We start from the raw sequence: 57,671 nt of genomic DNA, 5'->3' as shown, positions 1-57,671 counted from the left end.
GAATAAGAACCGTCCGGTATCACCAACAATTCCGGCATAAATCAGACGAGCCGCTTCATCACTGACGATAAACCCGTCATTTTTTGCATGCTGATACAAGTCATAAATCATTTCGCAGGTCGAACTGGCGCTTGTATCCACCCACATTACGTCACCATATGGATCAACTTCCGGATGGTGGTCGATTTTTATTAGTTTTTCTCCCAATTTATACCGCTGATCATCGATACGGGCTGCATTGGCGGTATCACAGGCGATCACAAGCGCATTTTCATACGTATTGTCGTCAATCTCATCCATCGAAGCGAGAAATTCCAGGGCCGGATCGTCCTCACCGACAAGATAAACGCTTTTTTCGGGAAATGATTGCCTGATGATTTCTTTAAGGCCTGCCTGCGAACCAACCGCATCCGGGTCTGGACGTACATGCCGATGGATGATAATGGTCTTATATGATTTGATTGCCTGAATAATGGATTGTATGCTCATTTAATTCTCCTGACTTTTTCACATTTTAGTGGATTATATCACTTTTCTATTAAGCAAAAAAAAGCTACAATGTAATAAGACTTATTAGAGCGCGTTCAAAGAGAGGGCTAAAGTGAAACTTCATTCAGCGGAATGGTGTATTCATTACGACGTGTCATTTTTACCAGACTTTTTGAACAACCACTATTAACAGGAGCAGATAACATGATTATTTTTCCCATTATTATCGTACTCTCACTCGTATTTTGGGTCTATTACAAAGTAGCCATCATCAAAAGTGATGACGGGCTGACTCAAGCTTATTTTAACGGAAAATCCCGTATCTGTCTTGGAAGTTTTATCTTCTTTTTTGCCATTAACCAATACATATTCTATCAGACACAGATATCTTTATTTATTGGGATCGTTTTTCTAATTTTTGGTGGCACAAACTTATATACCGGTTTGAAAGAAACTAAACATTACCGTCAGGAATGGAAACGGCTGAATGCACAGTGAAGCTTCATATAGCGGGACACTCCCGGAATCGGCGATCCAGCCGATTCCTTTTTTATAGGACTAATTAACGGTCAATTAGCTGGGCCATCAGGAGTCCCTTTCCGACCATCTTTCTACCATTGAAGACTTCGATATCCATTTTAGCGTAAATACGGCCCGCTTCCATCAGTTTTGGTTTAATGATCAGATTACTGTCAATTTGCACCGGCTTCAAATAGTAGACAGTCAGATTCTCTACGACAAGATCACCTTTTTTATAATGACGCAGCAATTGACTGCCTGCTTCTGTCATTAATGCTGTGAACACACCATTGGAAAGTGTGCCAAGTTGATTTGTCATTTGCGGTGTTACATGTGCATGAAAAACTGTCTGATCCTCTTCTGCAGGATCCAGATTACTTGCAACGATATCATCAATCGTTTCACCGGTATGCGGCTGACGCTGTGTTTGCTGCAATGCCTTCAGAACATCCTGACGTGACACAACCCCAATCAGTCTATATGAGGCATCAACAACAGGAACCAGTTCAATCCCTTCCCAAACCATGATATGGGCCGCATAAGCAAGCGACGTTTTCTCCTGAACGGTAATTGGATTCCGCGTCATAATTTTTTCAACCAGAATATTTCGGTCCTTACCGATCAAGTCCTTTGATGTAATCATGCCGGCTACGCGTTCTTTTGCGTCGACGACCGGATACCTTGTATGGGCAGATTGATCGTTTAGCTCGTACCACCGTTCCAGTTTATTTTTTGTATATAAATATAGCGATTCATTATATGGTGTATAAATATCCCCGACAGACACAATATCTTTTTTTATCATCTGGTCGTAAATCGCCCGGTTGATCATGGCAGCGACCGTAAATGTATCATAGCTCGTCGACATGATGGGGAGCTGTTTTTCATCTGCCAGTTGCTTAATATCATCGTTTGTATCAAAACCACCCGTGATTAATACAGCTGCTCCTTCATTTAAAGCCAATTCATGTGCCTTCACTCGGTTACCGACAATCAACAGCGAACCAGCTTCGGTATACCGCATCATGGCTTCCAACTGCATTGCGCCGATAACAAATTTATTTAATGTTTTATGCAGTCCTTTCCGGCCGCCCAAAACTTGTCCATCGACAATTTTAATCACTTCCGCATATGTCAGCCGTTCAAAGTTTTCCTTCTCTTTTCGTTCAATCCGGATTGTTCCCACTCGCTCAATCGTACTGACAATGCCCTGATTTTCAGCTTCTTTAATAGCCCGATAGGCTGTACCCTCACTGACATTCAGCGTCTTGGCGACCTGCCTGACCGAGATTTTATGCCCGATTTCAAGTGATAAAATATGCTGCAAAATTTGTTCGTGTTTGGTTGCCATCCGGTTCACCGACTTTCAACTGTACTAATAATTATACTTACCCTTAATTATACAGTTGATACACTCAAAACTCAATGGTCACACTTGCTGACGCTGTCTTGTTCTTTCCTGTTCCATAATCGGAGGCTCCGTCATTTGTAAAAGTGTAGCAAAGTTTGACCCGACCACGAGAATAAAAAACCCGAGCCATGCTCCCCAAAATAAAAATGCTTCCGGTGTTACTGCACTGGGAATAACCGGCCAGGCAACATAAAGGAAAAAACCCGCCAAAAGCAATCGTAAAATTGCATAATGCTGCAAAACACTCCCCCCTTTGGTGTTAATCTATGATTTAAACAGGAGGGACAGAACTTACTGAGCAATTCTTTTCTCTACATCAAACCGTTAAAATACCAATTTAACAACACGTCTCCATTGAAATAGGTGATAACTGCTGCTGCAACAATATGGGGGCCAAAGGGAACCGGCTGTTTTCGGTCTATCACCTTAAAAATAAGTAATCCAGAACCGATGACAGCACCAATCACGCAGGACAGAAAGAAAACCACAAATATCTTCTCTAACCCCAGGACAATGCCCAAAAGACCAAACAGTTTCATATCCCCTGCTCCCATACCACCACGGCTTATGAGAATGATGGCTGCCAGAATTAGCACTCCCGCGAGACCTCCGGTAATGGAAGACCACCACGGTTCAAACGGCTGAATAACACGCATTATGATAAACAGAGGCAGGAAGAAAAGCAGGATTTTATTCGGGATCAGCATGTACCTAATATCCGAAACAAGAATAATCACCAGCAATGACATGAGTAATAACGCGGTGGCCAACTCCGGGGTCAGTCCGTTTTTAATATAGCAAAATGCAAATAGTACACCGGTAATCAGCTCTGTCGAGGGATACAGCAATGAGATATTTTCCCGACAATTCCGGCATTTGCCATGCTGGAGTATGTAAGATAAAACAGGGATGAGTTCATACCATTTTAATTGATGAGTGCATTGGGGACACATGGACCGATCATTGGTGAAAGGCTGTCTTTGGGGGACTCGCATTCCGACCACATTGAAAAATGAGCCGAAAATTAAGCCAAGAAGAAAGAAAAGCAGTATTAATATGGTATCCATAGCTGTGCTCCTTATTAATATTTATAGAGCGACTTTTCAGATAGTCTTAATGTATTATAGCATAACCTGGGGTATATGGCAGAGAAATTTTACAGGAATTAAAAAACGTGAGCATCGGTGCTCACGTTTTATTCCTTATAAATCTACTGAATCCCCTATTTTCATTGCGAGGCCATTACCTGTTTTTACCTTGGAGACAAATGCCTCAGGATCCTGTTCAATCACAGGGAATGTGTTGTAATGGACAGGAACAACTGTCTTTGCATTAATCCAGTCTGTTGCGATCAATGCGTCCTCAGGCCCCATCGTGAAATTATCACCAATCGGTACAAATGCAATATCGATATCATTCATATCACCAATCAGCTTAAGGTCACTGAACAATCCGGTATCACCGACATGGTAAACCGTCTTGCCATCAATTGTCAGCAATATTCCGGCCGGCATTCCAGTATAGATGATTGTGCCATCTTCTTCGGTAAAGGATGAACCATGAAATGCCTGAGTATATTTCACTTTTCCGAAATCAAACTCATGTGCACCGCCAATATGCATATTGTGAGTGTTCAGCCCTTTGTTACCGAGATAATCGGCAAGTTCATTTGGGGCAACAATCAACGAATCATTGCGTTTGGCAATTTCTTCAGTATCCCCGACGTGATCATTATGTCCGTGTGTCAGCAGGATGACATCTGCTTCAACAGATCCTGCATCTAAATCACATGCTTCATTTCCGGAAATAAACGGATCAATTAAAATGGTGTGCTTGTCTGTTTTAACTTGAACAACAGAATGTCCATGATAAGATACTTTCATGAATATCGCTCCTTTTGCAAAATAGTCCACTCTATATATTCAATAGAGCCATTGCTAAATCCTTTACCCGTTTTTGAATATTTTTATTCATAATGTTTCGGATATACAAAAACTAAGAGGTCGGGACAAAAGTATCTTTTTTAAACAAAAATCCGAACAACTAGAATAAATGGTTAGTGCAAATAATCCGCTCCGGAAACATACTCCGCTTTCCGCGGGCGGCTGGTGATCCTCCTCGTGCTTCGCACTGCGGGGTCTCACCTATGCCTCTGCTCCCGCAGGAGTCTACGTATATTTCCTTCGCTAAATCGTAGTATTGTTCGTCTTTAGAGTTGATAAAATTAGTTATGTCCCAGCCTCTTTCAATCTAATCTTTCCCCATTTTCTTCTTAAGTTCCGACAATTCTTCGTCAACTTCACTATGGTTGTTCAATTTGCCAAATTCATCATCCAGTGAACGGGTTTCGTGGGAAAAATATTCACTTGTATCGGCTTCCGCTTCATATTGCAGTACTTTTTCTTCCATCCGTTCGAAGCCTTTTTTCGATTCATCACTTCCGATCGCAGACATGGTCCGGTTCATTTTTGTTCTTGTTTTGGCAGATTCAGCCCGAGCCTGAAGGGTATCCTTCTTCAATTTCATCTGCTGGTATTCTTTTTTCATTTCGTCCAATTTACCCCGCAGCACATTACTATCCTTATTTGCTTGCTCCCATGACTCCTGCAGCATTTCAGCCTGTTGTTGATGTTCTGCTTTATCTTCAAGAGCTCGTTTGGCCAGATCGTCATTATCCGCTTCAATTGCTTGCTCAGCCTGATTTTGGCGCTTCTCAACTTTAGCCTGTGCATCGTCGGCTTTTCGTTTCAGCATTTTTTCATTTGCCATTTGCTTGGCAACAGCGGATTCGACCTCCTGTATGTCACCTTCCATATCGCGTATAAACTGATCGAGCATTTTCACAGGATCCTCTGCCTTATCCAGCATAGCGTTCAGCTCAGAGCCAACAACTGTCGACACCCGTTTAAAGAATTTAAACATGGCTTTTATCCTCCCTATTTTAATTTTTTACTTTATCATTTCACTCAAACCGTCATGCTTCTGTCTGTAATACGATATTTTTCAGAAAAAGTTTCATTAAACCAGCTAAAACTTTTATCAGGATGGGATATGTGGGACTAACGACTTTTTTGGGTACAGTTTGTTATACTGGGTTATATCAACATAAATAGGAGGGGCTTACAATGACGGATAGACTTAACACTCTTTACAGCAAACTTGAACATAACGGTCTTGATAGTATTCTTGTCACATCCAGTGCCAATTTTTATTACTTAAGCAATTATTACACAGATCCGCACGAACGCGTAATTGCTGTATATGTCAGCAAATATCATGACCCATTAATGATTATTCCCGCACTTGAGAAAGATGATGCCAAAAATGCCGGCTGGAAATACGACATGATCTCATACACTGACAGTGATAATCCATGGGAACTATTTTATCAATTCCTGAAGCGCAACAACAGCATCCCGGAGACCACAGCAGTGGAACAGAACCATCTGACCATCGAACGATTCAACCAGGTAAAGTCAATGCTTCCGGATACCCAGTTTAGCGATGCACAGGAAATACTGGCCAATTTAAGAGTCATTAAAGACCAGGAGGAATATGCACGTCTTAAACAGGCTGCTGAACTTGCCGATTTCGGTATTAAGACTGGCGTTGAAGCCATAAACAGTAACATGAGTGAATTGGAAATCATTGCAAAAATTGAATATGAATTGAAGAAACAGGGCGTTGAACAAATGTCCTTTGCAACCATGACCTTATCCGGTGCCAAGACGGCATCACCACACGGCACACCATCCATGAAAAAGGTTGAAAAGGGAGATCTTGTGCTGTTTGATCTCGGTGTTGTCTTCGAAGGGTATTGTTCCGATATCAGCCGAACAGTTGCTTATAAATCAATTAATTCTGAACAAGAAAATATCTACAATACCGTATTGGAGGCAGAAACAAAAGCAATCCAGGCTTCCAAAAAAGGAACGGCAGTCGGTGAAATTGATTTGGCTGCGCGGCACCATATTGAACAAGCCGGCTATGGCGACTATTTCATTCATCGCGTCGGTCATGGGCTCGGGATTGAGACACATGAATACCCATCAATGCACGGCCAAAACAGACTGGAACTTCAAAATGGCATGTGCTACACCATTGAACCCGGAATTTATGTACCGGGACAGAACGGTGTAAGAATCGAAGACATGGTTTTTATGACTGATAGCGGCGCCGAAACGTTAACCAAATTTCCAAAAGAACTGCAAATTGTCGATTAACGCTGATAAGCCGTTTCTGCAAAGGTAGCTGCGTGATAATTTATGTGTTTATCAACCGAATATAACTTCAGCACAACCAGCTCTTATCTTCCAAACCGACAAACAACTGACAAAGCGGTTCCTCAAAATTAGGAACCGCTTGTTAATTACTTATTCAGCAATGAATGCACGTCATCATAATGCAATTCGTGAGCTTCTGCAACCGCTTTGAATGTAACATAGCCATCCAGCGTATTGATACCTTTCAGCAATGCCTCATTATCAAGGCATGCCTGCCGGTATCCTTTATTGGCCAGTTGCAGTGCATACGGCACTGTGACGTTTGTCAGACCGATCGTTGCTGTCCTTGGCACTGCGCCGGGGATATTCGGAACAGCATAATGCACGACACCATGCTTTTTATATGTCGGGTCATCGTGTGATGTAATCCGGTCATTCGTTTCCACAATACCGCCCTGGTCGATGGCAACATCAACAATGACCGAATCTTCCGGCATAGCCTTGACCATATCTTCTGTGATCAATGTAGGTGCCTTGGCTCCCGGGATCAGCACAGCGCCAATAACAAGGTCAGATTCCGCCATTGCGTCAGCAATATTTTTGGGATTGGACATCAACGTGTTGATATCTGATCCGAACATGTCATCAAGCTCGCGAAGCCGACCAGGATCCAAATCAATAATAGTCACATCAGCACCGAGCCCCATTGCAATTCGAGCAGCGTTTGTCCCAACGCCGCCACCGCCGATGACAGTTACTTTTCCGCGCTTAACGCCCGGAATGCCGGAAAGCAGAATACCTTTTCCGTTTTTTGTTTTCTCCAGAAACTGAGCTCCGATTTGCGAAGCCATCCGTCCGGCAACTTCGCTCATTGGTGTGAGCAGCGGCAAGGTACCATTATCAAGCTGTACCGTTTCATACGCGATTCCGACTACTTTGTTATCAATTAACGCTTTCGTTAATCCCGGCTCTGCCGCCAAGTGCAGGAACGTTAATAAAATTTGGCCTTCATAAAAGTGTTCATACTCTTCAGGCAGCGGTTCCTTTACTTTCATAACCATTTCTTTTGACCAAGCTTCTTCCGCCGTAGAAACAATCACTGCACCCTCATCGGCATAAGCTTCATCAGTAAATCCGGACCCCAGACCGGCACCGGTCTCCACATAAACCTCATGCCCTGCATTTTTTAATGTAACCACCCCGGCGGGAGTCATAGCAACCCGGTTTTCATTGTTCTTAATTTCCTTTGGCACACCAATTTTCAAAGCAATTACCCCCTTCTGAATAATATGTAAGTAAAGTGAAACTCATTCAGTGGAGTGTCTTTCTCCACTAAGTGTTAGTTGAACGAATACAGCATTTAGGGACAGTTGCCCATCGTGTTTTCGCGGGTTACTGTCCATTACATGCAGGACAAATTCATTTGAAAACATTTTCATTATATCAAATTCCCATTGAAAACACATCAAAACACTATCGATACCGATTAATCACGTCGATGCCGCCAGTAATCTCAAAAACCGATCCTGTAATCATATCGGAATCCTTATCACATAGATACAAAATCGTACGGGCAATATCTTCCCCGGTACCAGGTCTGCCGATCGGTGTTTTGTCATCATGGACTTTTCTGCTGTCGGCAATACTAGCTTCCTTCATCTCGCCGACAATATTGCCCGGACAAACCATATTCGACGTGATTTGATTTTCAGCTTCTTCAAAAGCGATTGTTTTCGTCAAGGAGACCAAACCGCTTTTTGCTGCTGCAAATGCAGCACGATACAGCCAGCCTGATGCACTGTTTGCCCCCTGAAAACCATAGTTTACAATTCTGCCAAACTGCTGCTCACGCATATAAGGGACCGTCAGTTTCATTAGGTGAAATACGGCATCAAGGTTGCCATTGATCATTTCATCCCACTCATCATCAGTATAGTCAAGCAGTTTTTTTCGTTCGAACACAAAAGGGCCTGCATTGTTTATTAAATAGTCAATGCCCCCGTGATGTTCCACTGCGCGATTCACCAAATTCGTCAGGTCCTCTTTTTTCGTAACATCCGCCTGTTCAATATGTAATAAATGGCTATATGATACCAGTTCTTCCCGGACCTTACGAGCCTTTTCGGCGTTATTGTGATACGTGGTTGTGACACTGTGCCCAGATTCCAAAAATTTTTGGATCACTTGCCGTCCCAGTCCGGATGTCCCTGCCGTTATTAATGCGTGTCCCATCAACTGTTCCTCCTTTTTCAACCTTTATAAGAAGCGAACTGCTCATTATACTGGAAATTATAACATAATATAATAACGTAAGCAGAGGAAACAATCCACCCCTTAAGAGGGATGGATTGATGACCTTAATTTTTCTGGTTATTATACGTGTGGACGCTTCGGTTATTGGAAAGTTTATCTTTATCTTCAATGACACCGCTCTGGTAGCTTTCAAATAACTGATTTCTTACAGCTGAGATGCCTTTTTTATCTTCAAAGAACTTATTTTTCTTTGCCAAGTTTCATCACCTCCATTTTTAGTGTGTTCACAACACGGAGACAACAACAGTAATTTAAGTTTCCAGTTTTGGTAAATGTGTTTGTATCAGGTTAAAAAGGGTATTAAAATAAATAGAAGGAGGGGTTGACGTTGGAATACAAGCATATTGTTGTGGCAGTTGATGGCTCTGAGGCTTCTGAAAAGGCATTTAGGAAAGCATTGGATATTGTCAAACGCAATGATGCCCGGATGATCCTGGCGCACGTGGTTGATTCGAGAACGTTCGCAACAGCAGAAGCGTATGATCGCACACTCGCTGAACGTGCAGAAGAATATGCTAAAGACCTCGTGGATAGTTACGTGGAAAACGCAAAGATGGCCGGTGTCACCAATTTGGCAAGATGTGTGGAGTATGGGTCACCAAAAGTTAAAATTGCCAAGGATGTCGCCGGTAACTTTGAGGCAGATTTGATTGTCTGCGGGGCTACAGGCATGGGAGCAGTCGAGCGCTTTCTGATCGGCAGTGTATCTGAAAGCATTACCCGATATGCCAGCTGTGACGTGCTCGTAGTTCGCTGACTTATTTGTTTTCATGCTCCGATTTTACCCCGCGATATGTGAATACCGCTGTTATCGCGCGATCCTGAACGTCTGTCGCGCGATATTATAATGCCGCCACTGCAGGTCATTTGGCATCTTTTTTCAATTCGTTTGTGACATGAGCCAATTCCGGAACAATAAGCTTGTTCATGGCTAATTTCACGGCACCTGATGAGCCTGGCATGGCAAAAATCGCTTTGCCCCCAATTACGCCGGCAATCGCTCTCGACAATATCACAGCCGAACCAATGTCTTCCTGATAACTCAGCATACGGAAAATTTCCCCGAATCCGGTCATCTCTTTATCGAGCATCGGCTGGATTGTCTCAATTGTGATATCACGATTGGCAATTCCGGTGCCGCCATTTGTTAAAATAATGTCTGTATCTTCCTGTTTACTGGCTTCCAGCACCATCGACCGTATAGCATTGCTTTCGTCAGGGACAATCACATGTTCCTTGACACTATGATCCGCTTCAGCCAGTATAGCTGCCATCAGATTTCCGCTTTTATCAGTTTCCGCAGTTCTTGTATCACTGATTGTTATAATCACGCAATTGACCGGAGTTTCCACTCTTTTATGATGGTGAACAGACAAGCCATACTCCCCCTTATCATTCCTCGGTTAATCGAACAGTATCCCGTGCGATCACAACTTCTTCGTTCGTTGGGATGACCATAACTTTGACCGGCGAGTGCGGATAATTAATAAATGCCTCTTTACCACGTATTCTGTTGCGGGAAGGATCCCAATAGACCCCCATAAATTCCAGGCCGTTCAGCACTTTCTCCCGGATCACATCACTGTTTTCACCAACACCAGCTGTAAAAATAATCGCATCGACACCGGACATCCTTGCTGCATATGAACCGAGATATTTGTGAATCCGCGCCGCAAAAACCTCCAAGGCCAATTCGGCACGCTCATTCTCTCCAGCCTGCTGCTCAATATCACGTAAATCGCTCGAAAAGCCTGACAAAGCAAGCATCCCGCTTTTCTTGTTTAGAATATTGACGACCTCATCTGCCTCCTTGCCGGTTTTGTCCATAATATACGGGATGAGCGCTGGGTCAATATTCCCTGATCTTGTTCCCATTGTCACACCGGCTAAAGGTGTAAAGCCCATTGAGGTATCAATCGATCTGCCTTTATCAATGGCAGCAATACTGGCACCATTTCCCAGATGACAGGAAATCAGCCGCAACTGACTAACCGGCAATCCGAGCATTTCGGCTGCCCGCTGGGAGACATACTTATGGGACGTCCCATGAAAACCGTATTTGCGAATACCGTATTTTTCATAATATTCATATGGCAGGCTGTATAAATAAGACTTCTCCGGCATTGTCTGATGAAATGCCGTATCAAAAACTGCCACCATCGGTACATTCGGTAGAATATCCTGAAATGCCCGTATGCCGGTCAGGTTTGCCGGATTATGCAACGGAGCCAGTTCAGTCACTTCTTCTATCGTGCGGATAACATCTTCCGTTATCACAACTGAATCACTGAACTTTTCACCGCCATGAACAACCCGATGCCCGACTGCATTGATCTCATCGAATGATTGAATGACACCGGACGATTTAAGCCGCTCCAGCAGCTGCTTGACAGCTGTCTCATGATCTAGTATATCTGCTACCGATTTATCCTTCTCTCCATCGAGTTCGAATGTGAAAACAGAATCAGCCAGACCAATCCGTTCAACAAGTCCTTTTGCCAGAACATTTTCCTTAGGCATTTGGATCAGCTGAAACTTCAGTGAAGAGCTGCCGGCATTAACAGCCAGTACATTAGACATGCTAAGTTTCCTCCTTCTTACATATACTTATTCATATTTGCCGAAAACCAGTCGTTCATTTGTGCCAGAATATCGTTCATGGCATCTGTATTCTTGAACGATGGAATTTGAGCTAACAATGGCTGTTTAAACGCTGTGGTATTCGGTCCTTTCTTTTTCAATATAAGGATGCTTTTTCGATTTTTTTCCGATTTGAAAGCTGATTCCGGCAACTGCAAAACACTTACAATGTGTGCATTTTCCTGAAGATAGGCGTGCAGTTTATCGGATTGGTCACTGTCAAATAAAAATTCAGGAATGATGAAAATCAAGTAGCCTCCTGCTTTAGTATAATTGAGGCTTTGCTCAATGAAGAGGTGGTGCGCATAGGAATGGCCCTCGTCCGCCTTCAGTTTATAATCATTCGCCCGGATATCATCAGGGTAATAACCGACAGGCAGATCAGTGATAACCAAATCAACGGGATCCATCAAAAATGGGCGTAAACTGTCCTGATGGAAAAACTCTATTTCCTTTTTTTGCAGGTTGGCATTCAACACAGCAAGTTTTATCAGGGTCGGATCTACTTCTCCCGCTGCGGCGTGCTTCAGATGATCCACCTGCTCTAAAACGGTTGTCAGAAGGTTCCCGGTTCCACCAGCGGGATCAAACACCCGAAGATTTTCTTCATCTGTGGTGACCTTTTCAGCCAGATAACCAACAAACATGGCCACGGTTTCAGGGGTCATTAGATGCTGTTGCTGTGTTGCTCCTTTCATTCCTTTTAAAATGGCAAGCTGAACAGCCTTTCGGATCTCCACGACATCATAAGACGCTATTTCCGGTATAGCCGGCAGCTTTTTCATGAGACTTTCATCCATATCCTCAGATGGTTCCTGATAAAAAATGGCCTCAAGGGCTATATTCAAACTGTCCAAGTACGTTTCATTCTTTGATTGCTGGATAGTTTCCGTTAAATTATCGATTTCTTCAAACAATCGTTCCACGTTCGTTTTTTCCATGTCATAAATCCTCCGATCCACTGTCTCAAGGCGTTTCTATTGTATCAAAAGACCGGTTTATTCTAAAACAAAAAAGCTCCCCTGCCATATTCCTCAGCAGGAGAGCTGCCAAAAATTACTCTGCTTTTTGTGCTGCGTCTAAAGCACGGTCATAATCAGGGTGGTTGGTAACCTCATCAACATATTCTACATATGTGATATTGTCATTTGAGTCAACCACAAATACTGCCCTTGCCAGAAGACGGAGCTCTTTAATTAGCACACCGTATTTTTCACCGAAATCCGCGTTGCGGTGATCTGATAATGTATCCAGGTTTTTTACGCCAGTAGCTGCGCACCAGCGTCCCTGAGCAAACGGCAAATCCATGCTGATGGTTAATACATGTACGTTATCCAGCTTGTCTGCCTCTTCATTAAAGCGCTTTGTCTCATCTGAACAAACACCTGTATCGACAGACGGCACAGCCGCAATCAGCCTTACTTTACCCTTATAATCACTTAGTGAGACTTCCTGAAGATCGTTGGCCAAAACTGTAAAATCCGGAGCTTTATCACCGACTGAGATCTCCTTCCCTAACAGTGTCACCGGATCTTGGTTAAATGTTACATTCGCCATTGAAATCATCCCTTCCTGTAAATATTAACCTATAGTCTTATTATGAATGGAAGGGCCGTGTATGTCCACTGTTAAAGACATCAAAATTGTAAATACGCTATGAATTAAATATCAAAATTCTGGTCAAAGTGATCATCAAATTGCTGTGATTTCCGTCGAGGTTTTGGCCCTTGCTGAGACTGTTCATCCTGCTGGGACTGCTCATCCTGTTGAGATTGTTGTTCCTGCTGCTGTTTTTCCTTTTTCTGCTTTTCCTCATCACCTTTGCCGCCATGCTGACTGGTTTGCTGTTTCATTTTGTCCGGTAGTCCCGACTCTTTGAGTAATTGCTGGATTTTTTCGACGGCTTTAGGTGCAAAGTCCATCATTTTCTCATAAATATGTGTACTTTCGTCAAGGTGAATCATTTTAATCCCTTTTGGATTAACGATTAGAAATGCAACAGGCGTCACTGAGACACCACCGCCGCTGCCGCCACCAAAAGGCATAGCGTCTTTTCCGCCTGATTCCCCGGAACTGCCGCCATTGAATTCGCTCCCGCCTGCAGCAAATCCAAACCCCAGTTTCGAGACTGGGATGATAACACTGCCATCTACCGGCGACTCAATGGGATCCCCTATGATTGTGTTAACCTCAGTCATATCTTTCAAATTTTCCATTGCTGTCGTCATTAACCCCTGAATTGGATGCTCATCCATGGTAATCCTCCTTCTTAAATGATAGCTTCTTGTTTAACAGAATATTTTCGTATGATTTTCAGTAATGCATAAATAGCCTGCCCTGTCCTGATGGATATCATGCAGTTAATAGCCGAATGAATCCGTTTTTGGTTATAAACGGGTGTAACCGTCATCGACGGTCTGCAATGAAAATGGCTTTTTGCAGATAACATCCCTGCTACCGCACCCTTAGCACTCCAGATCCCGCCGACTGCCATACCTGTTGTATGCGCTTTTCCAGTCCCTACTTCTGTTTGCCAGGAAAAATCATGAAACCGCAGTCGTTCTAAAATGAGGGTGACAATCTCATGTGAAATCCTTGCTTTCTGAATAATATTCTGACTACCTTTATGTAAAAGTGATACAGTTTCCTGAAATGACTTCTCGTGTTCTGGTTCTTCTTCCGTCAAATCAATAGATCTTTCCAGCAAACGAATCCGATAAAAGTAACAGGCTACCCAAATGACTTGTTTTTCCTGGTTTAATGTGATGGAGCCGAACACTTTTATCCGTGAATATAAAAACACGATTAAAAAGACGAGAAAAAATATGAGAGCGCCAATAACCATTAACTCACCTCTTTTTCTTTATACTTCCGCAATTTCCTTTTTTTACACATTATTGGGTTAAATTTTGATTAAGTGATAGAATAAAATTAACAGATAGGAGGGACTCTCATATGCCGATTCGAAATAACCTATACTTTTTTTATCCCCCTGACCAGGACCTTGAACATAAGTTAGAGCCACTATTTAGGTTAGCCAGGGAAAACAATTTTCAAATTGTGGAAAACCCCGATGATGCTAACGTTATTATTAGTGTTGGCGGTGACGGAGCATTCCTTCAGGCGGTCCGGTTAACCGGCTTTCGACAAGATTGTCTATACACAGGCATTACAAGATCGAATGAATCAGGGTTATATTGCGATTTTAATATGGATAACTTTGATGACATGTTGTACACTATGCAGCATGAAGAAATGGAAGTACGGCGATTTCCGCTCATTGATGTTCAAGTGAACGGGGAATCCACTTTTAACTGCCTGAATGAAGTCAGTATACGCTCGACCATCATCAAATCAATCGTTATTGATGTTTATATCGATGATTTGCATTTTGAGACATTTCGCGGTGATGGACTGATCGTGGCAACGCCTACCGGAAGCACCGGCTATAACAAATCGACACAGGGCGCTGTCATCGATCCAAAAATACCATGCTTCCAGGTATCCGAAATTGCATCACTCAATAATAACCGCTACCGAACGCTAGGATCGTCGTTTATCTTGAACAAAGACCGTACATTAAAAATGGAAGTCGTCCAGGATGGGAATGATTATCCGATTATCGGTATGGACAATGAAGCCTATCCAGTCAGAAATATTCAAAACCTGACCGTTAACCTGAGCGATAAACTGGTTAAAACCGTCAAACTGAAGAATAACTCCTATTGGAACAGAGTAAAGCGCACGTTTTTATAAGAATAATTAGTCGGACTACAGTTCCGTTGCATTCAGCCAACTGGATCATTCTCAGCATAATAAAAAGGGCTACCCCCGTGAGGATAGCCCTCTAGCCATTATTATACTGTTGTTACTGCGGCATGTTACCGCCAAATTGTTGTTCAGCTGTGTTAACAAGACGTTTTGTGATTTCCCCGCCTACAGACCCATTGCCGCGGGAAGTCGTATCAGCACCAAGTTGTACACCAAACTCCTGTGCAATCTCGGTCTTCATTTGGTTTAGAGCTTGTTCTGCACCAGGGACTACCAGTTGATTTGAACTGTTGTTGCTTGGCATAATCTATCACCTCCTTGGTACCCTTAGATTGCGTACCGAAGCGAGATTTTAAAACTGGTAGTTGTTGTAAATTCCTAATTAAAGGTTTTTTTAAAAAGCCCGCCAAAACTGCGGTGCTTTGAATATATTGCACACGCTATTATAATAAATCATCAAATTCCTTTTCTGCATCTGCCTTACCGGTCAATGTCACCACTTCAATACCATTGACAGCTTCCTCAATCAGTTTAGTGAAATCAGTTTGTGACTCGAATTGATTCACCTTTTCGCGTCCAGGCCGTGTTTTTGGCGATTTTGGAACAAAAATTGTACAGCAATCCTCGTATGGGCGAATTGATATATCGTACGTATCAATTCTTCTGGAAATCTGGACTATATCATCTTTATCCATCGCCACCAATGGACGGAGAATTGGATAATTGGTTACCTCGTTAATCGTATTCATACTCTCCATCGTCTGACTGGCGACCTGCCCAAGGCTCTCACCGGTTGTAATCGAGAGGATGGATTCCTTCCTGCAGACCTGTTCACTTATACGCATCATAATCCGGCGCATGATAGTCATCGCATAATTTTCCGGCATTTCACGGAATATATGCTGCTGTACTTTCGTAAATGGAACGATATGAACATTCACTTTGTTCCCGTAACTAGTTAACTTTTCAGCTAAATCCAAAACCTTCTGCTTAGCGCGTTCGCTCGTAAACGGCGGGGAATGAAAATGGATTGCTTCAATTTCCACGCCGCGCTTCATAGCCAAAAATCCTGCAACAGGGCTGTCGATTCCTCCAGATAGCATCAGGAGCGTCTTACCTGATGTGCCCACAGGTAAGCCGCCCAGACCAGGAACGACACTTGACGTAATATAGGTTGCTTCGGTTCGAATTTCAATTTTAAGCTCTATATCAGGCTGATGCACATCAACTGTGAATCCGGTCGTATTTGACAGTAGATGTTTGCCAAGAACCTGATTCATATCCTGTGACCGTATCGGGAACTTTTTGTCAATGCGTTTGACGGAAACCTTGAATGTTTTGGCATCGGTCGTGTTTTCCAGTGCCCACAATGCCGCATCCTTAATCTCGGTCTCATCATTTTGAACCTTTATAGCCATGCTGAGACTTTGCAGGCCAAACACATTTTTACATTTTTCCATAACAGCTTCCGCATCATGCCCATTCAGTAGAACAAACATCCTGCCTTGCGTACGCTTCACTTTTGTTTCCGGAAAATCTTTTAGTTGCTGCCGGAGATTATTTTGCAGTTGTACGATAAAACTTTTTCTGTTTTTTCCTTTTAAAGCCATTTCACCATAACGAATTAATATATGATCATATTGCATAATTATCTACTCCAGTATTGCCTTTAATTGATCGATCGCCTCTGACAGTGCATTTAGAAATACGCGAATCTCTTCTTCCGTTGTATCATAGGATATACTGATCCTTAGTGCAGAGGCTGAGCGGTTATTTTCATGGCCACATGCAGCAAGGATTTTGCTTTCATTCGATTGCTTGGATGAGCAAGCTGATTTTGTCGATATATAAATACTCTGTTCGCCAAGAGTGTGGATAATAACTTCCGGCTTCAGCCCAGGGACTGAAATATTCATAATATGGGGGGCGGCCGCTACAGGCGTATTGACCTCCACACCGTTCATCTCACTCAGGTTCTCTCGCAGCAGCTGCTGTAATTCACGCATATGGGCGATACCTTCTCGCTGCCGTTCATTTAATAAGCGGATAGCCTTAACTAGCGAAACGGCACCGGCGAGGTTTTCGGTACCTGAACGAAGGCCCTGCTCCTGGTTACCGCCATGGAATAAAGGGAACAATGTCGTTCCTTTTTTGATATATAGGATTCCAGTCCCTTTTAAGCCATGGATTTTATGACCTGATATGGTGCATAGGTCAATTCCTGTGCCAGCAAGTCTTAACGGTACTTTACCCATTCCCTGAACATGGTCAACATGGAAAAATAACTTTGGATGCTGTTTGGCGATTTTACCGATTTCCTCGACAGGTTGAATAGATCCAAGCTCGTTATTCACATGCATAATGCTGATTAAAATCGTATCATCCCTGATAGCGTCTTTCAGTTTGTTGACTGAGACGACTCCATTTTCGTCAACCGGTAAATAGGTTACGTCAAAACCCAGCTGCTCCAATCCTTTGAATGCTTCATTGACCGAGGAATGTTCAATGTCAGTTGTCATAATATGTTTGCCGCGCCCCTGATGCTCAAGTGCAATGCCTTTAATAGCCAGATTATTCCCTTCTGTACCCCCGGAGGTAAATACAATCTCCTCACGTTGAACATGCAACAAATCAGCAGCCTGTTCTTTTGCTTTTGCAAGCAGTTTTTCGGCTTCCCCGCCAAATTGATGAATGCTCGACGGATTAGCAAAAAAACGGCCGGATGCCTGCTGAAAACTTTCAAGCACCGCGGGATCCGGTTTTGTGGTTGCACTGTTGTCCAAATAAATCATGATCATAACTCCCTGTAAATCTTTTTGCGTTCGACAATAAGCAAGGCTGCTTATCAGAAAAAGGACCAATTTTATCTTATCCTTCCCGTTAAGGCAGCCTTTACGTCTATTTTTCACACTTAATTCCGATGTTCCCTGCAAATCAGCAGCAGGATGTCATCGGAATCGGTTCGTCATTTATTTGAAAATTTCCTTGAATTATAATCCGTTTCAATAGTTCATGGCAAGGATTCTGCTTGTTGCAGACTTATATTAATTTGCCGCTTTCTGAAATTGTTCGATATGTTTAAGGGCGCCTGGTTCAACCTCTTCCACAGCCCTTGCTGCCTGTTCAAGCGCAAGTTCATATTCATAAGCACGGAATAAGCGCTCCGCTTCTGACAGTTTTTTGGCAAGTTCAGCATCCTGACTGCGATAACGATTGGCATACTGGATGACCTGTTCAGTTAAATATGCCTGCTCAAGGAGTGTATCTGTCTGCTCTGCCACATATTCCACAGTGTTTTTAGCTTCGGACAAAGCATGCTGAACCTCTATCATATCAAGCGGCTGTTTTTCCAAAGCCGAAAAGACACGATCATTCCGCTCGGCCGCTTCATCCATTTTATTCCAGATGAAGTTCGGGACGCCTGGAATGTTACTTTTTTTCAGCCGCCGATTAATCTGAAATAATCGCCTTCGCATCTCTGCCAATTTTTCTTTTGCTTCGATTTCATCCTGACGCATCTCCTGAATGCGTTTTTTGAACGTCTCATGGTCCTCCTTCAGTGTGTTCAACTCTTCAAAGCCAATTTCAAGTTCCCTTCGTAATTCGGAATGCGGTGTATCGTCATGTTCAATTGAGTTGTTAATAGCTTCCAGCTGGTTGTGAAGCTGCGTAATGGCTTTATCCAATGAAAGATATTTCTCCATATCCCCATCTTCAAAATAGTAATTCTCCCTTAATGCTTCAACCTCTTCTTTTGTCACATTGAAGTCACTTTCCAATGCGCCCAATGCATTCTGGTAAGGGCTCAATTTCGTATCAACGTAATTTTTTGCAAGAGCTTCTTTTTCAAGAAGCTGATACATCTCGTTAACCCGTTCCTCAATGTCAGGAATAATCTCATTTGCCATTGAGGCGTCGCCTTTTTCGAGAGAATGGATACATTCGGTCAATCGGTGCTGAAAATGATGCACCTCTTTTTCAAAACCGAGATGTTCAATCCGGTAGCCGCCTTCCTTCATTTCATGCAGACCTTTCAGTAATTCATCAAGCTGTTCAGGCAGATCATGCTTGCACTTTCGATAGATGGCAGGGAATTCATCCATTTCCACTGCCAGTCGATCTAATTCCTGTTTCAGCCCTTCAACCAGATCTCGCGCTTCTGAATAATTGCCTTCGTCCACTATCTCATGATACTGGCCGAGTTTATTCTCAAGCTCATCAAGCTCACGGTCAAATTGAGCTTCGGCCTTTCCGTACCGGGTGCGGCTCTGCGACAGTTTTTTGCGCAAAGCTTTTAAATCAGGTTCAATCTGCTCGATATTTTTACGGCTGGATTCTTCTGATTCCATCAATTGATCAAGCTCTTCCAGCATTTGCTCGATCTCTCTTTCAACCGATTGGAGTGTCTGCTCAGCTGTCCGCAATGTCTTTTTGGCAGTGGGAAAACGATACCGGTCCGAGGCTTCCTCCGCGTCAAATAAATGCTCCTCAATATCCGGCAGTTCTTTCGCCACAATGTGCTCCCAACGTTCTTTCCAAGATTCAAATTTCTCCTGGGTCTCACCGGATAAATTAAGATTTTTAATCCGGGAGAGTTCGGACGCAATATTGCGGTTCATGATATCCATTTTCCACGCTTCCAGCCGGTCCACAACATCATAAACCCTTTTCCGCATGATTAACCCCGTGATAATAATTGCAATGATAACAAGAATACTTCCAATTATGTATGCCATAAAATGCCCCCTAACACGTCATTACTAATAAGAGGTTTATTTCTCTGGTTATATGTCAAAGAAACCCATTTTAGAAAATAGTTATCCTTATTATTAATAATACCACGTTATTGGCATTTTTGGCTAAAAAAATTCAAATAAATTCATGATTCGACATTATTTTTAAGCAAAATCATTTACCCTCGTACATTTGATCGAATTAACTCCCCGTAAATAATCCGATTCTGTTCAACTAACAAGCAGCGGGGACCCCCCACGTATTGAAAGTTTTCACTGTATCAAAACTCACCGGGCCTTTTCTCTATTTTGTTCCACAGCATGATCCAGCCAATTATCAATTGTGCGCGTGTAATTCCTGACAAATTGATGATGCGAAAATTCTCCCACAACATGATTTTTCCATTCGTATTGCATCAAATACGGCGTGGTTAACATCCCCTTAAGCTGCATCAGTAAAAATTGCTTATCCAGGTGCTGTCCTTTCTGCTCAGGAAAAATAGCATGAAAAGCATTACTGATAACATAATTTTCTTTTGCCAGGTAGGTCACCGTCATTTCACGGACAAAAACCGAATCAAGTGACAGCTCGCGATGAATAAAACATGATAATTGATAGTTTCGCTGTTTGTACTGTATAATAACTCCAACCAAATGCTTTAGCTTATCCAATGGTGGCAGTGCGTCATTTTCCCCAAGGGATATTTCAACCGTTTCAAGATATGCTTCATAGTATTGGGTGACAGCATACTCAAGAAGTCCTTGTTTACTTTTAAAATAATAACTGATCAATGAAACATTGACAGCAGCTTTATCAGCTATATCCCTCACCGACGTGCCATGAAAACCATTCTGAAAAAACAGTGAAGATGCGGCATCTATAACTTTTTGTTTCGTTGGACTTTTTTTCATTGGAACTCATGCCCCCTTACTTCACTGTTACGACGATAAGACGAAATATCCTGCAATTTTCGCTCGACAATTACCTCAGCTTTTTGTCGAAATAATAATGAAAGGAATTGAATCTGTATGTTTCAGGCAACCGCTTATTCCAGTAATAAAGCAAAAGATTATGAACGATTAATAAAACAATTGACAGCCCTTTCCGAGGAGGAAACAGACGCAACAGCCATTTTATCGAATGCATCCGCCCTGCTGAATCAATTTCTTGATGAGGTTAACTGGGTCGGATTCTATCTGTGGAAGGATGACGAACTGGTTCTTGGACCTTTCCAGGGTTTGCCCGCCTGTATCCGAATTGAATATGGCAAAGGTGTCTGCGGAACGGCCATCAAGGAGTGGAAAACACAGCTTGTTGCAGACGTGTCAGCGTTTCCGGGCCATATTGCCTGTGACAGCGCCAGCCAATCAGAAATAGTTGTTCCGCTGTCTAAGGACCATGACATTTATGGCGTCCTTGATATTGACAGTCCGATCAAAAGCCGATTTGACGAAACAGATAAAATCTATCTGGAAAAATTCGCACGAGAGCTAGAAACATTCCTGAAATAAGACTCCAACTGAATCATTTTTTGCAGTTCCGTACTGAAAAAGGTTGACTTCATAGCTGACAGCCTATATACTATTCGTTGTGTAAAATAAAAAGGTAGCCTATGTGAACCGGCATTGCCCCCATTTTATTCCTCTTAATCTAGGAGGTGTATCGTGTAACTCTCTGCTGCTGGGGCGAAGGTACATGAAAATAAAATGGCCAATGTTCAGGAACACGGTCGTTTATTTTATGCGAATAAACTATAAAGGAGGAAATGTCCAATGGCACGATTTACCGGATCAGACTGGAAAAAATCACGCCGTCTCGGCATTTCATTGACAGGAACCGGTAAGGAACTGGATCGACGTCCTTACCCTCCAGGACAGCACGGACCTAATCAGCGCAAAAAAATGTCTGAGTATGGTCTTCAGCTGCAAGAAAAACAAAAGCTTCGCTTTACGTACGGTTTGAACGAGCGTCAATTCCGTAACCTATTCACAGAAGCGGGCAAAATGAAAGGTGTCCATGGTGAGAACTTCATGCTCTTGCTTGAATCCCGCCTGGATAACATTGTGTATCGCCTAGGATTGGCGCGTACACGACGTCAGGCACGTCAACTCGTTGGTCACGGTCACATAACTGTAGACGGTGGACGTGTTGATATTCCATCTTACCGCGTGATGCCGGGTCAGGTCATCGGTCTGCGTGAAAGATCACAAAACCTTGATATCATTGAGGAAGCGATCGAAGTGAACAACTTCGTACCGGAATACCTGACATTCGATGAGGATAAAAAAGAAGGAACGTATTCACGTTATCCTGAGCGTTCCGAAATGCCGGCTGAAATCAACGAGGCGCTTATCGTTGAGTACTACTCACGTTAATGTTTAGCATTACTAAAGCTCCCGAATCTTTACATATAAAAGGTTCGGGAGCTTTTATTGAATGACAAACCAGTCTTACATTCTTATCAAATCTGTAGCTGTTCTCTCTCAATCTGCAGCTATTCCTGCTCATTCTGCATCGTTTATTCGCTCATCTCATCTACAGCGCACCGATGTAAACTACAGCGGTTTTAATCAAATTAATAGCGCTACTAACCCATACTACACCGTGAATTCACTAAGTCCTAATACATTTTTAACAAAGAGCCTGCTCCCTGCGGAGAGGCCTCTTTATTCAGCCAAACATTTTACTTACTTGCTTAACGTGCCATGCGGATCTATGACAAACTTCTTGGCAACGCCACTGTCGAAATCAGCATACCCTTGTGGCGCCTCATCAAGTGATATGACTGTTGCATTCACAACATTTGCGATATCCGCTTTTCCATTCAAAATGGCATTCATTAGTTGACGCTGATACTTCATGGCAGGGGTTTGGCCTGTTGTAAAGGAATGTGCTTTTGACCATCCCAGTCCAAATTTCACTTTCAGCGAACCTTGTTTGGCGTCTTCATCTTTAGCCCCCGGATCATCTGTTACATAAAGTCCGGGAATACCAAATTTGCCGCCTGCTTCCACAACATCCATCATGGTATTAAGTACAGTAGCTGGAGCATCCTTGTGATCGGTTCCATGGCCATATGCCTCAAAACCGACTGCATCAATCGCACAGTCGACTTCAGGAACACCGACAATTTGCTCAATCTGCTCCCCGACATCATCGTGTTCCTTTAAGTTAATTGTTTCGCAGCCAAAACTTTTTGCCTGCTGCAGCCGTTCTTCTTTTAAGTCACCAACAATCACAACCGCCGCACCCAGCAATTGCGCGGAATGTGCCGCAGCCAGTCCAACCGGCCCAGCACCGGCCACATAAACCGTTGAACCTGTCGTGACACCTGCAGTCACTGCACCATGGTAGCCTGTCGGGAAAATATCCGATAACATCGTGAGATCAAGAATTTTATCCATTGCCTTCTCCCTATCCGGAAATTTCAATAATTGAAAGTCGGCATATGGAACCATGACATATTCGGACTGGCCGCCAACCCAGCCGCCCATGTCAACGTAGCCATAGGCGCCGCCAGGTCTTTCCGGATTAACATTCAAGCAAATATGTGTATCCTGGCGCTGGCACATTTTACATCGACCGCAAGCTACATTGAACGGTACAGATACAATATCGCCTTTTTTGATGAATTCAACATCACGCCCCACTTCAATCACTTCACCGGTAATTTCATGCCCTAACACTAGTCCGGATGGGGCCGTCGTACGCCCGCGAACCATATGCTGGTCACTGCCGCAGATATTTGTGACGATATTTTTGAGGATAACCCCGTGCTCACACTTTCTGCCGGCATTTGATTTGGGCACGCCCGGCCCATCATGCAGCACTAAATCAGGATATGAGATATCTTCCACTTCAACTTTTCCTGGACCTTTGTACACGACTCCACGATTATCAGCCAACAAAATAACCTCCTTCGTGTTTTTCAGGAATTTATAGGTCTCACCACATGTGCGGACCCTAATCCTTGTCTACCCGGTTATTATTTTTTGAAACTGAAAAATTACAAAATTTAATAGATTTTTTGTAAAATTGCGTTTTGATTGCCATTATTACGGGAAAATGATTGAGTGAACCAAGACGAAGCAGTTAGAAGAGTACTATTAAGAAAGGATGGATAGCGTGGAGAAACTCAATTTGGACACGGCAAAGAAGCTGATTGACAGTGCGGAACAGGAAGCAGGAAACATAGGCGTGCAAATGGTTATTTCCGTACTTGATGATGGCGGAAATCTGATTGCGACCCACCGGATGGACGATGCATGGCTCGCGAGTATCGACATCGCCCATAATAAAGCCTGGACTTCCGTTGCATTAAAAATGCCGACATCCAACCTGGAAGAAGCAACAGTACCTCAGGCAGAACTTTGGGGACTGAACACAACAAATCAAGGGAAAATCGTCGTGTTCGGCGGCGGCATCCCGCTTGAAAAAGACGGAAAAGTGGTAGGCGCAGTCGGTGTCAGCGGAGGAGCTGTTCCACAGGATGTCCAGGTAGCTGAAGCAGCAGTCAATGCGTTTGAAAAAGAAAAATAAAATGGATCTGATAGAGGTAAAAAATTAATATAAAAGCAAAATGCTCAGGGTTAAATCTGAGCATTTTGTTAGTTTAATTTGTGAGGCGACTTAAGATATGTTTTTTTGTTGCTGCCTTTCACGTTTAGACTTCGTTTCCCGATTGGCAGCTTTATAGAAAGAATGGACCATGAGCATGACAACAACCGCGAACCGATTCTTTTATATTTTATAATAAAAGCTGTGTTTTTTCGTATTAATTATTATTTCCGCAAAATCTTCTCCATCGCTTTTCCCTTTGCCAACTCATCGATCAGCTTATCTAAATAGCGAATTTCCTGCATAGTTGGTTCTTCGATGTCTTCCACTCGGACACCGCAGACCACACCTTTGATTAAAGTCCGTGAAGAATTCATTTGGGGAGCTTCCGTAAAGAAGGTCTCAAAGTTTGTCTGTTTTTCCAGTTGCGTTTCCAACTCTTCCTGACTATACCCTGTCAACCAACGGATAATTTCATCGACTTCTGTTTTCGTACGTCTTTTTTTCTCCGCCTTCGTAACATAATGGGGATAGACACTTGCGACACTCATTGTATAAAGCTTGTGTCTGGTCATGATATATCCTCCCTTCATGTATCCCTCAAAAAGCAACTGGTAATTCCTTCAAGCCCCGCATTAACATTCCTGGCCGCCATTGTAACGATTCGGGATCAGTGTTTAACCGCAAATCCGGCATCCGTCGCAACAACGTGTTGAAGGCAATTCCCCCCTCCAAACGGGCTAACGGGGCACCAAGGCAAAAGTGAATCCCCTTACCAAAAGCAAGGTGCCGATTTTGTTGGCGGGTCACATCAAGGACATTCGGATCCTTGAATTGATCCGGATCGCGGTCTGCTGAATCCAGCGCCACTAACACCAATTCGCCCTTGGGAATGGTTTTGCCCTTGAAATCAAGCGTTTCTCCAGCCCAACGGTTAGTGCTAAACTCAACTGGACCGTTATAGCGAAGAAATTCTTCAACGGCAGTTTTCATCATATTCGGCTGTTGCTTCAATTTTTCCATTTGATCAGGATGTTCAAGTAATGCAAGTATGCCATTGCCAATCAAATTGACGGTTGTTTCATGGCCGGCGATAATTAACAAAGACACAACACCATAAAGTTCTGGCTCTGTCAGCTGATCCCCCTCTTCCTCAGCTCGGATCAAGCTGCTTATCAAATCCCGTTGAGGATCTTTGCGCCGCTTTGTAATCAATTGGTGAATATAACCAATAAACGCTTCCAAATCCTGCTGGACGTTTTGTATCTGTTCTGGATTATTATTGGCTTCTACAAGCGTATTGGACCAAGAGCGAAACTGATTTCGGTCTTCGCTGGGCACACCCAACATTTCGCAAATAACAATGATCGGCAATGGAAAGGCGAAATCATTAATAATCTCCATCTTTCCTTCCTGCTGGATGCCATCAAGCAAGTCATTTGTGATTTCCTCGATTCGCCCCCTTAGACCTTCAATCATGCGAGGAGTGAATGCCTTTTGAACCAAGCCACGCAAGCGCTTATGATCGGGCAGATCCGAGAAAAGCATTGTGTTCATAAACACGCCTTTCTCTGCTTTCCGGTCCGTTCTTTTCTCCTCATCCGTAATGAGGTTTGTCGGATCCTTGATGAATCGGTTGTCCTTTAAAACAGACACAGCATCTTCATAACGTGTCACAATCCAGGCATACTGACCATCCGCCATAACGGTGCGGTAAACCGGATCATTCTCCCTAAGCTTACTAAATACGGGATAAGGATTTTGATTAAATGCATTGGAAGAAAGATCAACTTCCTCCTCTTGCTGCTTGCTAGACGTATAATGAGTCATATCGACTTCCCCTCTCTTAATCTCATGATCCATTGTGCTTTGTTAGTGCGCTAACGGATATTAGTTGCGTTTATCGCATCTGATAATAACCATAAAAAATAATCATCATGCACTTTAACAGATAGACCCCTTTTGGTTGAATAAAACTTCAGTAATTATTCCTTATTTTAAACAATGGGCTTACTGAACTTCAATAAGCCCATTCCATACATATTGTATTATTTTGATAACGCGATTTTAATATGGGCCAAGTGGTGCTCTTCGTGCCAAGCTAATTTTGCAACTTTTGTGGCTACTGTTATTTCACCGTTTTGTTGGTGAGTAAAAGCTTGATTTAATTGCTCTTCAGTTAAACTGTTTCCTAAAGATACGATGCGCTCATTTATACCTTCCAGCAGTTTAACAGAACTTTCTACAGGAAGTTCTGTATCCGGTTGAACAGCCCACTCTTCTTGATCAAAAGCTGGTACTGTTGGATTCTCATCGGTTAAAGCTAGCTTCAAACGTTGATACATGTTCAACTGAGAATCTGCAATGTGATGAACAAGTTGACGAACTGTCCAGCTGCCATCACGATATGTTCTGCTTAGTTCCTCATCACTTAATGAGTCAACAATATCTCTTAATCGAATCGTGTAAGTTTCGATTTCCTTCAGCCATTCCTGAATGTTTTCTAATGTCACTTTTTTAGGAACTTGTAATTGCCCAATTGGAAATCTTAAATCCATTTCAATCCCCTTTTCCCTTTTCGTTACTTTTTTACTTATTTCATAATCTCATTACATTTTAACATAAATATCTAATTATCTTGTCAAGTGCTATTCAAGAAACCGACTCTTATGTATGAAAGGGGCGTCGAGCTTTTTATTCCGGAGGCGCGCCTGTTTGCGATACAACTTGCGGAAAGTGAAACACGGAAATATAATTATAGCTCATCATCCTCTTTTAAAACAAAAATGGTTCCAATACCATATTTGTTGCGGGAAATTTGTAAGTGTTTATTTTAATTAAATAGGGAAAAATACCTACGTACCGTAAATTTTGTCGTACAAGGAGAGAGATATTCATGGGAAGATTAAAAGGAAAGGTAGCAATAATTACTGGTGCTGCTGGAAACTTAGGGAAACAAGCAGCAGAAATCTTTTTGAGTGAAGGAGCCAAAGTATCATTAGTTGATTTGGATAGGCCAAAGTTGGAACAAGTACAAAACGAATTATCAGATGAAAATGTTTTTATAGTCGAAGCAAATGTTACCAAAGAAGAAGATGTGAAAAATTACGTTGACCAGACAGTGAACAAGTTTGGATCAGTGGATATTTTCTTTAATAATGCAGGAATCATTGGAGAAGTCGGTTCCATTGATCAACAGTCAGTAGATAATTTTAACAAGGTTCTATCTATTAATACTATGGGAATTTTTCTTGGCATGAAACATGTTATTCCGGTGATGAAAAAACAACAACAAGGCAGCATTATCAATACATCCTCTGTAGATGGGTTAAGAGGTAGCCCAAATATGGCACCATATTCAGCATCTAAGCATGCAGTTGTCGGTTTAACTAAAACAGCTTCTTTAGAATGCGCAGGAAATAATATTCGGGTTAACTCGATACACCCAGCTCCAGTTTCAGGAAATATGATGAAAACCGTACATCAAGGTCAAGGTACAACCCAAGGGAATGAAGAGGAACAGGTTGAAGAGGAAATTACAAAAAGCATCCCTTTAGGACACTATGCAGACTCGAAAAACATTGCAAATTTAGTATTATTTTTAGGTTCAGATGAGAGTGAATTTATTACTGGTGCGGAATATCGAGTTGATGGCGGAATGGGCGCTACAAGTTAAACATCTATATAACTTCATATATGCATACTAAGAGGTTGGGACATAACTAATTTTATCAATTCTAAAGACGAACAATGCTACGATTTAGCGAAGGGAATATACGTAGACTCCTGCGGGAGCAGAGGCATAGGTGAGACCCCGCAGTGCGAAGCACGAGGAGGATCACCAGCCGCCCGCGGAAAGCGAAGTATATTTCCGGAGCGGATTAGTTGCACTAACCATTTATTCTAGTTGTTCGGATTTTTGTATGAAAAAGATACTTTTGTCCCGACCTCTTATTTTAATGGTCCTTGTAGAAACATGGGCTCACCCTTATTCCGAATAGCCGCTATATTCTTGAATAGTCCTTTTCTGCTATTAGCTGGTATTTACAATTTGTGGTACAGCAATACTGCTATCTTATGTTCCCAAAGGGGAATTATAATCAAGTTCCCGATGACTTAGGTTTTCTTTAATGGAAAAACACCCAGTAAAAAGATATCTTAAACCTCAGACGGGAGAATAACGATCTTACCTACGTGCCGTCGACCTTGAAACACCTGTTGGGCCTTATGGATATCGTTTAACGTGAATGTTTCAGCGACTCGTGGCAGGACCCGACCAGCGTTTGCCTCATCGATCAATTTTCGAAAGTGTAGAGGTGTGTGCATAGAAGAACCGATCAATTGTTTATTGTGCAAATAGAGCCTGCGTAAATCAAAAGTCACCACAGGTCCTCCGACGGCACCGGCAATCACCCAGCGCTCTCCTTCTTTGAGGAGGGGCAACAACCACTCAAAGCTCTCCCCACCAACTACATCCGCAACAGCGTCCAAACCTGATGGTGCCGCAATTGACATTTCGGTCAATAGATTCGATTCCTTACGATTAACGATGACGTCAGCCCCTGCTTCAGCAACCAAGTCTCCTTTTGCGGAGGTAGTCATGCCGATGACACGAGCACCTCGTATGGAAGCCAGTTGAACTAGAGCAAAGCCAACCCCACCCGACGCGCCAGTTACTACGATAGTATCACCTTTAACGATTTCCGCACGTTCCAGCATACCCATCGCTGTACCGTAAGCAGTCGGTAAACAAGCCAACTGCTCATCGTTTAATGGTGAGGTGGTTACATTATGAGCTCGCACATCTTCAACGGCTACATATTGGGCAAAGCCTCCATCTAATTCGCTTCCCAAAAGACCTACCGGGTGGGCATTGTCTCCGGAATAATCATAAATTGCGGGATCTACCAGGACACGCTCGCCCAGTCGTCTCTGATCCACACCATCTCCAACGGCACAAATCCTGCCAACGATATCTGCTCCCTGAACACGAGGAAAATCAACTTGTCCACGCCACCCAGCCTTTGCATTGGGCTGTCCAGGTTGTCCGTATGCTCCCTCTCTCGTCCAAATATCAGTGTTATTTACCGATGCGGCTGTCACCTGCACCAAAACCTGTCCCTTTTGCAGGTTGGGAATGGATACATCATCACGAACTTGCAGAGCTTCGGGGCCGCCAAACGAAGTTAACACAGCGGCGGTCATGTTTTTATCCACGACATAAACCTCCTATATTTATTCTTGATTTGTTCTGTTATTCGACTAAATAGTCCTTGTATTCAGAAGGACTAAACATACAAATTATCAGGAGTTTTTTGAATAACAATCCAGCGATTATACTGGTCTATCAAAAAACCAATTCCAAACATAAACAGCAATGTTCCCAGACCGATTCCATTTATTTGCTGGCGATAGATAATAATGATCACACCTATGGACAACGGAATTGCCGTCCATACGATCGTTCCCAATGTATAGTTTTTCATTAGTTTCCCAAAAGCCTTCAATAAAAAGTCAGTTGGCAGGTATATAGAACTTGCTTGGAAATAAATGCATATAGCGATTGCAATTAAATTGAGCCCGATGAATAAGTATATATAACGGGCAGCTGTATGTTCAGGCACATATAACAGCTGATGTATGTACAAAAATAAATCAATGAAAGCTCCAAACATGACTGCCAGAGCCATACTTTTAACAATCACTTCCATAGTGATTTTCACTTTCATAAAATAGCTGAGCAAAAAGGAAAAAAGGTGCAAAATAATAATGCAAACACCAACGGAAAAAGGTAATACGTACACCAGATTTTCTCCTGCAGAAGTCCAAGGGCCACTGCCCAGGTTAGAAATAATCATAAAACTATTTCCCAAAGCGTTAAGGGTAACAGAAAATAAAAACCAAAATGAATTTACAAACGATATTCTCATTGAAACCTCCAATTTGTTCCTAAGGGCACCGAAACATAAGCAAAAATTGACAAATATAGATAAGCACCCTTTGACCAATTCACTATACTTTGGGTACAAAGAACACTCCTAAATGTCAGAAATTACGGTCCTATTCAAAAGAAAGCACAGTTATTCAATTATGATTACCAGCCCGATTATTTAACTTCTAAAACAAATACATAAGAGGCATCACCGTGAGATAAACTTTCCTCTTCTTCATCCTTCCACCATACACCATAATTGTAATAATAAATTCCTTTTTCATGAGGAGCCGTAAACTGATTATCTTTTAATTTTACATCATTTTCTTTACCATTGCTTATCTGTGAAAGATGGATTTCGCTAGGCTTTGGACTATACTCCATTCTAAGAGTTATACTTTCATCAGCCCGAACTTGTATAGGCTCCTTGTCTTTTAGTAGTTCAACTGGCCCGACTTTGTCAACACACCCAGTTTTCCAGCAGTATGAACCCAGTTTAGTACTATACTTATTGTTATCAACCTTTATATAGGCATTGGGAGGACTATCTCCTGATAACTCCCCGTTTTCATCTGTGTTTTTCAAAATTATGTCATTACAACCACTTAATATAAAGACTAACAATAGAGTAGCTACAACAGTTAAATTGTTCATTGCCCCACCTTTTTTACAAAATTAGACGGTAATGCTTATAACATGTTTCACACGTATTACTCCATTAACTAGCCCTAGAAAGCAATAATGGGCGTATTTATTACTACTCGAAAGCATCCTATAGTTGAAGATAAAGATAATCATCCGATTGTTATAAGAAGTTACCAATAAACTCCTTTATTGCAACAGAAAACACAACGAGTACTGTAACATTTTCCCTGATTCAACAATACTGCCCTATTACCTAGTACCAATTATTTCAAAACAAACAATCCAATTCAAGAATTCTTACAAAAATTAAGACATCTAACCTATCAAGATAGACGCCCGATGATTTAATAAAACAATTGGGAAAAGACTATATTTACTATAACTAATGATATTACAGAAAAACAAGCGATTCTTCCATTCCTCTTTGGAGCTTCTTTGTTTTTAAGAACCATTATCAGTTTATATGTTAAAGTGGGGAATACCCACGTAATGAGAAAAGCGACCACTGCATCAATTCCCATTGAGATGAGCATATAGCCTTGTTGTTTCACTCTTTTCATGACCAAGAAGACTTTGAATATAATCTACCGCTTTATCCTGTTGGTTGAACTCAACGCGTATCGTCGGTTTGACTGCTTTGGTGATCTTCTTCATTTTTTTCCTTTTCTGCAGAGTTTTCCCCGCTTTCACCATCATTATTTACCTTTTCACTGTTATCTTGATCCTCTTTATCCCCAGAATCATGATTCTGATCATTTCCCTCATCCGGATTGGATTCTTGATCATCTTGCTCTTTAGAATTTTCATCCTGGTGGTCGTTCTCATCCTCTTCCGAATTGGATTCCTGATCATCTTGCTCTTTAGAATTTTCACCCTGCTTATCAGTCTCATCCTCTTCCTGATCTTGATTCTTTTGTTTATTTTGATCCTGTTGTTCTTCATTCCGCTGGTTTTTCTGTTCTTCGCCCTGCTGGTCTTTTGGATCCTTCTGTTGACCTTGATCACTGGTATTTTTCTGTTCTTCGTCTTTCTGGTCCTTTGGATCCTTCTGCTGATCTTGATCACTGGAATTGTTCTGTCTTTGTTCCTCGCGTTTCTGTTCTTGTTTGTTTTCCCTTTCTTCTTGAACAGGCTGTTCTGGCTCCTGCTGATCCGTATGTTCATCCTCTTGCTGCTCATCATTGCCAGAACCGGACATTGCCGGCTGTGTTTCTCGAACATACAATGTATCACCTGAACCGCCGACTGAATCCGGTTTTTTGAAATCAGGCGTTTCAGGATCAGAAAGGCTTTCCATTAACACTTGAAAAATCTCTTTTGCAATATCTTCCGAACCATCATAACGAATATATTGAACATCGTCGCCATTTTTCAATTTCGGATAACCGGTCCATACTGCAGCAGTGTACTGTGTTGTATAACCGGCAAACCACGAATCGAGCAACCCGTCCCCGATATTATGTTGCTGCCGCAATGGCTCTGGAATATTTGTTGAACCCGTTTTACCTGCCACTGGAATACCAGGTATGTTGGCAGCAGTACCTGTTCCGGAAGTGATAACTGTTTTGAGCATGTCAGTAATCATATAAGCTGTATAGGCATGCATGGCCTGAATCGGATCATGCGTCAGCTTCTTCTCGTTTCCATTTTGGAAGACAATTTTCTTTACAGTATACGGGTCATGATAGACCCCTTCGTTTCCAAATGCTGCATAGGCGCCGGCCATTTGTAAGGGCGTTACACCTCTGGAAAGGCCTCCTATTGCAGCAGCTTCGGGAATCGGTTTCTGGAGTTCGATACCAAGCTGGTCCGCAAACTCTGCCGCTTTTTCCTTACCAACAGCCTGAAACGTCTTTAACGCAGGAATATTTCGCGACCACGCCAGAGCCCTTCGTATAGTCATGGACCCCCAGTATTCCCCATCCCATTCGTTGATTGGCGTTCCATCACTGTAAGAATAAGGTTCATCCACAATCGAATGATTTGTTGACCAACTTAAGTGTTCAATCGCCGGACCATAATCAACGATTGGTTTAAACGTTGATCCAGGCGGGTTCTTTTCTTCAGCACCATAGTTGGTATCACCGATGGAAAGAAAATCTCTTCCCCCTCCGATAGCCTGAATAGCCCCCGTTTTCGTATCAATCAGGGAAATTCCCGCTTCGAATGCCTTGTCAGGATAATTGATTTTATCCGAAGTCAAAAGATCATAGACTTCTTTTTGGGCATTGGTGTCCAGTGTCGTGTGAATCATCAAACCACCTTGATAAAACTGTTGATCCGTGACAACTTTTCGTTTGTTCACTAACTCATGATACACTCGGTCAACAAACGCTTGATAAGGCCGATCTTTATCATTGTTAATTTTCTTTTGTTTTTGCACTAGTTTTTTCACGGGGACCGATTCAGCTTCTTTTGCTTGATTCTCTGATATAGCACCGGTTTCTAGCATTGCCTGCAAAACCTGATCCCGACGGTCAGTTGCTCTTTCGGGATATTGAAATGGATCATAATAGCTTGGTGCATTCGGCAAACCTGCAAGTAAGGCCATTTGCGATACATTTAACCCGGATAAATCTTTCGTTCCGAAATAAGTTTTTGATGCCGTTGCAAGGCCATAAGCCCCGTTTCCAAAATAGATATTATTCAAGTACATTTGCAGGATTTCATCTTTTGGATACGTTTGTTCCAATCTTATTGCCAAATAGGCTTCTTGTATTTTACGGGTCAACGTTTTTTCAGGCGATAAGATTGTCCTTTTCACAACCTGCTGGGTAACTGTGCTTCCCCCTTCAGACCCCCATCCGTTTTCAATATTTGCAATAAGTGCGCCGACAATCCGGCGGATATCGACGCCGTTATGTTGAAAAAACCGTCTATCTTCAATAGAGGTTACAGCCTCTATCATCTGATCTGGAACGTCTCCAATATCGACCTTCATCCGGTTTTGTTCCTTGAACAGTGTTGTAACAAGTTCCCCGTCTTGATCGTAAATCTGTGAGGAGAAAGGCGTTTGCAGCTTCTCTGAGGTTAATTCCGGCGCACTCATGATAATCGAAGTCGTCCAGACTCCACAAGCTATCAATAAGAGCAAAATCGCAATAACACAATATAGAATGATCCGTTTAAATAGTTTTTTCTTTTTGTTTTTTGGTTTACTTTCCGCTTTTCTTCGTTCCATCCTAGAGTTGTATTCATCCGACATTGGACATTCTGCCTCCCAAGACGTTTCTTCTCTATCCAGTCAATTATATGCATCGATTGCGTAAAGTAGCATTAATTTCTCGCTATTATAATGAACACTCGACAATCCAATGATCTGGAAAGATTAAACTGTTTGGCGGCACTATGAAAAGAATGATGTTATTGGGAAAACATCAGAAGCTCCTGGAAAATTCTACAGAAAAGCTAGAGGACGTACCAATAAAAAAATAACCATGATGATGAATAACACTCTTTAAAACATAACAAACGAACTTTATAATAAAAAGAATGAGCTCCAAATACTATAAGCTCATTCTTTTTCCTGTGAAAAATTGTCAATTCTATTTAGTTATATTTTTTGCTGTATGTTAGTGTTACGAAGTGAGCAATTTATCTGCTGCACGAATCATTACCTCCATTAATGATTCCGAGGAAAGAACCATATCTCCTCCCCCTTGCACAATCATTTCATTTCCACCGCCTTTGCCGTTTATCTCAGGCAAAATATATCTTATGTATTCCTGCATATTGATACCGATACCATTACTTCTCGCACAGACTACTTGAAGTTTGCTATCATTCTCATTTATAAACAGTACCAGCAATCCATCAGTATGATGTATCATGCTGTTGGCCATCTGCTGGAGCTTTTTCATAGAGTTTTCCTTATAAATTTTCGTTACCAGCTTATAATGATCCTTTATGCTCGCTTGGGCAATCAGCTTGTGCGCCTCCTGCTCCAAGAGTTCCGCTTCTAGTTGAGTAATGGTTTTTTCCAGATCTTCCTGCTTCTGTAAAATGCGATTTGCAGCAGCTTCCAAATCCGTCTGAGGAGCATTTAATGTTGCGGTCAAGCGTTGAATCATCTTGTGTTTTTCTTGCAGTTGCTTCAGTACTCTGTCTCCACATACAAAGTGGACGCGAATGTTTTTCTTGTGCTTTTCCCAATGAAGAATTTTAACCGAACCCACTTGCCCTGTTTCGTTTGGATGCGTACCTCCACAACCGTTATAATCAAAATCAGGAATAATAACGAGACGAATATTATCTGTAACAGATACAGCCTTTCTTAGAGGAAATTTGCTAAGCTCATTTTCTGTCACCCAACGTGTTTCTATAGAGCGATTTTCAAGGATAACAGTATTAGCCCTTTCCTCCACTCGTTTGGCTTCCTCTTCATTAAGAGCCGGTGCTTCAAGATCTATCGTACAATTTTCCGCTCCTAGATGAAAACTCACTGTCTTATAACCATACATGTCTTCATATGCTGCTGATAAGATATGTTGCCCCGCATGCTGCTGCATGTGATCGAATCGCCGTGTCCAATCAATCTCTGCATAACATTTATTCTCTTCCAAAGGCCTATCGATAAAATGCCGAACCTCTCCATTTTCTTCCTCAACATTATAAACATGGGCACCATTAATTGTTCCTGTATCATTTGGTTGCCCGCCACCTGTTGGATAAAAAGCAGTTTGATCCAGAATAACATAGAAACGTCCTTTTTCATCTTTATTACTGTGAATAATCTGAGCCGAAAAAAAGCTTATGTATGGATCCTGATAATATAACTTTTCTGTGATCATGATTTACACTTCCCTGTTTAACACAATGTGCATTGATAATATCATACAATTTTTGACTTACTAAACTGTTCCATAAGCAGAAAAGAACCCATTAGCGAAAGAAAACGGAATATATGATAAACCCTAACACGATTACAAGAATAAGTATTCCAGTACCTTTCCACCCCAAGCTGCCTACCAAATCGACAAGACTGCCATTGTTTGCTCTGTAAAAAGAATCGTTCAGATTGCCCGTTGGGTTTTTCTTTAACTCCTCTTGCCTCAGCCTTTCTCTTTGTTGCTCAGGCGTTTCTTTATAGCTCATAAAATCCCCCTCTTTAAAACGTAGGCATCCAATAGTGAAACTTTTCCGGGGCCATGGTCCAATCCTAGCTTAAATTCAAATTCTAACATAACTTGGGCACAAAGAACGATGGGAACTATTGAAACTATTTTTTAGCCCGGAAAATACAGCGTCAGAAATTGGACACACCCTTTCAGTTAACTGCCTTTCCACTTTATATTCTATTCGAATACTATATCGTAAGCGTGAAGGATGTCAGGGAAGGGGAGTGATAACGATTCAGAATTCAAACCATGAACAAAGAAGATATGAGTCCAGATTATACGAAATAGAAGCCCGGCTGAAAGTGCTGGAGAAATCTTTAGAATCAAAGGCAGACACGAAAGATGTCATTGTAAAAATCGATGAATTGATCAAAGAAAAAGAACTCATTACAAAATCAGAATTAAACAATTTTCACAAAAAAGTGGAATCAACGCTACATGCCAATCATGTTAAACTATTAAAATGGGTGATAGCCACCGGTATTAGTTCTGTAGCCGCCTTTGCAGCAGTCGTACGAATCTTTGTCTGACTCCTTCCTTCTTGTTTCAATTTTACTAAAAACCTCTCTTCTACTATTACAATCGAAATATAGTCAGAAAAAGGGGCATGAAAAAATGTAAAAATTCATGCCCCCAAATCCAATTTTAGTTCGATTATAGTTAAAAAGAGATCTAACTTAACTGAAGCGCACCAAAAAATATTTTTTCTTCCCGCGCCGGATAACGGTAAATTGACCGTCAATCCGGTCTGCTTCACTTACAGCATGTTGCAAATCCTGCTGGCGTTCGCCGTTGATGTAGATGGCACCGTTTTTAATGTCCTCTCTCGCCTGCCGTTTGGATGATGAAATCGATGCGTTAACAAGCAGATCAATCAGACCGATGTCTTCTTTTGATGCTTCATACGTCGGTACATCTTTGAAACCTTGTTCTATATCTGAAGCCGACAAGTCCTTCAAATCACCACTGAAGAGGGATGCCGTAATTTTCTGAGCCTGCTCCAGAGCTTTTTGACTGTGCACCATTACTGTCATCTCTTCAGCAAGACGTTTTTGAGCGAGCCTTCCTTCAGGATTATGCTCAAGTTCATGCTGTAATGCGGCCAACTCGTCTTGTTCAAGGAATGTAAAGTATTGCAGAAACTTCATCACGTCTCGGTCATCAGCATTTATCCAGAACTGGTAAAACTCATACGGTGTTGTTTTTTCTGGATCCAGCCAGATGGCACCGCCTGCTGTTTTGCCGAATTTACTGCCATCCGCTTTTGTAATGAGAGGCATCGTCAGACCAAAAACATTAATGTCGTCATCTTCATTCTCACGGGAACGGCGAATCAGTTCCATGCCCGCCGTGATATTGCCCCACTGGTCACTGCCGCCGATTTGTAATGTGCAGTTTTCTTGCTCGTATAGCTTCATGTAATCCAGCGACTGCAAAATCATGTAACTGAATTCGGTGTATGAGATGCCCTGCTCGATTCTTGCTGACACTGATTCCTTGCCTAGCATATAATTAATTCCAAAATGCTTGCCTGCATCACGCAGAAAATCGATGACAGTCATTTGGCCAAGCCAGTCATGATTATTACGGGCAGTTGCCGCATTTGTACCATGATCAAAATCAAGCAGTTTGGCCATCTGTTGTTTTATTTTTTCACTGTAGTCATGTACAACTGAGGCTTCATTCAGGGAACGCTCAGTCGACCGGCCGCTTGGGTCACCAATCATACCGGTGCCGCCGCCAATCAGAGCAATCGGTTTATGGCCTGCTCTCTGGAATCGCTTCAGCATGATAATCGGCAGCAGATGTCCGATATGAAGGCTGTCGGCGGTCGGATCAAATCCGCAGTATAATGTCACCTGATGTTCGCTCAAGTGTTTCTGCAAAGCTTCTCTATCGGTCGTTTGCTGAATTAAATTTCTGTTTTCCAAGTCTTGTAAAATATCCATACAGTCTCCACTCCATTTCCAAAATAAATAAAAAACCCGCCCCTCAAAAATTTAAGGGACGAGTTCATTCTCGCGGTACCACCCTTGTTGCATGATCATGCCACTTGGGATTATTAACGGTGCTGCCACCGTCTTCTTTAAAACCGGTATCGTTAAAAAGAAGAAACTCCAGATTGTAATTCATCGGCAAATGTTTTCCGGCTCACACCACCCGCCGGCTCTCTGAAAAAGGGATTTACCCAACTACTGCGATCCTTCAACGTACTTAATATTTTGCTATTATCTATTCATACCATATTTGTAATACAAATGCAATGTACAAATCAACAATTTTAATTCAACTGGTTTTACTGCTGTGCTATAATGGATTTGGTCTAGGGGGAGGTTTTAAAAATGGACTTTAAGCAACTGTCCCAAAAATATAGAGATAAAATCAAGTCATTTTGGAGAAGCTTTAATTCGCATCACTATGTTAAAAAAGCAAAATCGGTCTGGGGAACCGGCAAAATTCAGAAATCATCGCGCATCGGTTATGATGTCGTCTGGAGTATTATATTATTTTTCATAGTAATCGCGGTGATCGGAGGCTTTTTTGCCGGAGGTGTTGGTGCTGGTTATTTCGCATCGCTCGTTAAGGATGAGCCAGTGCGGGCATATGAAAACATGCAGGAAGATATTTACAACTACGAACAAACATCATCACTTTATTTTGCCGGTGATAACTATATTGGCGATATCCGGTCTGACATTTACCGCGAAGAAGTTTCCCTTGACAATGTATCGGATGCGCTGATAAACGCAGTGATTGCAACGGAAGACCAATATTTCAGCGAACATAAAGGGATTGTGCCAAAAGCTATTGTACGGGCACTTGTCCAGCAAGTGACCAATTCATCAACGCAATCGGGCGGAAGCACCCTCACACAGCAGCTTGTGAAAAATCAGATACTGACAAATGAAGTGTCATACGAACGGAAGGCGAAGGAAATTTTAATCGCCATGCGGCTCGAGCGGTTCTTTGAAAAGGACGAAATTCTTGAATCTTATTTGAACATAGTCTCATATGGACGAGATGCATCAGGCGGTAATATTGCCGGAATTCAAACTGCTGCACAAGGTATATTTGGCATTGATGCATCTGAAGTTAATTTGCCCCAGGCAGCCTATCTTGCCGGCCTCCCGCAAAGCCCATCTTACTATACACCGTTCAAAAACAGCGGTGGATTGAAAGATAAGGAGGCACTACAACCGGGCATTAATCGAATGCAGTCGGTACTGGAACGAATGTACGAATCCGACTATATTTCGAAAGAACAGTACGAAAAGGCAATGAACTACGACATAACAACTGACTTTACTAAAGAATCCCAGTCACCGGTCGAAAAATATCCATACCTGACATACGAGACTGAAAAGCGAGCCAGTAATATTATTATGAAACACATGGCCGAACAGGATGGCTATTCCATGGAGGAATTGAATAACAATGATGCGCTGAAAGAAGAGTATAGCATTTTAGCTGATCGTGCCCTGCGCAAAAATGGCTATCAAATCCATACGACCATTGATAAGGAAACACACGATAAATTCAGGAAAATTACTCAAAACTATGAGTATTACGGCCCGGATTGGACCGGCTATGTAGAAGACCCCGAAACGGGTGAACAGGTTAAAGATACCCAAAAAGTACAAACAGGCGGCATTTTAATAGAAAATTCAAGCGGACGAATTATTAGTTTTGTCGGCGGGCGAGATTACAATCCGGAAAACCAGTTTAACTATGCAACTCAAGCCGAACGTTCTAACGGCAGTACAATGAAACCGATTCTCACCTACGCACCGGCGTTTGAGAAAGGTGTCATACAGCCCGGAACGCCGATAGCTGATGTCCCAAAAACGTTTGCTGGCGGATACACTCCAGGAAACTATGGAGGCGGATATCACGGGCTTGTATCGGCCAGAAAGGCTCTATACAATTCCTATAACATTCCAACAGTTGAAGTGTACAGCCGTTTTAACGAACAGGATCCTGTGAGTGAATTTCTTGAGCCTATGGGGATCACCTCCATTGGGGAAAAAGAGTATGCTAATCTCTCTCTCTCAATTGGTGCTACCTCAACAGGTGTCACGGTCGAGGAAAACGTGAATGCATTCTCTACCCTTGGCAATAATGGAAAATTTGCCGATGGTTATATGATTGAAAAAATAACCGACCAGGATGGCAATGTCATATATGAACACAAACCCGATCCTGTCAAAGTTTTTTCGCCAGAGACATCATTCCTGACAATCGATATCATGCGCGATGTTCTTGATAAAGGAACAGGCACATATCTGAATTCACAGCTTAAATACAGTGGTGTTGACTGGGCAGGCAAAACTGGTACCTCTCAAAATTATAAAGATGCCTGGTTTGTCGGGGTCAATCCGAATGTTTCGATGGGTGTGTGGCTCGGTTACAAAGAAGGAAAAAGCATTCAATGTCCGTCATGCTCGCTCAGCTACAGCCAGCGCACCCAGAAATTATGGGCTGAACTGGTCAATGCAGCATCTGATATTAATCCGGATCTGGTTGCCCCAGATAAGAGTTTTGAACGTCCGGACGGAATCGTGTCCAGAAGTTATTGTGCCACTTCTGGAAAGCTGCCTTCAGATTTATGCGAAGAGGCTGGCCTGGTAAAAACCGATTTATTTAATTCAAAATATGTGCCGACTGAAGAAGATAACAGCCTAATTCGCGGCGGATCTTATGTCATGGTTGATGGCAATGCCGTGGCAGCAGGCGCGAAGACACCGAACGAGTTTGTTGAAGGTAATGGATTGACTTTTAATCCGGAATTCCTGAAACGAAAGGGTTATGACCAACTCGGCGATCTTTCCATTCTCTTCCCGCGAACAAACCGCGACGCATGGGAGAAAATCGGTCTGCCGCAATCTGGAGTCAGCAGCAGCGGAATCGAAAACGATGGAAACAGTCCTGACGCACCCGGATCTGTTTCAGCATCAGACAAGACATTATCCTGGAGCAGTTCAGACAGTAGCGATGTGGTTGGTTACCGAATTTTCCGTGCAAGCAAGCCGAATGGCTCATTCAGCCAAGTCGGCAGCACAGCCGGGACAAGCTTTACCGCCTCGAGCAATAATGCGGTTTATCATGTAAAAGCCGTTGATTATTTTGGACAAGTATCATCAGCATCCAATACAGCTACTGTCGGCAGCCCTGGCGGCTCTGACGATAGCTCCGAATCAAATGGAAATAATATCGATTCAGATAATGATTCGGGTAATAACAATAATGGTGATGGCAGCAATGGTGAGAATAACGGAGAAGGTTCCAGTGATGACGGAACTGGCGGTGATGATAACGGGAGCGGCTCCGATGATAACAACGGTGACTCCGATAAAAGTGAGTCCGGTGACAGCAGCGGTGAATCCGGTAGCGACAGCGACTCTGACACTGAAGAATCTAACAATAGTAACAATGAAAATAACAATTAATTCATAAAAAGGGGGAAATCCCCCTTTTCAATATAAGTGCTGATGTGCCACAGTTTAAGCTACTGTGGCATTTTTATCCCGACTGTTAAGAAATAAATCATTTTCCCCTTTTACGAAAGATCCTTTATACAATTTCAAGATATTTACCAGTTGCTACTAAAAATGAGAACCAAAATCCTGTATAATGAAGTTAATGAAAACGCTATTATTTATCCATGTAAGGGTGGTGAAAAAAAGATGGACCATAAGAAAACATATCATTCAACGACGCGGGACACATCAGCAAGCTCTATCATCATCGAAGGACCAGTTCTGTCATCCGATCTGAAAAAGTATCGTTTTCATGAACAATTAACAGCATTCCGCCCTGCCCAAAAACAATTTGAAGCCATCATAGGTATTGCGAATTTTACTGAAGGACGAATTATTATTGCCAGAACCGAAGATACGATCATTGGCTATGTAACCTATTTACATCCGGATCCGCTTGAGCGCTGGTCAAAATTCAACATGGAGGATCTGATTGAGTTAGGGGCTGTCGAAGTCATTCCAGATTACCGTGGTGCCGGTGTAGCATCCGGGCTGCTGAAAGTTTCCATGATGGATGACTACATGGAAAACTATATTGTCATTTCGACTGAGTATTATTGGCATTGGGATCTTGAGGAAACCCGTTTAAGTGTTTGGGACTATCGTAAAGTAATGGAGAAAATGATGGCAGCTGGCGGTCTTCTGCCTGCTCCGACTGACGATCCCGAAATTATATCGCATCCGGCCAACTGCCTGATGGTCCGTATTGGCAAGAACGTACCAGAAGAATCCATAAAACGGTTTGATAAATTACGATTTTTGCAGCGGGATCAATACCGCAGCATGAGAGGGGGATTATAATGCTTGTAGAGGAAGTCATGACAACGGAAGTTACAACGCTTCCGCCGACAGCTACCATAGCTGAAGCATTACAGCTGCTACAAAAATATCATATTCGCCACATCCCGATCGTAGATAATAAAAAGCAGGTCATTGGGATTGTATCAGATCGGGATGTACGTGATGCCTCACCATCTATTTTCGACGACCATATCGAACACCAGGCCCTGAATAATGAAATTCATACAATTATGAGCCACCCGGTCACAACTGTACACCCACTGGATTTTATTGAAGAAATAGCACAGGTTTTTTATAATGAAGAATTTGCCTGTCTGCCGGTTGTGCGCGACAACCAACTCATCGGAGTTATCACAGAAAAAGATATGCTGTATACCCTGATTCAGCTGACAGGAACAAACGTACATCAAAGTTCACAAATTGAAGTCAAAGTACCCCATAAGCCCGGAATTTTACCAGAAGTAGCTGCTGTCTTTGGAAAGCGCCGGACGAATATAACGTCTGTACTTATTTACCCTTATAATGATGATCCGAATTATAAGATTCTTGTTTTCCGCATTCAGACAATGAATCCACTGCCAGTCATACAGGATTTGCGAAATGCCGGCTATGAATTGATGTGGCCAAATAACATTGCGGAGCCAAAAGTATGACGTGTGATGCAGCTTTTGTTTATTCAAATGAGTTCCTGGACTATCACTTTCATTCAGATCATCCGTTTAACCAAAAACGGGTTTTGTTAACAAAGGATTTATTGGAGAAAACAAATTTATTATCGGCTGATCATATCATCAAGCCAAGGAAGGCTGCTGAGGATGAACTTGCGCTTATTCATGACAGAGCCTACATCAATGCGGTAAAAAAAGCGGGCACTGAAAATTTAACTGAAAATGAAAGCATGGAATACGGTATCGGCACTGAAGATACACCTGTCTTTCCAAATATGCATGAAGCGTCAACCTACCTTGTCGGCGGGACACTTTCAGCAGTGGATTCTGTTTTGCAGGGAAAAGCCGCTCACGCCCTGAATCTGGGCGGCGGGCTTCACCATGGTTTTAAGCGGAAGGCAAGCGGTTTCTGCATCTACAACGACGGCGCAATAGCCATCAAATATATCCGGGAAAAATACGACTTAAAGGTTTTGTATGTTGATACTGATGCCCATCATGGCGATGGTGTGCAATGGGCTTTTTACGATGATCCAAACGTATGCACCCTATCTATCCATGAAACCGGCAGATACCTGTTCCCCGGAACCGGTCATATAAATGAACGCGGCATCAAGGAAGGCCATGGGTTTTCGTTTAATCTGCCAATCGATGCATTTACTGAGGATGAGTCGTTTATTCACGTTTATGAAACTGCCTTCAGACAAATTGCAGACTATTTCCGTCCAGATGTTATTCTGACACAAAATGGTGCGGATGCGCATGCGTATGATCCCTTGACACATTTATGTGCAACAACGGAGACTTTCGAGCGGATTCCCTTACTTGCACATAACCTCGCCCACCAGTACTGCAATGGCCGCTGGATCGCACTGGGCGGCGGTGGTTATGACATGTGGCGCGTTGTGCCCCGGGCATGGGCTCAAATTTGGAGTGTGATGAAAACAGGTGAGGTTCAGAAAGGCGCCCTATCAAACGAGTGGCAGTATCAATGGGAGACACAGTCGCCTGTACAACTGCCTCACGCCTGGTATGATGATAAAAAAATTGTTCCGAATATACCTAGAAAAGCAGAGATTACCGAAAAGAATGCCAAGGTCCTCGAGAGTGCGTTGAAATATGCCAAAAACAAGCAAGTACATCCTTAAAATTATGGGAGATGATTGCTATGATCATCTCCCTTGTTATTGTCACTCTATTTTGTTGATGTTCTTTCAACGATGCGGTGCGGCAGAACAACTTTCTTCTCTTCCACTTCTTCCTTGTTCATATATTTAGTCAATAAACGCATAGCTACGGCTCCGATATCATACATCGGCTGCACAATCGTTGAAAGCGTTGGGCGCACCATTGTAGCCAGTCTTGTATTATCGAAACCGAACACTTCAATATCATCCGGAATTTTATAACCTTTATCCTGGGCACCGTGTATGACACCCAAAGCCATTTCATCCGAAGCCACAAAAACTGCAGTCGGCACGTCATCCATTGCTAGTAATTGGTTAACAGCTTCTATGCCCGAGTCGTACGAATAGTCGCCGGTTAAAATATGATCTTCGTTCAGACTAAGTGATTTTTCCTTAAACGCACGTACATAACCGTTATATTTTTCCTTATTGATTAATGTATCATCAACGCCGGAAATGAATCCCATCTTCTTATTCCCTTTATCAAGCAAGAATGATGTCGCCTCATATGCAGCGGCCTCATAATCGATATTCACCGACGGGATCGAATTTGTTTCATCGTATGTTGCTGCCAATACGACCGGCACTGATGACGATTGAAATTGATTGACGTGTTCGTCTGTTATGTCTCCGCCCATGAATAAAATACCATCGACCTGTTTTTCCAGCATAGCATTGATCAGCTGTAATTCTTTATCTTTATTCTGATCGGAGTTACTCAGGATAATATTATACTTATACATGGTTGCAATATCCTCGATCCCCCGGGCCAGCTCAGCAAAAAAGATACTCGAAATATCCGGGATGATCGCACCTACAGTTGTGGTTTTCTTGCTTGCAAGCCCGCGTGCAACGGCATTAGGCCGATACCCTAGCTCTTGAATTGTATTCAGCACTTTTTTTCGTGTGACGGGTTTTACATTCGGGTTCCCGTTCACGACACGGGAAACAGTTGCCATTGAAACGTTCGCTTCTCTTGCTACATCGTATATTGTTACAGTCATGTTCATCTACCTCCAGTCGATTGCCAAAACGTTTTCTTTCTCATTATGATACGACAACACGCGAAAAAACACAAAAATTTAAAGGCTGACCTTTTAAAAAAGATCAGCCTTTAAAGTCTAGTCCGGCTGCCATTCTGTTTTTTGAAGACTGGCAAACCAGGAAATGATTAATTTTGAACGGCGACACGTGGTGCATATTCATCAAGTTCATTCATGAAATTCTCAAATGTGGGAATATCCATTTGCTGAGCTGCGTCTGATAATGCTACCGCAGGATCCGGATGAACTTCCGCCATAACACCATCAGCGCCAATCGCAACAGCTGCTTTTGCTGCCGGGAGCAAAATGTCTCTTCGGCCTGTGGAGTGGGTTACATCAACCATGACAGGCAAATGTGTTTCCTGTTTCAGAATCGGCACTGCCGAAATATCCAGCGTGTTTCGGGTAGCTTTTTCGTAAGTTCGGATACCACGCTCACATAGAATAATATCGCCATTGCCTCTTGAATTAATGTATTCTGCTGCGTTCACAAATTCAGAAATCGTTGCAGACAATCCGCGTTTTAGCAGCACAGGCTTATTCGTCTCGCCTGCTGCTTTCAGCAATTCAAAGTTCTGCATGTTGCGGGCGCCAATTTGAATGACGTCAACATAATCCAGCGCCTTTTCCACGTGTGCCGGATTGACTATCTCGCTGACAACTGCTAGATCCTGCTCATCGGCCACACGTTTTAAAATCTGCAGACCTTCTACACCAAGTCCCTGAAAGTCGTATGGGGAAGTTCTTGGTTTAAATGCGCCGCCGCGGAGCATTTTAAGCCCTTTTTGTTTAACAGATTTTGCAACCTCTGAAACCTGTTCATAATTTTCAACGGAACACGGTCCCATAATATGATGGAGATTGCCATCACCGACTTTTTCGCCTTTAATGTCGATGACCGTATCTTCCGGCTTTCTTTTCCGCGATACCAGAAGGGCTTTACGGTGATCATCTTCCTGAAGTTCAAGACTTGCTTTAAATATTTCTTTGAAAATATGTTCAATGGTCGAATTCTCAAATGGACCATTATTCTTTTGAGTCAACTCATTCAGCATTTTTCGCTCTCTTACTGGGTCAAAACGGTTAATACTCTGTTTTTCTTTAACCTGCCCGATTTGCTGAACAATCTCAGCACGCTGATTGATCAAATCCAGTAATTCGTTATTAACGCCGTCCAATTGTTGGCGCAATTGCTCTAATTCATTACTCAATGCTACCCCTCCTGTGAATATTGATCTAATGTTGAGAATATATTTAAATAATTAGACATCATTATACCGAAAATTTAATACTTTGTCACTATCCTATTCATAATTTTTTTAAATGAGACTTTGACAAACGGGAGCCAGAAAGACTGAATGCCAAAAAGAGGGCCCTCTCGGTCGTTTTGAAAATCGGCTGTCATACAGAAACAACCAGTGAATCATCACTGGTTGTTCCCTTTTAATTTTTTTCGGATTTTTCGGCCTCTGCTGCAGCCTCGCTGATTGCTTCTTCTGCAACAGCTTCATCTTCGCCGCCCTTTTTATTCCATTTGTCTTGGACTTTTTTTGTCATTTCCTGTGTTTTTTCCTGTGTTTTCTTTGACCATTTTGATGAGGAATCAGCTGCTTTTGTTCTCAGGTCCGATCCTTTCAGATACGCCTTCTCTTTCAATTCGGAGCCTTTGTCATAAGCGGTATCTTTCCATGCTGAACCTTTTTCATATGCAGTGTCCTTCCACTCGCTTGCACGGTCCCGCAACTGCAGGGCGCCGTCGTTAATATTTCCTCTTAATTCCCGGCCGGATTTCGGGGCGCATAATAAAGCAGTGACACCACCTGCGATTACCCCGATAAGTGTTCCAATCATAAGGTCCTTTGTGTTAATGCTGCTGTTGTTCTCATTGTTCTCCATCCTAATTCCTCCTTAGAAATTTACTTATTTTTTTTCTTTTTCCAGAAATCAACAATTGAATTGCCCCATTTAAGCGCTTCGGAAACTTTCTCCTGATTCTTTGAAGCAGCTTTGGAAATGTTGGATGACAGCTTTCGAAGTGACCCATTAAACTCGTTAACAGTTTCTCCAACACTTTTAACCCCATCAAATAATGCATTCAGCTTGTCCGATTTTTCGTTTACATCATCTGCAAGGTCATTTGTTTTATTAAGCAATTCATTTGTTTCGGTGGTAATCCCCTGCATCTGGGTTTCCAGATTCTCCAGTGTATTTGACACATTATTCATTGTCTTCTGTGTTGTCTTCAGTGTTATAACCACAAAAACAACAAGTACTGCAAATGCTGCGGCAGTAATTATAGCAGCAATATACAACAAGGCTTCCATAAACTTCAGCTCCTTCGTTACGACGATAATTCGGTGTGATAATAAGTGCATCAAGAATAGCTTTTTTACTAATTTCCCCAGTCATTATTGGCTAAACATACAAATTATATGTTTATATAAAAGCAAATATACACACTGGAATCACCTATACACTCTACTATAACGGATTTTTAAGATAATTTCGATACATAAGATTAGAAAACTTGACTTATCCCAATTTATATTTTAACGGTCAAGGATTCTGTTAGAAAAAAAGAGCCGGAAATGCTGGCTCTTTCACCTTTTATGCTTTTTTCACTTGGTTGCTGCTTACAACTTCAAGCTGATTTTCGTAAGATTCCTGGAACTTTTGGATATCTCCGGCGCCCATGAAGAGCAATACATTGTCCTGATGTTCCATTAATACCTCGGTGTTGGATAGATCAAGAATGGAGCTTCCTTCGATCAGTTCCTGAAGATCGTAAATGGTCAATTTGCCGGTTTCTTCTCTAGCGGATCCAAATATATCACACAAATAGATATGATCGGCAAGATTTAGACTGTCGGCAAATTCCTGCAGAAATGTCCGCGTACGCGTGAATGTATGCGGCTGGAATATAACCGTGATCGGTTTATCCTTGTATTTTTTCCTTGCAGTTTCAATGGTTGCTGTTATTTCTCTCGGATGGTGAGCATAGTCATCAACCAGTACTTGGCTGCCCACGATCTTTTCGGTAAACCGGCGTTTGACACCTCCAAAGCTGTTTAAAGCCTTCATTTTATCCGCTTTGATATCTTCATAATGGCAAATTGCTACAACAGATAAAGCATTGAGCACATTATGGTCGCCATACATTGGGATATTAAATGTATCATAATAAGTATTTCGCACAAATACGTCAAATTCAGTGCCATACTCTGTTTCCCTTACGTTCTGTGCCTGAAAATCATTTGTACTCGAAAAGCCATAGTAAACGACGGGCACTTTTGCCTGAATCTGCTGCAATTGTTCATCGTCGCCACAGGCGATGATGCCTTTTTTTACCTGTTCGGCCATCGACTGGAAGGCATCAAATACATCGTCGATACTCGTAAAATAATCCGGATGGTCGAAATCTATATTCGTCATGAGGGCGTAATCCGGTTCATAGCTCAAAAAATGACGGCGGTATTCACACGCCTCAAACGCAAAATATTCACTGTCGACATGCCCTTTCCCGGTGCCGTCCCCAATTAAATAGGAAATTGGATAGGATTCATTTAGTACATGCGCCAGCAAACCTGTCGTTGAAGTCTTTCCATGTGCACCGGTTATCGCAATACTTGTAAACTGTTTTAACCATTCCCCTAAAAATTCGTGATACCGATAAAACGTCAATCCTTGATTAAGGGCCCCTTTAATCTCCGGGTGATTATCCGAAAATGCATTACCCGCAATAACAGTTAGACCTTCCTTGATGTTTGTTTCTGAAAAAGGGAAAATGGGAATGTTTTTATCTTCTAATGATTTCTGTGTAAAAAAACGTTTCTCAACATCAGACCCCTGCACATTCTCGCCGGAGTCGTGAAGGATGTGAGCAAGTGCACTCATCCCGGTTCCCTTAATACCAATAAAATGGTAAGTTGTCATAAAAAAGAACCTCCAAATTTATATCTGAACACTATATTTTTCCATTATCAAATTCACCGCTATTTTGCCATTATAGCAAATTATAACGACGTGTAAAATGTTTTAGTGCAAGGATAATTGAAGCTGATTTAATAGTGGCTTACCGGAAGTAGGCCGGGCAGTCGAGAGCCGAAAAAGACTGTAGAACCATCATCTGCCTGCTGGGTATAATGATCACTGCAACCGTCGATCGAATAAACGGGTTCCGTCTGCCCTGACCGCTTTTACCACATTATATACAAACGCTTAGGCTGATGTTCTTCACACCCAAACTGCCGACACCATTTCCCTTCATAAGCGGTGTTCCTCTGATTATAATATTTACAATACCTTTTTATCATATAAAAAGATGACAAACCTGGCAAGTATATTAGTTTTCCACTTGTGCAGCAGATACAAGCACTTCCCTTGGCTTACTTCCATTCTGCTGAGCAATGATGCCTCTTTCCTCCATAGCATCCATCAATCGTGCCGCACGGTTATAGCCGACTTTGAAATGACGCTGCAGCAGAGAGGTGCTTGCGCTGTTATGCTCGATTACAAATTGGATGGCGTCATTTAAAAGTTCATCACCCTGGTCGTCATTCGCTACTTCCTCAAGCAGATGCTCCTGCTCAAATTCATAATCAGGCTCTGCCATCGACCGGGCATAATCGGTTACGCGTTCAATCTCCTCATCGGATACAAACGCTCCCTGCAGCCGAACACTTTTTCCCGCACCATTTCCCGTAAACAGCATATCTCCTTTTCCTAACAGCTTTTCGGCACCGCCAGTATCTAGAATTGTTTTGGAATCCACTTGTGACGATACACTGAATGCAATTCTGGTTGGAATGTTCGCTTTAATCAGCCCCGTAATGACATCGACAGAGGGCCGCTGGGTGGCAAGCAGCAAATGTATGCCGCATGCACGCGCCTTCTGGGCAATCCTGCTGATTGAATCCTCCACATCCTGCGGTGCGGCCATCATCAAGTCAGCCAGCTCATCAATCACAATCACAATAAATGGCATCTTATTTTCTGACCGGCCTTCTTTGGCCATTTTTTGGTTGTACCGCTCAATATCTCTTACCCCTTCACGGACAAATGAATCATAGCGCTCTTCCATTTCCCTGACAGCCCATTTCAACGCAGCCGTCGCCGCTTTGACATCGGTGATTACCGGAGAGATAAGATGCGGAATACCATTAAATGGCGCCAATTCCACCATTTTTGGATCTATAAGCATAAATTTGACTTCATCATACTTGGCTTTATACAAAAGACTGATTAATATCGTATTAATGCAAACACTCTTGCCAGAACCGGTCGCGCCTGCAATTAGTCCGTGCGGCATTTTCTGGATATTGGTCACCATTGGCTCCCCTTCAATGTTCAGGCCAAGACCGATTGTTAACGGAGATGCACTTTTTTGAAAGCTGTCTTTTTCAAAAATCTCCTGCAGTGTTACGGTCTGAGCGTGCTGGTTCGGGATCTCGATACCTATTGTATTTTTCCCGGGGATAGGAGCTTCAATCCGGATATCTTTGGCCGCCATATTTAATTTAAGGTCGTCACTCAGATTTTTGATTTTGCTCACTTTCACCCCAAGTTCGGGCTGCACTTCAAACCGTGTAACAGATGGCCCCTGTGTGGTGTTGACCACCTTTGCACGTACATTGAAATATTTTAGCGTTTTTTCCAAAAGCTGCTGCTGATTTTGCATCCACAAATGATCCTGCTCCGTTTCCTGAACAGGATCATCCAATAAATGGTAAGGCACGCTATTATGTTGTGCGGGCGCCTGCTTAGGAGGTTTCTGCTGTGCTTGTTTCCGGTTTTTTTGAAGATTTCGTTTATCATTGGCCGACATCAAAACGTTGAACGGTAGTGCTTGTGAACCACTATCGTTTTTATTCTGCTTTCGGTCATTGCGGACTCTTTTGTCGCGGTTGACAGGTTTTTTTGTATTTTTCCTATCAGACTTAGGTTTATCAGCAGGCTTAACCGCTTCAACAGAACTTTTTTGTGGAGCCGCTTCTTTGGTATGATCGGCAGCTGCAGCTTCAGCGTCAGCATGTTGCTGCTTCTCCTCATCCTGATGAAATTGTTCTATTGCCGGTCCTTGATTTTCGTTATCGTCTTCCTGCTTTTGCTGTGCTGGTGGATTCAAATCGTGATCAGATTCCTGCGTAGGATTAAATATCCGATCCATATCGCGTTCTTGTTTCTGCAATCGCTGAAATACTGAATCCCCTCTATGATCATCATCATGCTGTTCAGGCTGGTATGCCGGCACATCGGCAACAATTTCCTCCGTTTGCCGGTCCTGAAAACCATAAATCGGTGAGGGCACTTCAGTTGGCGTAAATGGCTTATCTTCCCGTTTGTATATTTTTCGGGTATTCTTCGGTTCATAATCATGTTGTTCATACTCAGGTTCAGATTGCTGTACGTTATGTGATTGCTGCCTGACATTTACCTTTGGCGCGTCATTTGACTGCTGTCTGTCACGGGGTTTCTTACGCTGAAACGCCGGTATATCCGATTGATCGTTCTGTCGCGGCTGATCCGGGATGACAGGAAAACGAAATGGTTTCTCGGCAGGATATTGATACGTCATTCTCGTCTGAATATCCTGCTTGTTATTAATCGGTCTTTCAGGCAGCGAATCAACATTTTCGTCTCTCTCTTCAAAAAGAAAATTGCTGATTTTCCTTTTCCATCGATCCCACATATGTATTCACTCATTTCTTCATAATTACCATTACTGTTATTGTAGCAGTTTTAGGGCCAAAATGTAATGCACCATTTGTGCTGCTCACATTCACTTTAGTAGTCACAGAAGTCGGTTCGCACGGAATTTCGTAGCTGTAATACTGACAAACCAAATCAAAAGCACTAAAAAACAACCCTTGTCCACGGACTCAGGTTGTTTAGATTTTAAACAGTAAACGCTTCACCTGCAGTATACGAATCACCCAGTACATAGATTCCTTTTTCTTTCGGTGCGTTTTCAAGGCCAAGCTCTTTCTGTGAACATATCATACCATTCGATGCCACGCCACGTAATTCTGTCGGTTTAATCATCATTCCACTTGGCATAACTGCTCCAACTTTTGCTACAACGACTTTCTGCCCAGCTTCGACATTTGGGGCGCCACAGACGATCTGCAGCTGTTCGTCACTTGTATCAACCTGACAGACACTCAATTTATCCGCATTTTCATGTGGCGACTTTTCCCTGACATAACCGACGACATGCTTCGGGCTTAAATCAAACTTGAGCGGATCATCCAGGTTGTTTTGACTGAATGCTTTTTTCATCTGATCCAGCATGAGTTCCGTCATGCTGATTTTGCCAATTTCGGTTAAATCAAAATAGGCTGATGCCTTATAAATATTGTAGCCGAGAATTTCACCTTGATTATCTGTTATTTTTGTAATATCGCCAAAGTTTTCATGAGTGATGTCATAACGATTCCCGTCTTTCAATGGGACAATCAGTACATCCCCTATACCATTTTGATTATAAAATACATCCATACCATTCATTCCTTTCCATTTTTCTTCTCAGGACGGTTCTTCGCGAGGATGAAGACCGGTTCAAGCGTCTTATCTTCATATATGAAGGACAGTGACGTAATCGGAATACGTCCTTCAGCGAAAAATTTCATAGTCATTTGTGCCAGGATGTCATAGCCCGCTTTATTCTGGATATCGGCAAAAATCAAAACATCCTGATGCGGCACTGCTACCGCAAGCTCGCCTTTAGCGTTGGCGCGCATTTCTTCCAGAAACGCTTCATTTAATATTCGGCTTGCATCATAGCCATCCTGTGTCGCGACAAAATAAAAATCATTGTCGGCCACTGTGTCTTTTTTATAGTCGTTATCCAACGACCGGATATTGAAACTGGCAATTTCATCAATACGGTCTTGTGTCCAACCTTCTTCTTCAAGCATTGATTCATCGATTAGCTGATAGGACTTGCCTAAATCCAAAGCATAATAGACACGTGTCTCTGCTGTGTGTTCTTTATGAATCAGCTTTTTGCCGCCATTTGTTTCGGTTGTGAACGAGGTGGCACGAATGACTGGAAAGATGTTTTTCTCCATTCCTGAGAGATGATGGTCTTCATGCATAATCCGCATCGCTTCCTGAACATGTTCCTCAAGATCATCAATCGCTTCTTCACCACGTTCATTATATTTTGAAACGACATTCGGCAGCGTAATGGTCATCCCTTGCTTCGTATCTTTCCATTCGATGCGAAATGTATCTTTATCGCGATTATAGGATGTTTTATAACTGTCGTTTGATAATCTGTCTTGCAATAATTTTTTCATTTTTAAACTAGTCATTTTCATCGTTAGAGTCTCCCCCTTTTATCAGCTGAGATCGTCCATAAATGCGGTGATTTCATCTTTGGTCTTCCGGTCTTTGCTGACAAATCTGCCAGCTTCTTCACCATTTTTGAATGCGATAAAACTTGGAATGCCGAACACATCATATTCCTGACAAACATCGATAAACTGATCACGGTCTACCTCGACAAACGTAAAATTTGAATAAGCTTTTTCTATTTCCGGCAACTCTGGTTCAATAACACGGCAGTCCGGGCACCAATCAGCTGAAAATACCGCAACCACGTTTTCATTTTTTATAACATCGTTCAATTGTTTCTCTGACTCAAGTCTTTTCATCTTAGTTCAACCTCCATTGCTACTGACTATCATATCCTTCATTCCGTATGGATTCAATCATCTTGCTGTGATTGCCGGCCGTTATTTCTAAAAGACAGAATACATTGAATTTATTCAGACTTTTTCGTTTGCGTTGTTCTTAAAAACGGTTAAGATGGAAATAGAAACTAAACATAGGAGGGTTTCCAATGGAACTGACAGTTTATCTAGCAGGCCAGATTCACGATGATTGGCGTGAAGATTTGAAATCAAAAGCAAAAGAGAAAAAACTTCCGATCACGTTCGTCGCACCGCAAACTCATCATGACCGTTCCGACAATGTAGGGGAAGACATCCTTGGCGAGCAGCCGGGAAAGGTGTACAAAGATGATGCAGCCTCAGACATCAACAATTTGCGTACAGAGGTTCTGATGCAAAAATCAGATGTTGTCATTGCCTTATTCGGTGAAAAATATAAACAATGGAACACTGCAATGGATGCCAGCGCTGCCATCACTATGAATAAGCCGACGATCCTTGTGCGGCCTGAATCACTGATTCACCCGTTGAAAGAACTTTCCAACAAAGCGAACGTGACAGTCGAAACAGTTGATCAGGCACTGGATGTTTTGAATTATATTTATGAATGATAGAAACAGCCTTGGACGCAGAAGGCGATCAATAACTAACCCGACATGTATTAGCTTCATAAATTGTAAAAAAGCTCGTTTAACCGGGCTTTTTTGTACTGTACGAAGCTCTTCCCCCAGGGGACAATGATTTCTGCCCGGTGTTTTAGTAACCTATGGATAGGGAATGGATAACCATAATTTCGGAAGTAAAGGAGTATGACATCATATGAAATTTTATAGCGTAACACCAAATCAGGATGTAACAGCGTGGATTGTGAAGCTGGAGGACGTTGCCCCTGAAAGTGAATTCGAGGCAAAGGATGATGCCATTGCGAAGGCCAGAGAATTAGCCCAAGAAAATACTCCAAGCACCCTTTCAATTCTTGACAACGAGCATAACGTTGTCAAAAAAGAACGATTTTAAGAGCAATCTGACCTATTATGAAGAGAAAACAATGAAGAGCTGAAAAAACCGCAAAATTAATGCACGTATCAAAAGGGTGAAGCAGCAATTGCCTGCTTCACCCTTTCACCTGTATGACGCTTCAATTCAAACCCGTGCTCAGAAATAATAAATGAATTTGCCAGCTTAACTATCTATTTTCCTGCCAATATGCCCACTGACCGTGCAACAGCTTGACAGCATGAACGAACATTTCTTTTCGGGAAATCCGGTTATTGGTGAAAATGCCAATGGCGCCTTCTTTCTGCCGCACGTCTTTCCGCTTTGCATAGTTATCCATAACATCCCCTAATTCAAGGCCTTTTTTCAATTCATCGTCGATCTCTTTCGGGAGCAAAATCCTGGCCCCGCTGCCGGTGAAAATAACATCGTCAATTGTCATGAGCGCACCCCAATTACATAAGTACAACGCATCATCAACGTACATCACACCACCTTCCAACCCGATACCGATATCGCCTGACGTCGCCTGAAGGCTGCCGGCAGCTCTGTTGATGGCCCCTTGTCTTGTTTCTGTATCGGAAAATGGCTGTTTACTGACTTGAGAGGATGCATCCGTCGATATGACCTCATCATAGGCGAACACATCCTGTACAGCACCAATTTTAGCTGGATTTTTGGATCCGATTGCAATCTTCATAGTATCCCTTATTCCGCTTTAATCGAGTCGACTGTATTTTGATCGGTGGATTTTACCAGCTTTAGCAGTAATTCTTTTGCTGCCTGATAGTCATCAACATGAATGATTGATGATGATGTATGAATATAACGTGAACAAATGCCGACAACCGCTGATGGAACACCGCTGTTAGACAGGTGAACACTGCCGGCATCAGTGCCGCCCTGTGACACAAAAAACTGATAAGGGATATCATTGGATTCTGCTGTATCCAGAATAAATTCACGCATACCGCGTTGAGTAATCATCGTTTTGTCAAAAATACGCAATAAGGCACCTTTCCCGATATGGCCAAATTCTAGATCATCGCCTGACATGTCATTGGCAGGCGAAGCATCAAGTGCGTAGAAGATATCTGGCTGAATCATATTGGCAGCCACCTTGGCACCTCTCAGTCCCACTTCCTCCTGGACTGTTGCGCCGGAATAGAGTTTGTTGGGCACTGTTTCACCTTGCAGTTCTTTCAGCAATTCAATTGAAAGGCCACAACCGTAACGGTTATCCCACGATTTGGCAAGTATCTTTTTCTCATTGGCCATCGGAGTGAACGGACAGATCGGGACAATCGCCTGGCCTGGTTTGACGCCAATTGTTTCAGCATCTTCTTTGTCATCCGCACCGATGTCTATCAGCATGTCCTTCGTATCCATCGGCTTTTTCCGCTGTTCCGGGGATAAATTATGTGGCGGTGTTGAACCAATCACACCGATGACCGGGCCATTATCAGTCATAACCTGCACGCGCTGTGCCAAAAGCACTTGGCTCCACCAGCCGCCCAATGTCTGGAAGCGAATCATGCCATTTTTGGTAATTTGGGTAACCATAAATCCGACTTCATCCATGTGTCCGGCGACCATCACGCGCGGTCCATCGCCATTTTTCACCCCGAAGACACCTCCCAGATTGTCCTGGATAATTTCATCAGAATATTTCTCCAGTTCGCCCCGCATAAACTTCCGTACCGCATGTTCATTACCGGGTGCACCCTGCAATTCGGTCAGATTCTTAAATAAATCCATTGTTTCCTGATTCATATATATTCCTCCAAATCTGTATGTATTGGTTTTAGTATAACGGAAAATATATACTGCTTTCCACCAAACAATAGTGTAACGGTTTTTATTTCGGATTGTTTCCGTTATAATAAAGGGTGCATAAGTTTCCGTTCAAAATAAGACTTTTTGAACATCTTTACAGTAAGCGTTTAATAATTAATTTAGAGGTGACCAAATATGAAAGCCAGAAATGCAGTCATTGCTGCCGGAGCAGGAATCGCGGCAGGATTTGTAGTCAAACAGCAGCTCGACCGCTATCAGAAAATCACACCTGAGAAGGCATTGAAGCAAGCAAAGGAAACATTTAGAAAACAGGGACCGATCAGTGGATCCTGGATTTACATGAAACCTGAAGAAGTTGAGAGAAACGGCTTGTTGTACAATGCATACCGTGGTGGTGTCACACGCAACATTGACGGCGAAAACAAACAATACGAATTTTATATTGACGTTGACACAGGTGCTGTCATTGACTCAGCAGAAACAACATAGTAAAGGTATTTAAAAAGGTTGGGACATAACTAATTTTATCAACTCTAAAGACGAACAATACTACGATTTAGCGAAGGAAATATACGTAGACTCCTGCGGGAGCAGAGGCATAGGCGAGACCCCGCAG

General features: G+C 42.5%; 58 protein-coding genes and 1 other annotated feature (1 of these 59 running past the window's edge). Of the genes, 16 read left to right on the top strand and 42 right to left on the bottom strand.

Annotated elements, in window-relative coordinates; all coding sequences use genetic code 11:
• Nucleotides 1-489, bottom strand: partial view of a DHH family phosphoesterase gene (locus tag ON01_RS17910; protein ID WP_010532400.1) — the 5' portion only. The gene continues 459 nt to the left of window position 1, outside the view; only the first 489 of its 948 coding nucleotides appear in the window; it begins with the start codon at nt 487-489; its stop codon lies beyond the left edge, outside the window.
• Nucleotides 490-693: 204 nt separating this feature from the next.
• Between ON01_RS17910 and ON01_RS17905 the strand changes: the two genes are divergently transcribed.
• Complete coding sequence (locus ON01_RS17905) at nt 694-987, top strand: YtpI family protein (protein WP_010532399.1); 294 nt, start codon at nt 694-696, stop codon at nt 985-987.
• 64 nt (nt 988-1,051) lie between these two features.
• On the opposite strand, the gene ON01_RS17900 is transcribed toward ON01_RS17905, so the two are convergent.
• The 5 genes from ON01_RS17900 to ON01_RS17880 all read right to left on the bottom strand — a co-directional run bounded on the left by ON01_RS17900 (nt 1,052) and on the right by ON01_RS17880 (nt 5,341).
• Complete coding sequence (locus ON01_RS17900) at nt 1,052-2,359, bottom strand: DRTGG domain-containing protein (protein ID WP_010532398.1); 1,308 nt, start codon at nt 2,357-2,359, stop codon at nt 1,052-1,054.
• A gap of 78 nt (nt 2,360-2,437) precedes the next feature.
• On the bottom strand, nt 2,438-2,659 hold the full coding sequence (locus ON01_RS17895; protein WP_010532397.1) for a hypothetical protein: 222 nt from the start codon (nt 2,657-2,659) through the stop codon (nt 2,438-2,440).
• A 71-nt stretch (nt 2,660-2,730) separates the two neighbouring features.
• Nucleotides 2,731-3,486, bottom strand: coding sequence for a prepilin peptidase (locus ON01_RS17890; RefSeq protein WP_029329190.1), 756 nt, complete (start codon nt 3,484-3,486; stop codon nt 2,731-2,733).
• A gap of 135 nt (nt 3,487-3,621) precedes the next feature.
• Nucleotides 3,622-4,302 (bottom strand): metal-dependent hydrolase, encoded by a 681-nt coding sequence (locus ON01_RS17885; protein WP_010532395.1) that lies wholly within the window; start codon nt 4,300-4,302, stop codon nt 3,622-3,624.
• A 367-nt stretch (nt 4,303-4,669) separates the two neighbouring features.
• Nucleotides 4,670-5,341: a PspA/IM30 family protein gene (locus ON01_RS17880; RefSeq protein ID WP_010532394.1), complete on the bottom strand. Its 672-nt coding sequence runs from the start codon at nt 5,339-5,341 to the stop codon at nt 4,670-4,672.
• A gap of 203 nt (nt 5,342-5,544) precedes the next feature.
• Between ON01_RS17880 and ON01_RS17875 the strand changes: the two genes are divergently transcribed.
• Complete coding sequence (locus ON01_RS17875) at nt 5,545-6,642, top strand: M24 family metallopeptidase (RefSeq protein WP_010532393.1); 1,098 nt, start codon at nt 5,545-5,547, stop codon at nt 6,640-6,642.
• Between the two features lie 146 nt (nt 6,643-6,788).
• Here the strand turns inward: ON01_RS17875 and ald are convergent, their stop codons facing one another.
• The 3 genes from ald to ON01_RS19710 all read right to left on the bottom strand — a co-directional run bounded on the left by ald (nt 6,789) and on the right by ON01_RS19710 (nt 9,152).
• A complete protein-coding gene (ald, locus tag ON01_RS17870) occupies nt 6,789-7,907 on the bottom strand; it encodes an alanine dehydrogenase (RefSeq protein WP_010532392.1) in 1,119 nt (372 codons plus the stop codon).
• A 208-nt stretch (nt 7,908-8,115) separates the two neighbouring features.
• Nucleotides 8,116-8,874, bottom strand: coding sequence for an SDR family oxidoreductase (locus ON01_RS17865; protein ID WP_010532391.1), 759 nt, complete (start codon nt 8,872-8,874; stop codon nt 8,116-8,118).
• A gap of 125 nt (nt 8,875-8,999) precedes the next feature.
• Nucleotides 9,000-9,152 (bottom strand): hypothetical protein, encoded by a 153-nt coding sequence (locus tag ON01_RS19710; RefSeq protein WP_010532390.1) that lies wholly within the window; start codon nt 9,150-9,152, stop codon nt 9,000-9,002.
• Between the two features lie 125 nt (nt 9,153-9,277).
• On the opposite strand from ON01_RS19710, the gene ON01_RS17860 reads away from it, so the two are divergent.
• Nucleotides 9,278-9,712 (top strand): universal stress protein, encoded by a 435-nt coding sequence (locus tag ON01_RS17860; protein WP_010532389.1) that lies wholly within the window; start codon nt 9,278-9,280, stop codon nt 9,710-9,712.
• A 106-nt stretch (nt 9,713-9,818) separates the two neighbouring features.
• Here ON01_RS17860 and ON01_RS17855 read toward each other — a convergent pair whose 3' ends face one another.
• From ON01_RS17855 to ON01_RS18645, 6 genes are all read right to left on the bottom strand, one after another.
• A complete protein-coding gene (locus ON01_RS17855; protein WP_010532388.1) occupies nt 9,819-10,331 on the bottom strand; it encodes a MogA/MoaB family molybdenum cofactor biosynthesis protein in 513 nt (170 codons plus the stop codon).
• 16 nt (nt 10,332-10,347) lie between these two features.
• Nucleotides 10,348-11,535 carry an acetate kinase gene (locus ON01_RS17850; protein WP_010532387.1) on the bottom strand — a complete coding sequence of 396 codons (1,188 nt, stop codon included), beginning with the start codon at nt 11,533-11,535 and terminating at the stop codon, nt 10,348-10,350.
• Between the two features lie 17 nt (nt 11,536-11,552).
• Nucleotides 11,553-12,536, bottom strand: a complete 984-nt coding sequence (locus tag ON01_RS17845; protein WP_010532386.1) for a class I SAM-dependent methyltransferase — start codon at nt 12,534-12,536, stop codon at nt 11,553-11,555.
• Nucleotides 12,537-12,651: 115 nt separating this feature from the next.
• Nucleotides 12,652-13,152: a thiol peroxidase gene (gene tpx, locus ON01_RS17840; RefSeq protein WP_010532385.1), complete on the bottom strand. Its 501-nt coding sequence runs from the start codon at nt 13,150-13,152 to the stop codon at nt 12,652-12,654.
• A 104-nt stretch (nt 13,153-13,256) separates the two neighbouring features.
• Complete coding sequence (gene ytfJ, locus ON01_RS20270; RefSeq protein ID WP_010532384.1) at nt 13,257-13,850, bottom strand: GerW family sporulation protein; 594 nt, start codon at nt 13,848-13,850, stop codon at nt 13,257-13,259.
• Nucleotides 13,851-13,864: 14 nt separating this feature from the next.
• A complete protein-coding gene (locus ON01_RS18645; RefSeq protein ID WP_010532383.1) occupies nt 13,865-14,440 on the bottom strand; it encodes a DUF2953 domain-containing protein in 576 nt (191 codons plus the stop codon).
• Nucleotides 14,441-14,550: 110 nt separating this feature from the next.
• On the opposite strand from ON01_RS18645, the gene ON01_RS17825 reads away from it, so the two are divergent.
• Entirely contained in the window at nt 14,551-15,351 is an 801-nt protein-coding gene (locus tag ON01_RS17825) for an NAD kinase (RefSeq protein ID WP_010532382.1), read from the top strand.
• 112 nt (nt 15,352-15,463) lie between these two features.
• Here the strand turns inward: ON01_RS17825 and ON01_RS17820 are convergent, their stop codons facing one another.
• From ON01_RS17820 to refZ, 5 genes are all read right to left on the bottom strand, one after another.
• Nucleotides 15,464-15,670, bottom strand: a complete 207-nt coding sequence (locus ON01_RS17820) for an alpha/beta-type small acid-soluble spore protein (RefSeq protein ID WP_010532381.1) — start codon at nt 15,668-15,670, stop codon at nt 15,464-15,466.
• 139 nt (nt 15,671-15,809) lie between these two features.
• On the bottom strand, nt 15,810-17,012 hold the full coding sequence (thiI, locus tag ON01_RS17815; RefSeq protein WP_010532380.1) for a tRNA uracil 4-sulfurtransferase ThiI: 1,203 nt from the start codon (nt 17,010-17,012) through the stop codon (nt 15,810-15,812).
• Nucleotides 17,013-17,018: 6 nt separating this feature from the next.
• Nucleotides 17,019-18,158 (bottom strand): cysteine desulfurase family protein, encoded by a 1,140-nt coding sequence (locus ON01_RS17810; protein ID WP_010532379.1) that lies wholly within the window; start codon nt 18,156-18,158, stop codon nt 17,019-17,021.
• A 252-nt stretch (nt 18,159-18,410) separates the two neighbouring features.
• Nucleotides 18,411-20,102, bottom strand: coding sequence for a septation ring formation regulator EzrA (ezrA, locus tag ON01_RS17805; RefSeq protein WP_010532378.1), 1,692 nt, complete (start codon nt 20,100-20,102; stop codon nt 18,411-18,413).
• A gap of 285 nt (nt 20,103-20,387) precedes the next feature.
• On the bottom strand, nt 20,388-21,011 hold the full coding sequence (gene refZ, locus ON01_RS17800; RefSeq protein WP_010532377.1) for a forespore capture DNA-binding protein RefZ: 624 nt from the start codon (nt 21,009-21,011) through the stop codon (nt 20,388-20,390).
• 117 nt (nt 21,012-21,128) lie between these two features.
• On the opposite strand from refZ, the gene ON01_RS17795 reads away from it, so the two are divergent.
• Together ON01_RS17795 and rpsD are read left to right on the top strand one after the other, a co-directional pair.
• Nucleotides 21,129-21,611, top strand: coding sequence for a GAF domain-containing protein (locus tag ON01_RS17795; RefSeq protein ID WP_010532376.1), 483 nt, complete (start codon nt 21,129-21,131; stop codon nt 21,609-21,611).
• 261 nt (nt 21,612-21,872) lie between these two features.
• Entirely contained in the window at nt 21,873-22,475 is a 603-nt protein-coding gene (gene rpsD, locus ON01_RS17790; protein ID WP_010532375.1) for a 30S ribosomal protein S4, read from the top strand.
• A gap of 312 nt (nt 22,476-22,787) precedes the next feature.
• Here rpsD and fdhA read toward each other — a convergent pair whose 3' ends face one another.
• Nucleotides 22,788-24,005 carry a formaldehyde dehydrogenase, glutathione-independent gene (gene fdhA / locus ON01_RS17785; protein ID WP_010532374.1) on the bottom strand — a complete coding sequence of 406 codons (1,218 nt, stop codon included), beginning with the start codon at nt 24,003-24,005 and terminating at the stop codon, nt 22,788-22,790.
• A gap of 220 nt (nt 24,006-24,225) precedes the next feature.
• Between fdhA and ON01_RS17780 the strand changes: the two genes are divergently transcribed.
• Nucleotides 24,226-24,639 (top strand): GlcG/HbpS family heme-binding protein, encoded by a 414-nt coding sequence (locus ON01_RS17780; RefSeq protein WP_029329189.1) that lies wholly within the window; start codon nt 24,226-24,228, stop codon nt 24,637-24,639.
• 242 nt (nt 24,640-24,881) lie between these two features.
• Here ON01_RS17780 and ON01_RS17775 read toward each other — a convergent pair whose 3' ends face one another.
• The 3 genes from ON01_RS17775 to ON01_RS17765 all read right to left on the bottom strand — a co-directional run bounded on the left by ON01_RS17775 (nt 24,882) and on the right by ON01_RS17765 (nt 27,215).
• Nucleotides 24,882-25,232, bottom strand: coding sequence for a DUF2200 domain-containing protein (locus ON01_RS17775; protein ID WP_010532372.1), 351 nt, complete (start codon nt 25,230-25,232; stop codon nt 24,882-24,884).
• Nucleotides 25,233-25,257: 25 nt separating this feature from the next.
• On the bottom strand, nt 25,258-26,487 hold the full coding sequence (locus ON01_RS17770; protein WP_010532371.1) for a cytochrome P450 family protein: 1,230 nt from the start codon (nt 26,485-26,487) through the stop codon (nt 25,258-25,260).
• Nucleotides 26,488-26,705: 218 nt separating this feature from the next.
• Complete coding sequence (locus ON01_RS17765) at nt 26,706-27,215, bottom strand: YfiT family bacillithiol transferase (RefSeq protein WP_010532370.1); 510 nt, start codon at nt 27,213-27,215, stop codon at nt 26,706-26,708.
• A gap of 338 nt (nt 27,216-27,553) precedes the next feature.
• On the opposite strand from ON01_RS17765, the gene ON01_RS17760 reads away from it, so the two are divergent.
• Nucleotides 27,554-28,333 carry an SDR family NAD(P)-dependent oxidoreductase gene (locus tag ON01_RS17760; protein ID WP_010532369.1) on the top strand — a complete coding sequence of 260 codons (780 nt, stop codon included), beginning with the start codon at nt 27,554-27,556 and terminating at the stop codon, nt 28,331-28,333.
• 482 nt (nt 28,334-28,815) lie between these two features.
• Here ON01_RS17760 and ON01_RS17755 read toward each other — a convergent pair whose 3' ends face one another.
• The 6 genes from ON01_RS17755 to ON01_RS17730 all read right to left on the bottom strand — a co-directional run bounded on the left by ON01_RS17755 (nt 28,816) and on the right by ON01_RS17730 (nt 36,328).
• Entirely contained in the window at nt 28,816-29,874 is a 1,059-nt protein-coding gene (locus tag ON01_RS17755; RefSeq protein WP_010532368.1) for a zinc-binding dehydrogenase, read from the bottom strand.
• Nucleotides 29,875-29,945: 71 nt separating this feature from the next.
• Nucleotides 29,946-30,587, bottom strand: a complete 642-nt coding sequence (locus ON01_RS17750) for a DUF6198 family protein (protein WP_010532367.1) — start codon at nt 30,585-30,587, stop codon at nt 29,946-29,948.
• Between the two features lie 176 nt (nt 30,588-30,763).
• Nucleotides 30,764-31,243, bottom strand: coding sequence for a hypothetical protein (locus ON01_RS17745; RefSeq protein WP_010532366.1), 480 nt, complete (start codon nt 31,241-31,243; stop codon nt 30,764-30,766).
• 601 nt (nt 31,244-31,844) lie between these two features.
• Nucleotides 31,845-34,439, bottom strand: a complete 2,595-nt coding sequence (locus ON01_RS17740) for a transglycosylase domain-containing protein (protein WP_010532364.1) — start codon at nt 34,437-34,439, stop codon at nt 31,845-31,847.
• 373 nt (nt 34,440-34,812) lie between these two features.
• The gene (locus ON01_RS17735; RefSeq protein ID WP_010532363.1) at nt 34,813-36,024 is read right to left on the bottom strand and encodes an alanyl-tRNA editing protein; all 1,212 of its coding nucleotides are present in this window, start codon (nt 36,022-36,024) and stop codon (nt 34,813-34,815) included.
• Nucleotides 36,025-36,115: 91 nt separating this feature from the next.
• Entirely contained in the window at nt 36,116-36,328 is a 213-nt protein-coding gene (locus ON01_RS17730; protein ID WP_010532362.1) for a DUF6366 family protein, read from the bottom strand.
• 247 nt (nt 36,329-36,575) lie between these two features.
• Here ON01_RS17730 and ON01_RS17725 point away from each other — a divergent pair, with 247 nt between their 5' ends.
• Nucleotides 36,576-36,881: a hypothetical protein gene (locus ON01_RS17725; RefSeq protein ID WP_010532361.1), complete on the top strand. Its 306-nt coding sequence runs from the start codon at nt 36,576-36,578 to the stop codon at nt 36,879-36,881.
• A gap of 147 nt (nt 36,882-37,028) precedes the next feature.
• Here the strand turns inward: ON01_RS17725 and tyrS are convergent, their stop codons facing one another.
• Nucleotides 37,029-38,300: a tyrosine--tRNA ligase gene (tyrS, locus tag ON01_RS17720; protein WP_010532360.1), complete on the bottom strand. Its 1,272-nt coding sequence runs from the start codon at nt 38,298-38,300 to the stop codon at nt 37,029-37,031.
• 51 nt (nt 38,301-38,351) lie between these two features.
• Nucleotides 38,352-38,569 (bottom strand) — a binding site (T-box leader).
• 124 nt (nt 38,570-38,693) lie between these two features.
• On the opposite strand from tyrS, the gene ON01_RS17715 reads away from it, so the two are divergent.
• The 4 genes from ON01_RS17715 (at nt 38,694) to ON01_RS17700 (ending at nt 44,505) form a co-directional block, all read left to right on the top strand.
• A complete protein-coding gene (locus tag ON01_RS17715; RefSeq protein WP_010532359.1) occupies nt 38,694-41,798 on the top strand; it encodes a transglycosylase domain-containing protein in 3,105 nt (1,034 codons plus the stop codon).
• A gap of 237 nt (nt 41,799-42,035) precedes the next feature.
• Nucleotides 42,036-42,689 (top strand): GNAT family N-acetyltransferase, encoded by a 654-nt coding sequence (locus ON01_RS17710; protein ID WP_010532358.1) that lies wholly within the window; start codon nt 42,036-42,038, stop codon nt 42,687-42,689.
• Nucleotides 42,689-43,342, top strand: coding sequence for an acetoin utilization AcuB family protein (locus ON01_RS17705; protein WP_010532357.1), 654 nt, complete (start codon nt 42,689-42,691; stop codon nt 43,340-43,342). The genes ON01_RS17710 and ON01_RS17705 overlap by 1 nt, the downstream gene beginning before the upstream one ends.
• On the top strand, nt 43,339-44,505 hold the full coding sequence (locus tag ON01_RS17700; RefSeq protein ID WP_010532356.1) for an acetoin utilization protein AcuC: 1,167 nt from the start codon (nt 43,339-43,341) through the stop codon (nt 44,503-44,505). The genes ON01_RS17705 and ON01_RS17700 overlap by 4 nt, the downstream gene beginning before the upstream one ends.
• Nucleotides 44,506-44,552: 47 nt before the next feature.
• Here the strand turns inward: ON01_RS17700 and ccpA are convergent, their stop codons facing one another.
• The 9 genes from ccpA to ON01_RS17655 all read right to left on the bottom strand — a co-directional run bounded on the left by ccpA (nt 44,553) and on the right by ON01_RS17655 (nt 54,244).
• Nucleotides 44,553-45,548 carry a catabolite control protein A gene (ccpA, locus tag ON01_RS17695; protein ID WP_010532355.1) on the bottom strand — a complete coding sequence of 332 codons (996 nt, stop codon included), beginning with the start codon at nt 45,546-45,548 and terminating at the stop codon, nt 44,553-44,555.
• Nucleotides 45,549-45,715: 167 nt separating this feature from the next.
• A complete protein-coding gene (locus tag ON01_RS17690; protein ID WP_010532354.1) occupies nt 45,716-46,798 on the bottom strand; it encodes a bifunctional 3-deoxy-7-phosphoheptulonate synthase/chorismate mutase in 1,083 nt (360 codons plus the stop codon).
• Between the two features lie 232 nt (nt 46,799-47,030).
• Nucleotides 47,031-47,483: a YtxH domain-containing protein gene (locus ON01_RS17685; RefSeq protein ID WP_010532353.1), complete on the bottom strand. Its 453-nt coding sequence runs from the start codon at nt 47,481-47,483 to the stop codon at nt 47,031-47,033.
• Nucleotides 47,484-47,503: 20 nt separating this feature from the next.
• On the bottom strand, nt 47,504-47,911 hold the full coding sequence (locus tag ON01_RS17680) for a DUF948 domain-containing protein (protein WP_010532352.1): 408 nt from the start codon (nt 47,909-47,911) through the stop codon (nt 47,504-47,506).
• Nucleotides 47,912-48,194: 283 nt separating this feature from the next.
• Nucleotides 48,195-49,520: a UDP-N-acetylmuramate--L-alanine ligase gene (gene murC, locus ON01_RS17675; RefSeq protein ID WP_010532351.1), complete on the bottom strand. Its 1,326-nt coding sequence runs from the start codon at nt 49,518-49,520 to the stop codon at nt 48,195-48,197.
• A 409-nt stretch (nt 49,521-49,929) separates the two neighbouring features.
• Entirely contained in the window at nt 49,930-52,275 is a 2,346-nt protein-coding gene (locus ON01_RS17670; protein ID WP_010532350.1) for a DNA translocase FtsK, read from the bottom strand.
• A gap of 206 nt (nt 52,276-52,481) precedes the next feature.
• Nucleotides 52,482-53,084, bottom strand: coding sequence for a YtpR family tRNA-binding protein (gene ytpR, locus ON01_RS17665; protein WP_029329187.1), 603 nt, complete (start codon nt 53,082-53,084; stop codon nt 52,482-52,484).
• Nucleotides 53,085-53,089: 5 nt separating this feature from the next.
• Complete coding sequence (locus tag ON01_RS17660; RefSeq protein ID WP_010532348.1) at nt 53,090-53,908, bottom strand: DUF1444 domain-containing protein; 819 nt, start codon at nt 53,906-53,908, stop codon at nt 53,090-53,092.
• Between the two features lie 21 nt (nt 53,909-53,929).
• Entirely contained in the window at nt 53,930-54,244 is a 315-nt protein-coding gene (locus ON01_RS17655; RefSeq protein ID WP_010532347.1) for a thioredoxin family protein, read from the bottom strand.
• A 188-nt stretch (nt 54,245-54,432) separates the two neighbouring features.
• Between ON01_RS17655 and ON01_RS17650 the strand changes: the two genes are divergently transcribed.
• On the top strand, nt 54,433-54,873 hold the full coding sequence (locus ON01_RS17650) for a YtoQ family protein (protein ID WP_010532346.1): 441 nt from the start codon (nt 54,433-54,435) through the stop codon (nt 54,871-54,873).
• Between the two features lie 208 nt (nt 54,874-55,081).
• The gene (locus ON01_RS17645; protein WP_010532345.1) at nt 55,082-55,279 is read left to right on the top strand and encodes a DUF2188 domain-containing protein; all 198 of its coding nucleotides are present in this window, start codon (nt 55,082-55,084) and stop codon (nt 55,277-55,279) included.
• 169 nt (nt 55,280-55,448) lie between these two features.
• Here the strand turns inward: ON01_RS17645 and ON01_RS17640 are convergent, their stop codons facing one another.
• Both ON01_RS17640 and ON01_RS17635 read right to left on the bottom strand, forming a co-directional pair.
• Nucleotides 55,449-55,958 (bottom strand): DUF84 family protein, encoded by a 510-nt coding sequence (locus ON01_RS17640; protein ID WP_010532344.1) that lies wholly within the window; start codon nt 55,956-55,958, stop codon nt 55,449-55,451.
• A gap of 8 nt (nt 55,959-55,966) precedes the next feature.
• Complete coding sequence (locus ON01_RS17635) at nt 55,967-57,031, bottom strand: M42 family metallopeptidase (protein ID WP_010532343.1); 1,065 nt, start codon at nt 57,029-57,031, stop codon at nt 55,967-55,969.
• A 198-nt stretch (nt 57,032-57,229) separates the two neighbouring features.
• Between ON01_RS17635 and ON01_RS17630 the strand changes: the two genes are divergently transcribed.
• On the top strand, nt 57,230-57,544 hold the full coding sequence (locus ON01_RS17630; protein WP_010532342.1) for a PepSY domain-containing protein: 315 nt from the start codon (nt 57,230-57,232) through the stop codon (nt 57,542-57,544).
• Nucleotides 57,545-57,671: the final 127 nt, after the last annotated feature.

Origin of the sequence: Lentibacillus jeotgali, assembly GCF_000224785.1 — a bacterium.
Classification (GTDB): Bacteria; Bacillota; Bacilli; order Bacillales; family Amphibacillaceae; genus Lentibacillus; species Lentibacillus jeotgali.
This window is presented reverse-complemented; position numbering and strand designations above follow the sequence as displayed.

Coding starts and splice junctions, on each gene's coding strand:
- ON01_RS17735 (WP_010532363.1), bottom strand. CDS start 36,024: ATGATCACAGAAAAGTTATATTATCAGGATCCATACATAAGCTTTTTT.
- rpsD (WP_010532375.1), top strand. CDS start 21,873: ATGGCACGATTTACCGGATCAGACTGGAAAAAATCACGCCGTCTCGGC.
- murC (WP_010532351.1), bottom strand. CDS start 49,520: ATGACAACTTACCATTTTATTGGTATTAAGGGAACCGGGATGAGTGCA.
- ON01_RS17630 (WP_010532342.1), top strand. CDS start 57,230: ATGAAAGCCAGAAATGCAGTCATTGCTGCCGGAGCAGGAATCGCGGCA.
- ON01_RS17700 (WP_010532356.1), top strand. CDS start 43,339: ATGACGTGTGATGCAGCTTTTGTTTATTCAAATGAGTTCCTGGACTAT.
- ON01_RS17905 (WP_010532399.1), top strand. CDS start 694: ATGATTATTTTTCCCATTATTATCGTACTCTCACTCGTATTTTGGGTC.
- ON01_RS17670 (WP_010532350.1), bottom strand. CDS start 52,275: ATGTGGGATCGATGGAAAAGGAAAATCAGCAATTTTCTTTTTGAAGAG.
- ON01_RS17680 (WP_010532352.1), bottom strand. CDS start 47,911: ATGGAAGCCTTGTTGTATATTGCTGCTATAATTACTGCCGCAGCATTT.
- ON01_RS17745 (WP_010532366.1), bottom strand. CDS start 31,243: ATGAACAATTTAACTGTTGTAGCTACTCTATTGTTAGTCTTTATATTA.
- ON01_RS17730 (WP_010532362.1), bottom strand. CDS start 36,328: ATGAGCTATAAAGAAACGCCTGAGCAACAAAGAGAAAGGCTGAGGCAA.
- ON01_RS17810 (WP_010532379.1), bottom strand. CDS start 18,158: ATGATTTATTTGGACAACAGTGCAACCACAAAACCGGATCCCGCGGTG.
- ON01_RS17775 (WP_010532372.1), bottom strand. CDS start 25,232: ATGACCAGACACAAGCTTTATACAATGAGTGTCGCAAGTGTCTATCCC.
- ON01_RS17795 (WP_010532376.1), top strand. CDS start 21,129: ATGTTTCAGGCAACCGCTTATTCCAGTAATAAAGCAAAAGATTATGAA.
- ON01_RS17635 (WP_010532343.1), bottom strand. CDS start 57,031: ATGAATCAGGAAACAATGGATTTATTTAAGAATCTGACCGAATTGCAG.
- ON01_RS17845 (WP_010532386.1), bottom strand. CDS start 12,536: ATGGAAAAAACGAACGTGGAACGATTGTTTGAAGAAATCGATAATTTA.
- ON01_RS17765 (WP_010532370.1), bottom strand. CDS start 27,215: ATGGATTTAAGATTTCCAATTGGGCAATTACAAGTTCCTAAAAAAGTG.
- ON01_RS17770 (WP_010532371.1), bottom strand. CDS start 26,487: ATGACTCATTATACGTCTAGCAAGCAGCAAGAGGAGGAAGTTGATCTT.
- ON01_RS17740 (WP_010532364.1), bottom strand. CDS start 34,439: ATGTCGGATGAATACAACTCTAGGATGGAACGAAGAAAAGCGGAAAGT.
- ON01_RS17715 (WP_010532359.1), top strand. CDS start 38,694: ATGGACTTTAAGCAACTGTCCCAAAAATATAGAGATAAAATCAAGTCA.
- ON01_RS17900 (WP_010532398.1), bottom strand. CDS start 2,359: ATGGCAACCAAACACGAACAAATTTTGCAGCATATTTTATCACTTGAA.
- ON01_RS17865 (WP_010532391.1), bottom strand. CDS start 8,874: ATGGGACACGCATTAATAACGGCAGGGACATCCGGACTGGGACGGCAA.
- ON01_RS17880 (WP_010532394.1), bottom strand. CDS start 5,341: ATGTTTAAATTCTTTAAACGGGTGTCGACAGTTGTTGGCTCTGAGCTG.
- ON01_RS17825 (WP_010532382.1), top strand. CDS start 14,551: ATGCCGATTCGAAATAACCTATACTTTTTTTATCCCCCTGACCAGGAC.
- ON01_RS17820 (WP_010532381.1), bottom strand. CDS start 15,670: ATGCCAAGCAACAACAGTTCAAATCAACTGGTAGTCCCTGGTGCAGAA.
- tpx (WP_010532385.1), bottom strand. CDS start 13,152: ATGGCGAATGTAACATTTAACCAAGATCCGGTGACACTGTTAGGGAAG.
- ON01_RS17645 (WP_010532345.1), top strand. CDS start 55,082: ATGAAATTTTATAGCGTAACACCAAATCAGGATGTAACAGCGTGGATT.
- ezrA (WP_010532378.1), bottom strand. CDS start 20,102: ATGGCATACATAATTGGAAGTATTCTTGTTATCATTGCAATTATTATC.
- ON01_RS17890 (WP_029329190.1), bottom strand. CDS start 3,486: ATGGATACCATATTAATACTGCTTTTCTTTCTTCTTGGCTTAATTTTC.
- ytfJ (WP_010532384.1), bottom strand. CDS start 13,850: ATGGATGAGCATCCAATTCAGGGGTTAATGACGACAGCAATGGAAAAT.
- ON01_RS17750 (WP_010532367.1), bottom strand. CDS start 30,587: ATGAGAATATCGTTTGTAAATTCATTTTGGTTTTTATTTTCTGTTACC.
- tyrS (WP_010532360.1), bottom strand. CDS start 38,300: ATGGATATTTTACAAGACTTGGAAAACAGAAATTTAATTCAGCAAACG.
- ON01_RS17640 (WP_010532344.1), bottom strand. CDS start 55,958: ATGAAGATTGCAATCGGATCCAAAAATCCAGCTAAAATTGGTGCTGTA.
- ON01_RS17650 (WP_010532346.1), top strand. CDS start 54,433: ATGGAACTGACAGTTTATCTAGCAGGCCAGATTCACGATGATTGGCGT.
- thiI (WP_010532380.1), bottom strand. CDS start 17,012: ATGCAATATGATCATATATTAATTCGTTATGGTGAAATGGCTTTAAAA.
- ON01_RS17710 (WP_010532358.1), top strand. CDS start 42,036: ATGGACCATAAGAAAACATATCATTCAACGACGCGGGACACATCAGCA.
- ON01_RS17705 (WP_010532357.1), top strand. CDS start 42,689: ATGCTTGTAGAGGAAGTCATGACAACGGAAGTTACAACGCTTCCGCCG.
- ON01_RS17760 (WP_010532369.1), top strand. CDS start 27,554: ATGGGAAGATTAAAAGGAAAGGTAGCAATAATTACTGGTGCTGCTGGA.
- refZ (WP_010532377.1), bottom strand. CDS start 21,011: ATGAAAAAAAGTCCAACGAAACAAAAAGTTATAGATGCCGCATCTTCA.
- ytpR (WP_029329187.1), bottom strand. CDS start 53,084: ATGGATGTATTTTATAATCAAAATGGTATAGGGGATGTACTGATTGTC.
- ON01_RS17850 (WP_010532387.1), bottom strand. CDS start 11,535: ATGTCTAATGTACTGGCTGTTAATGCCGGCAGCTCTTCACTGAAGTTT.
- ON01_RS17660 (WP_010532348.1), bottom strand. CDS start 53,908: ATGAAAATGACTAGTTTAAAAATGAAAAAATTATTGCAAGACAGATTA.
- ON01_RS17885 (WP_010532395.1), bottom strand. CDS start 4,302: ATGAAAGTATCTTATCATGGACATTCTGTTGTTCAAGTTAAAACAGAC.
- ccpA (WP_010532355.1), bottom strand. CDS start 45,548: ATGACTGTAACAATATACGATGTAGCAAGAGAAGCGAACGTTTCAATG.
- ON01_RS17875 (WP_010532393.1), top strand. CDS start 5,545: ATGACGGATAGACTTAACACTCTTTACAGCAAACTTGAACATAACGGT.
- ON01_RS18645 (WP_010532383.1), bottom strand. CDS start 14,440: ATGGTTATTGGCGCTCTCATATTTTTTCTCGTCTTTTTAATCGTGTTT.
- ON01_RS17685 (WP_010532353.1), bottom strand. CDS start 47,483: ATGGAGAACAATGAGAACAACAGCAGCATTAACACAAAGGACCTTATG.
- ON01_RS17655 (WP_010532347.1), bottom strand. CDS start 54,244: ATGAAAAGACTTGAGTCAGAGAAACAATTGAACGATGTTATAAAAAAT.